Genomic DNA, 57,671 nt, shown 5'->3' with positions numbered 1-57,671 from the left:
TCGGTCGCGGACAGGCCGGCGGACAACGCGGTCTCCTGCGCATCGATCAGGTCGGTGACCGACACCGAGCCGCGCGCGTACGCCTCGCTGACGTTGCCGAGGTTTTCATCGGCGGCGGACTGGGCTTCGCGCGACAGGTCGATCGCCGGCCACGAGCTCGCGGTGCGGTGCAGATAGACGCGCGTGCGCGCCTCGACGCCGTCGGTGGCCGCGGCCTTGTCGGCCTCCCCGGCACGCAGTTCGTGCCGCGCCTGCGATTTCTCGGCGCCGCGCAGGCCGCTGGTGAACAGCGGCAAGGTCGCCTGCAGTGTCACGCTCCAGGATTCATCGTCGGGCGCGCCGGGCACCGACAGCGAACCGGCGCCGCTGCGGTCGGTGTATTTGGAACCGCTCGAGACCAGCGCCAGGTCGGGTAGATAGTAGCTGCGCGACGCCGAGCTCAACGCGCGCTGGCGCGCATCGATCACCGCGTCGGCGCGCGCGATCTCCGGCGCGTTCGCGAGCGCCGTGTGCACCGCGTACTCCATGAACACGGCCCACTTCGCCGGCGAATCCAGGAACGACTGCGTGCGCGGGCTCGATATCAGCGAAAGCGGGTCGTCGATGCCGGACTCCACCGTGGTGAACGGCTGGCTCGCCGGCCGGTGCAGGATGCGCAGCACCTCGGTCTCGGCCTGTCGCCGCTGCGATTCCGCCGCCAGCAGGTTCTGCTTGTCCTGGGCGAGCTGCGCCACCCAGCGTAGATAGTCGGAGCGGCCCGCGAGGCCGACTTCTTCGCGCACGCGCGAGGTCTCGAGGTTCCGGCGGGTGTTCTCGACGTTGCGGCGGCGAACGTTTTCCACCGCCTTGGCGCGCAGCAGGTTGAGATACGCCGACGCGGACTCGGTCAACGTGTCCAAAAGGTCCGCGCGTTGCCCGTGCGCCTGCGCCTGGCTCAAGGACTTGGCGATCGAGTACCCCGCCCAGGCGCGTTCGGAATAGATGACCTGGCTGAACGACAGGCCGGCGCTGGTCGTGTCCTCAGCCTGGATCAGCGGGCTGGCGCGATCCGCGTCGATGCGCGTGCGTGCAGCCGACGCGGACAGCGACGGCAGCAATCCGCTGCGCGCGATGCGGACATCGTCTTCGACGGATCCGAGACGTTCGCGACTCGCCGCCAATGCCGGGTTGGCATCGAGCGCGGCGCGCATGGCCTCGAGCAAGGTCAGCGGCTGCGTGCCGGTGGGCTCACCATACAGCTGCTCGGCGTCGGTCAGGAATTGCCAGCGCGGCGAAAAGCCGATGCCGTTCGCGACGCGCATGTTCAGCACCAGGCGCTGCGTGGTCGGGAAACCTACCTCGAACCGCGCGGGATCCTCTCCTCCCGCGATGCGCTGGATCATGATGACCACCCGCCGCGCCAGGCGTTCGGAGTCGCGCTCCGCACCACCGGTGGTCATCAGCATTCCTGCGTCGAGCTCGCTGCGCCCGACGACGGAGAACGTGGGCAGCTTGCGCGCCGCGAGACCGTCGGCGAGCTGGCGCACCTGCGTATCGTCGAAACGCAGCGGCGTGACGTACACGGCATCGACGCCCTGCGGAATGCTGGCCAGCGCCACGTCGACGTTGTCGCCGACGCGCACGATGCCGATCTTCAGATTGAGCGCAGCCGCGAGTTCCGTGGCCTTGTCCGACAGCTGCGGCAGCGCGGCCATCAGCGAATCGTCGACCAGCGCCACCAGGTATTTGAAACCGACGATGTCGTGGAATGTGCGCACTTCATTGGCGACGCTCTGGAAATCCGCGACGTAGGCGAAATTGTGCCGGCCGCTGCGGCCTTCGTTGAGCGGGTAGCCCTGCAGGATGGGATCGATCACCAGCGGCGCGATCACCGGTTTGGGCAGCGATACGCGACGCGCCGCCTGTTGCGAGGTGAGGATGCCGAGCGTGATGACCACGTCGACCTCGCGATCCGCCAGCGCGCGATCGAGCGCCGCGGCCGCGCCGTCGAGCGACCAGTCGCCGACGAAACGTTTCTCCGGCGGCAGCAGGATCTGGGTGTCGGGCGCGGCGATGTTGGCGATCTCGCGCTCGATGGCCTGGACGGAGAACACCTGCCGCCCGGCCGCGCCGTCGGTGACGATGCCGACCCGGAGCGTGCGCGCTTCGGCGGCAGCTGCGACCAGCACCAATACCAGCGCTGCCGCGACGCGGCGCGAGTTAAGGAATCCCAAAGGCCTCTCCCCGACTGGTTCTTGTTTGGCGGCATTTTAGTCACGAACACCCAGCGCGTGTTGAACGACTGTGCTGTCGTGCACAAATGTGAAAAGTGCGCAGGACACTCTGTGCGGTAGATCGCGCGCACCATGCCGGGTCGGCGCTACTCTTCGGCGCATGGCCAACGAACCATTACCGGGCGACGAGTCCGGTCAGCTCGAATCCCTGCTCGACCGCTGGCAGACCAGCCTCGACCTGCATGCCGGATATGCCGCGCTCGACGAGGAACGCTACTGGCACGTGCAGCCCTGGCCGAAACACGAACGGCCGCAACGCTGGATCATCCAGCTGGCGCGCAAGCGCATTCTTTCGCTCAAACGCATCGTCCAGCAGCGCCAGGTCGAAGGTGACCGCGCCTTCATCGAAGGCATCGAGATCATGAGTTTCCTGGCGACCCTCGTCGGCCTCACGTCGGTCGAGCGCTTCATCCCGCTGGCGACGCACGAGACCGAGCGTCGCGACGTGCTCGCCGCCAAACCCGAACCGTCCGCCGCGCGCGCGTCACAGGCCAAACCACCGCCGCTGTCGAAGACCATTCCGGGCGCGGAGCCCGCACGGCCGCGCACGCCGCCGGCACGCGAGCGCGAATCCACTTCGCGCACCGCCGAGAATCGCAAAGCCGTCGAGACGCCCTCGCGCACCGGCGAACACAAACGCACCGCCGAGACCACGCGGCAGATGCCGCAGCTGCCGAATTCGAAGATGTATCGCATGCTGGCCGCGCAACGCGCCGGCGTGCCGCTGAAGGACATGCCGCTGACGCAGCCCAAACGCGAGGCGCGCCGCGATCCGAATCGCCCCGCCACGATCAAGCCGAAAAAAACCGGCCCGGCGATCACGCCGGAGGAACACGTGGTGATCGCGGACGCGGTACGTTTGTTAGGCTGGGGCCGGCAGTGGCACGAACTCGCCGAGATGATCGCGCGCCTGGCCGAGCGGCCGGCGCCGGCGGAAATCCGCCGCGTGCTCAAGACTTACCGCGAACACATCGACGCCATCAGCACCCGGCGCGACGGATAGGACCCGGATTACAACACCGTAATCTCACTGCGATGGACCCCGATGCGCCTTGCGCGCGGACCCACTCCTCAGCAAAATCTGCGCCCCGGCGCCGACGGAACTAACCCGAGGCGTCCCGATCTCATCAGGCGCCATGATAAAGACGCAGAATCTAGTCAAGAATTACGACGGCCTGCTCGCCGTCGACGACCTGACCTTCTCGGTCGAGCCAGGCGAAGTGCTCGGCTTCCTCGGCCCCAACGGTGCCGGCAAATCCACCACGATGCGCATGATCGCAGGCTTCATCGCCCCGACCAGCGGCAGTGCCAGCATCTGCGGGCACGACGTCGCCACCGAACCACTGGCCGCGAAGGCCGCGCTGGGCTATCTACCCGAAGGCGCACCGCACTATGGAGAGATGAGCGTGGGCGGCTTCCTCGATTTCATCGCCGACCTGCGCCAGCTCCACGGCGCGCACCGCAAGGCGCGGCTGGATTACGTCATGCAGCGGCTGCAGCTCGAGACGGTGTACGAGCAGACCATCGAAACGCTTTCCAAGGGTTTCAAGCGCCGCGTCGGCCTCGCCCAGGCCATCGTGCACGACCCGAAGGTGCTGATCCTCGACGAACCCACCGACGGCCTCGACCCCATGCAGAAACACGAAGTGCGCACGCTGATCGGCGAAATCGCGAAGGAGAAGACCATCGTCATCTCCACGCACATCCTCGAAGAGGTCGACGCGGTGTGCACGCGCGCGGTGATCATCGCGCACGGCAAACTCGTGGCCGATGACACGCCCGCGGGCCTCAAGGCGCGCGCGCCTTCGGGCCGGCTCGAAGACGTGTTCCGCGCCGTGGCCGCCTGAAACTTTTCCGGAGAGTTCCTTGAAATCCGTGCAAATCATCCTGCGGCGCGAGCTCGCGAGTTACTTCGCGACGCCGCTCGCCCTGGTCGTCATCCTGTTCTTCCTGGTGCTCGCCAACCTGTTCGCGTTTTTCTTCGGCGCGATCTTCGAACGCGGCCAGGCCGATATGACGCCGTTCTTCACCTTCCTGCCCTGGCTCTACCTGCTGCTGTGTCCGGCCGTGTCGATGCGCCTGTGGGCCGAAGAGCGCCGCAACGGCAGCATCGAAATGCTGCTCACGCAGCCCATCACGCTGTGGCAGGCGGTGCTCGGGAAGTTCTTCGCCGCCTGGCTGTTCGTGGGTCTCGCGCTGCTGCTCACCTTCCCGCTGTGGATCACCATCAATTACCTCGGCAACCCGGACAACGGCGCCATCTTCGCCGCCTACGTCGGCAGCTTCTTCATCGCGGGTGGCTTCCTCGCCGTCGGGTCGTTCACCTCGGCCATCACGAAGAACCAGCTCATCGCCTTCCTGGTGGCCGCGGCGATCTGCTTCGTGTTGCTGCTCGCGGGCCACGGCATGGTGACGGCGTGGTTCGATTCGTGGGCGCCGCAGTGGCTGGTGGCCAGCATCGTGTCACTGTCGTTCCTCGCGCACTTCGAAAACATAATCAAAGGTCTGCTCGACCTGCGCGACATCCTCTACTTCGCGTTGGTCAGTGTCTTCTTCCTGCTCGCGAGCACGGTCGTGCTCGAGTCGCGCAAATCGAGCTAACGCACACATGTTCAAGAAATCCCAACTCAACGCCGGCGGCCTCGCGGTCATCGGTCTCCTGTTCGTGGCCGTCATGCTGCTCGCCAACCTGCTGTTGCGCGGCGCGCAGATCGACCTCACGAGCGACAAGCTCTACACGATTTCCGACGGCACCGAACACATCGTCGAGAACCTCAAGGAGCCCATCAACCTCTACCTGTTCTTCTCCGAACGCACGGCCACGCCGATTCCGCAGATCAAGAATCACGGCGTTCGCGTGCGCGAGTTGCTCCAGGAGCTCGCCTCGCGGTCCAAGGGCAAACTCACGCTCAAGGTGATCGATCCGCAGCCGTTCTCCGAGGAAGAGGACCGCGCCACGGAGCTCGGCATCACCTCGGTGCCCGTGAATGCCAGCGGCGAAAAACTTTACCTCGGTCTCGCAGCCACCAATTCGACCGACGGCAAGGAGTCGATTCCCTACCTGGACCCGAGCCTCGAAGAGCAGCTCGAGTACGACGTCGCCAAACTCATCCACAAGCTGTCGACGGCGAAAAAACCCGTCGTGGGCTGGTTGTCGTCGCTGCCGATGGGTGGGGATTTCGACATGCAATCCGGCCGGCCGCGTGCACCGTGGGTGGTCTACGGACAGATCGAGCAGCTCTACGACGTGCGCGCCCTCGAGCCGTCGCTGACGAAGATCGACGCGGACGTCGACGTGCTGGTCCTGGTGCACCCGAAAGAGCTGCCGCCGGCCGCCTTGTACGCCATCGACCAGTTCGCGATGCGCGGCGGACACATCCTGGCGTTCGTGGATCCGAATGCCCAGGCCGACCAGTCGGGTAACGACCCTAACAACCCGATGGCGCAGTTCCAGGCCGACAAATCCTCGCACCTGGAACCGCTGCTCGCCTCCTGGGGCGTCGACTTCAAGTCCGACCAAGTGGTCGGCGATCTCGAACGCGGCCTGACCGTCTCGATGCGCGAGGGCGAGCCGCCATCGCAGCACATCGCGGTGCTCGGTTTCGACGGCACGAACGTCTCCAAGGACGTGATCACCACGCACCTCGACAGCATCAACATGGCGACCGTCGGCAGTTTGAAGCCGGTCGCCGGCAGCAAGCTCAAATTCGAGTCGCTGATCAAGACCAGCAAACAGGCGGGGCTGCTGCCCGCGCAACGTTTCGCGATGATGAGCGACCCCGCGACCTTGCGCGACGGCTTCAAACCGCTGGGCGAGCTGACCGTCGCCGCGCGCATCTCGGGTAATGCCGTAAGCGCCTTCGCCAATGGCCCACCCGCGGGCGTCGTCGCCGCGCCGGATGCGCTGAAGGCTTCCGCCAAGCCGCTCAACGTGGTCGTCATCGCCGATACGGATCTGCTGCAGGATTTCATGTGGGTGAATGTGCGCAATTTCTTCGGCCAGACGATGGCGCAACCCTTCGCCAACAACGGCGAACTGGTCTGGAACGCGCTCGACAATCTCGCCGGCAGCGCCGACCTCATCAGCATTCGCGGCCGCGCCGCTTATTCGCGCCCGTTCGAACGCGTCGAGGCGTTGCGCCGCAGCGCCGACGCGCAGTTCCGCACCAAGGAACAGGAGCTCGAGCAGCAGCTGCAGCAGACCGAGGAGAACCTCACCAAGCTGCAGACGGCCAGCCCCGGTGGCGGCGAGGCGATCCTGTCCGCCGACCAGGCGCGCGAGATCGAGCGCTTCCAGGAAGACAAGTTGCGCATCCGCAAGGAACTGCGTGCGGTGAAAGCCGGCCTCGAGAACGACATCAAGGCGCTCGGCATGAAGATGAAACTCATCAACATCCTGGTGATGCCGGTGGTCTTCACGCTGCTGGCGTTGCTGGTCAATGCGTGGCACCGGCGGCGGCGCCATGCCATCGCCATGTTGCGCAAGGGAGGCGCGGCGTGAAGCAGAAGAATCTACTGGTCCTGGGCGCCGCCGCGGTCGTGTTGTTAGGCGCCGGCGTGTGGCTGTCGGCGCATCGGGCGCAACAGGGCAATCTCGGCGGCGGCGCCGTGTTTCCGGATCTCAAGGCAGCGCTGGGCGAAGTCGGGGAAGTACGCCTCTCCAAAGGCGACGGCAGCCGCACCACGCTGCGCAAGGGCGCCGGCGGCTGGACCGTGGTCGAACGCAACTACCCGGCCGACGGCAACCGCGTGCGCGAGCTCGTCATGAACCTCGTCGCGATGAAAGTGATCGAGCGCAAGACCAGCGACCCGGCAAACTACGCCAAGCTCGGCGTCGAGAAGCCGGATTCGCCCACCGCGTCCAGCACGCTGCTCGAAGTCGTCGCCGGCAAGAAGACCTGGTCGCTGATCGTCGGCAAAGGCGCCGAGGGCCGCGCCATCTATGTGCGCAAGCCCGACGATGCCGCCAGCGCCCTGGCCGAGCCGGCCGTTACCGCCGATCCGGACCAGAAACGCTGGCTCGACCGGGCCATCATCGATCTGCCGGGCGCCGACGTGCACGACATCTCGGTGAAACCCGCCGCCGGACCCGCCTATCTACTGACGCGCGCGCGCCGCGGCGATGCCGATCTCGCGTTGAGCCCGATTCCGAAAGGCCGCACCGCGGCGAGCGCAATGTCGATCGACGGCCAGGCGGAGGCCCTGGTCGCGCTGAACTTCGACGACGTGCGGGTATTGCCTGCGGCCCCGCCCGCCGCCACCGATCGCGCGACGTATCGCACCTTCGACGGCCAGGTGTTCGAATTCTCCGGCCATCGCGACCCGCAGAAGGCCTACGTTTCCGTGAGCGCCAGCCACGACGCGGCGCTCGCGGCCGAGTTCGCGGCGCCGGCGCCCGCAGCCGTACCGGCAGCGGACTCCGCCAAGCCCGCGGAGCCTGCCAAACCCGCGGCGCAGCCAGCCGTCGACGTCGAACGCCTGGCGGCCCGCGCCAAGGGCGTCGAGTACGAGATCCCTATCTACAAGTACGAGTCGATCTTCAAGCCGCAGGAAGAACTGCTCGAGAAGAACGCCGCGCCGGCGGCCGCGAAAAAGACGCTGCCGACGAAGAAGTAACCGCTATCGGGTCCGGGCGATAAGGACGAGCGACGTTCCAGCCAGCAGGAACGTCGGCGCCCAGGCGAGCACGAACGGGCTCGCATCGAACACCACCGCGCCGCTCTCGAGCATGCGCTGGACGAAGAAGAAGCTGACCCCGATCAGCACCCCGATGAGGGTGCGCGCGCCGGCGCCCGCGGCGCGCAGACTGCCGAACACGAACGGCACGGCCAGCAAGGCGGCGAACAGGATCGCCGCGGTACGCGCGATGCGCGACCAAAACGCGAATTCCTGCGGGCCGGCATCGAGATCGTTCGCCTTGAGGTAACCCATCAGACCCCACAACACGCGTGACTCCAGCTGGCGCGGTTCGCGCACCGTGAGGGCCAGGAAATCGCCGCCGATGGTCGAGTTGAACGCCCGGCTGGCCACCTTCTCGGCATCGACCGTGGGGCCGCCAAACGTCGTGGCGGCGTAATGCGTCAGCTTCCAGGTGCCGTCGGGCTGCACCGCCGCTGTCGAGGCGGTCGCGACCGATTTGAGACCGTGTTCCGGTGTCAGCTCGAAGATGCGCATGCCGCCGAACTCCCCGGCGCCGGACTGTTCCATGACGTTGATGAGGATGTCGCCGTCGCGCACCCAGGAGCCGCCGCGGCCGGCGTAACTGATGGTCGCGAATTTCGCGATCGCCTTCTGCCGCGTGGCCATCTGCTGCAGCGGCGGCGCGAGAAATTCGCCGCAGATCACCGCGACGACGATCAACAGCACGCCCGCCATGGCCACGGAGCCTGCGATGCGCCACACGGAGATGCCGGCCGCGCGCATGACCGTGAGCTCGCTGCCGCGCGCCAGGGTGCCGAGGCCCATCAACCCGCCGATCATGGTGCCGATCGGCAGGATTTCGTAGATCTGTTGCGGCAGGTTGAGCAGCACGAACCACAGCGCATCGAGCGCGCTGTAGCTGCCGACGCCGATGTCGTCCTGTTGCCCGGCGAACAGGAACATCGCCCCCAGGGTCACCAGCACGGCGACCACCACCAGCACGCCGCCTAACAACGCGCGGATCACGTAGCGGTCGAGCAGGTTCATGCCGGCACCGCCGCCGTGAGGGCCATGTTGCGCCGGTAACGCGCCTTCGCCAGCCAGCGCGGCACCAGCACGATGCCCGCGGCCAGCAGCGCGACGACCGCGTGCACCCACCACAGGCCGAGCCATGCAGGAGTGGTGCCGCGCACGATCCACACTTTTCCGGCGATGACGAGGTTGATGTAGACGAAGAAGATGAGCACGGCGTAACCGACGCGCGCGTATCGGCCCTGGCGGGGCCGCAAGCGGGCGAGCGGCACCGCGATGATGGCGAGCACCAACGCCATCACGGGAAACGCCAGGCGGAAGGCAAGCTCGGCGCTTTGTGCCTTGTCCTGCGACTGGAACAATTGCGCCGTCGGCAACCCCTGCATCGCCACCGCCCCGTCCGACAGTGCGGGCAGCCGCACGGGGATGGTGTTCTCGGCGAAGCGCACGATGCGGAAGCGGCGCTCGCCCGGAATGCCTTCGTAACGTTCGCCGTCGTACAACGTGATGATCTGCAGGTCGCCGTCCTCGGTGTACGTGTGACGCGCGCGCTGCGCGAGCGCGACCTCGATGTGATCGCCCCGGTCGCGTTCCACGAACACCCGCGTGAGCGTGCCGTCCTTTTCGGCGCCCTGCGCATACACCACGGTGTTGCCGCCGCCGAAGCTGCGGAACTTGCCCGACGTGATGGGCGAGAACTGCCCGGAGCGCACCGCCTCGCTGCGCAACTCGAGCACGCGGCCCGCCGCCGCAGGCGCCACCTGCAGCGACAAGGCGGCCAGCGCCGCGGCCAGCAGCACCGAGAAGCCGAGCACCGGCAACAGGATGGGCCGCAGACCCGCGCCGCAGGCCTGCGCCGCCGTCAATTCACTGTCGTGATAAAACCGGCCGAGCGCGAGGACGATGCCCAGCAACAGCCCGACCGGAACCAGCAGCGGCACGTTTTGCAGCGCGCCGAGCAGGATGAGTTCGAGCACCACGCCGCGCGGATACTGGCTCTCGGCCGCGCGCGCTAACACAGCCGCGACCTGATTTGTCAGCAATATCGCTAGTAATACGCCAGTTACGCCGAGCCAGCTGACGACAACTTCGCGCAGGATGTAGCGGTCGAGAATCCGCAGCAACAGACCACCTGAATTGACTTGAGTTACACTTCGCGACCTTAAAGCACCGCCGCCCTCCGCGACAAATAGCTGTGTAGTCGCGTACGAGGCCGGCCAGAGCAGGGGATCCAAAAGAAATGCAGTTCGAAACCTGGACAAAGGCGCTCGCGGAGCTGCCCATCGATTGCGTCGCCGTCGGAGTCCACGAGGACGGCGATCTGACCCCTGAAGCCAAAACGCTCGACCTGCGCTGCCGCGAAAAGCTCTCGCGGCTGGTGAAACGCGGCGATTTCACCGCCAAGCTCGGCGAGACCTGGCTGGTCACCGACCTCGAAGGCATCAGCGCCGAACGCGTGCTGCTGGTGGGCATCGGCGCCAAGGGAGATCTCGCCCGCAAGGCCTGGCGGCGTGCCACCCTGGCCGCCATCGGCGCTGCCACCCGTACCCGCATTTCCGCCCTCGCGCTGGCCCTGCCGCGCCCGGCCGCGAAGCTGCTGTCGGACGAACGCCTCGGCCGCGCGGTGGCCGAGATCGCCGGCAACAGCCTGTACCGCGTCAACGATCTGAAAAGCGCGAAGAAGCCACGCCCGCCCGCGTTGTCGCGCATCGTGGTCCCCGCGACCGCGAAGGCCGCGCCCGCCGTCAACAACGGCTTCGCGCAAGGCAGCGCGCTCGCCAACGGGGCCGCGCTGATGCGCAACCTCGCGAATCTGCCGGGCAACGTCTGCACGCCCACCTACCTCGGCAAGACCGCCGAGGGTCTTGCGAAGACGCACAAGTCGCTCAAGGTCAAAGTGCTCGGCCTGGCCGAGATCAAGCGCGAGAAGATGGGCTGTTTCCTGGCCGTCACCCAGGGCAGCGAAGAGCCGCCCCGCTTCCTCGTCATCGAACATCGGCACCCCAAGGCCAAAGGCGCGCCGGTCGTGCTGGTCGGCAAGGGCATCACCTTCGACACCGGCGGCATCTCGTTAAAAGATCCCCCGCTCATGGACGAAATGAAATTCGACATGAGTGGCGCAGCCTGTGTCATCGGCACGATGAACACCGTGGCGGAGCTCAACCTGCCGCTGCATGTCGTCGGCCTGGTGGCCGCCTGCGAGAACATGCCCGATGGCCGCGCCATCAAGCCCGGCGACATCGTCACCAGCGCGCAGGGGCTCACCATCGAGATCCTCAACACCGACGCCGAGGGCCGCCTGGTCCTCTGCGATGCGCTCCACTACGCGAAACGTTTCAAGCCCGCAGTCGTCATCGACATGGCGACGCTCACGGGCGCCATTGTCGTGGCACTCGGCACACACCACACCGGCGTGTTCGCGAACGACGACGCTCTGGCGCGCGAGCTGGTCGACTGCGGCGCCGTCGTGGACGATCGTGCCTGGCACATGCCGCTCACCGAGGAATACGGCGAGCAGCTCAAGAGCAACTTCGCCGACATGGCCAACGTCGCCGGCCGCGACGGCGGCTCGATCACCGCCGCGGCGTTCCTGTCGAAGTTCACCCAGGGGCTGACCTGGGCGCACCTCGACATCGCCGGCACCGCCTACCAGGGTGGCGCCGGCAAGGGCAGCACCGGGCGCCCGAGCGCGATGCTGCTCGAGTTCCTGCTGCGTCGCGCGAACCCGCGCTGAACACTGTTGCCATCGCCCCGCGTTGATTTCTATCTGACCGACGAAGCCGGCGATGCCGCGCGGATGCGCCTCGCCTGCCGGATAGCCGAGAAGGCCTACCTCGCGAAACAGAAGGTCGTCGTGTTCGCCGACGACGCGGCGGCGCTGTCGAAGCTCGACGAACTGTTGTGGACCTTCGGCGACGGCACGTTCGTGCCGCACGATGTGGTCGGCGACGCGGGCACCGCCTGCGCGGCGCCCGTCGCACTAACTACCGGCGCCCTGCCCGAGGGCCATGCCGACGTGTTGATCAACCTGTCCGCCGCCGTGCCGCCGTTCTTCGACCGGTTCGCGCGCGTCGCGGAATTCCTCGACTCCCGTCCCGAGGTGCGCAGCGCGGGCCGTGAGCGCTTCAAGCTGTACCGCGGCAAGGCCATCGAACCCCAGACGCACAACGTCTGACGCGCAGCTCTCCAGGCGCGCGCGGCCGCCGACTTTCTGAGCGAGGAAATCGGCCGGTCCGTATAATCCGCGCCCTCATGGACAAGGCCTATTCCCCGGGCGAAATCGAGACCCGGATCTACCAGCGTTGGGAATCATCGGGCGCCTTCGCCCCGTCGGGCGACGGCGAGGCGTACTGCATCATGCTGCCGCCGCCGAACGTCACCGGCACGCTGCACATGGGGCACGCGTTCCAGCACACCTTGATGGACACCCTCACCCGCTGGCACCGCATGCGCGGCTTTTCGACGTTGTGGCAGCCGGGCACCGACCACGCCGGCATTGCCACGCAGATGGTGGTGGAGCGCCAGCTCGGCGCGGAAGGCAAACATCGCCTCGATCTCGGGCGCGAGGCGTTCCTCGAACGTGTGTGGAAGTGGAAAGCCGAGTCCGGCAACACGATCACGCACCAGATGCGCCGCCTCGGCACCTCGGTCGACTGGTCGCGCGACAAGTTCACGATGGATCCGGAGCTGTCGCGCGGCGTCACGGAGGTGTTCGTGCGCCTGCACGAGGAAGGCCTCATCTATCGCGGCAAACGACTGGTCAACTGGGACCCGGTGCTGCTGACGGCCGTCTCCGACCTCGAAGTGTTGTCCGAGGAAGAGAACGGCAGCCTGTGGCACATCCGTTATCCATTCGCCGAAGGTGAAGGCCACGTCGTGGTCGCGACCACACGCCCCGAGACCTTGTTAGGCGACACGGCGGTGGCGGTCAGCCCCGAGGACGAGCGTTACCAGCCGCTGATCGGCAAGCGGCTCACGCTGCCGCTGACGGGCCGCACCATCCCCGTGATCGCCGACAGCTACGTCGACGCGGCATTCGGCACGGGCGCGGTCAAGATCACGCCGGCGCACGACTTCAACGACTATGAGATGGGCCAGCGGCACGCGCTCGAGCAGATCAACATCTTCACGCCCGACGCGAAACTCAACGAGAACGCGCCGGAGCGTTTCCGCGGGCTGGATCGCTTCGTGGCGCGCAAGCAGATCGTCGCCGAGCTCGAAGCGGCCGGCCTCATCGAGAAGATAGAGCCTCACAAGCTCAAGGTGCCGCGCGGCGACCGCACCGGCGCCGTGATCGAGCCCTATCTGACCGACCAGTGGTACGTGAAGATCGCGCCGCTGGCCGAGCCCGCGCTCGCGGCGGTCGAAGCGGGCCGTACGCGTTTCGTGCCCGAAAACTGGTCGAAGACCTATTACGAGTGGATGCGCAACATCAAGGACTGGTGCGTGAGCCGCCAGCTCTGGTGGGGCCATCGCATTCCGGCCTGGTACGACGAGGCCGGCAACATCTACGTGGGCCGCGACGAAGCCGAGGTGCGCAGGAAACACACGCTGCCGCCCGGCCTCGCGCTGCGCCAGGACGACGATGTGCTCGACACGTGGTTCTCCTCGGCGCTGTGGCCGTTCTCCACGCTCGGCTGGCCCGACACAACCGCAGCGCTGGGCAAGTTTTATCCGACCAGCGTGCTCGTCACGGGCTTCGACATCATCTTCTTCTGGGTCGCCCGCATGATGATGATGGGCCTCAAGTTCATGGGCGACGTGCCGTTCCGCGACGTCTACATCACCGGGCTCATCCGCGACGAGAACGGCGAGAAGATGTCGAAGGCCAAGGGCAACATCATCGATCCGCTCGACGTCATCGACGGCATCAGCCTGGCGGATCTGCTGGCCAAACGCACCAGCGGCCTCATGCAGCCGCATCTCAAGGACAAGATCGACAAGGCGACACGCAAGCAGTTTCCGGACGGCATTGCGCCGTTCGGCACCGACGCATTGCGCTTCACGTTCGCGTCGCTGGCGGGCGCTTCGCGCGACATCAATTTCGAATTCGGCCGCGTCGGCGGTTACCGCAACTTCTGCAACAAGTTGTGGAACGGCGCGCGCTTCGTGTTGATGACGGTCGAAGACCAGGGCGATCTCAGCGGTGAAGCGGAGCTCTCGATCGCCGATCGCTGGATCGTGTCGCGCTTCGCCGCGACGCTCGCGCAGGTGGACAGCGCGCTCAAAGAGTACCGCTTCGACTTTGCCGCGACGGCGCTGTACGAATTCACCTGGTACGAGTTCTGCGACTGGTATCTCGAGCTCACCAAACCCGTGCTGCAGGGCGAGAACACCACGGAGGCGCAGAAACGCGGCACGCGCCGCACGCTGGTCACGGTGCTCGAGGCGCTGCTGCGCGCGCTGCACCCGCTGATGCCGTTCATTACGGAAGAGATCTGGCAGCGCGTGATCCCGCTGGTTGCGCCGCTCGCCGCCGCGGCCGATGTGCGCGCCTCCACCAGCCGCACCGAGCTGCTGATGCAGGCGCGGTATCCGGCGGCCACCGACTTCGCCGCCGACGCGGAGGCCGAAGCCGAAGTGAGCTGGATGAAACAGTTCATCCTCGCGGTGCGGCAGATCCGCGGCGAGATGGACATCGCGCCGTCCCGCCGGATTCCGCTGCTGCTGCAGAATGCCGGCGAGCGCGAACGCACACTCGTCGACAGACATTTCGCCTATCTCGCCCGGCTCGCGGGGCTCGAGGCGATCACGCCGCTGGCGGCGGGCGATGCCGCGCCCGAAGCCGCCACCGCGATGCTCGGCGAGCTGACGTTGCTGGTGCCGATGGCGGGATTGATAGACCCGAAGGCCGAAGCCGATCGCTTGACGAAGCGCATCGCAAAGAATGAATCGGACCTGGGGAAACTCCGGGGCAAACTCGGCAACGCCAACTTCGTGAAGAACGCGCCGCCCGAGGTGGTCGCGGCGGACCAGGCGCGCCTGGCGGAACTGGAATCTCAGAACCTGAACCTCGCGGCACAGCTCGATCGCGTGCACCGGCTCGGCGGAACCTGAACCGCATCACGAGCCGGGCCGCACGACGCGGGCTATAGTCGAAACGTGAACGCCTCCACGACCTCACCGACCGACGCCCTCACCCGTGCCCTGGCCGACCTGGATCGCATCATCCTCGGCAAGTCCGAGGCCGTGCGACTGGCGCTGACCTGCCTGCTGGCGCGCGGCCACCTGCTCATCGAAGACGTGCCGGGTGTCGGCAAGACCACGCTCGCCCACGCGCTCGCGCATGTCCTCGGCCTCGCCTGGCAACGCGTGCAGTTCACCAGCGACCTGCTGCCGGCCGACATCATCGGCGTGTCCGTGTTCGACGCGCCGAGCGGCGGGTTCTCGTTCAAGAAGGGCCCGATGTTCACGCAGCTGCTGCTGGCGGACGAGGTCAACCGCGCCAGCCCCAAGACGCAAAGCGCGTTGCTCGAGGCGATGGAAGAACGCCAGGTCAGCGTCGACGTCACCACCTATCGCCTGCCCGACCCGTTCTTCGTGGTAGCCACACAGAACCCTTTCGAGCAGTTAGGCACCTTCCGCCTGCCCGAGTCGCAGCTCGACCGTTTCCTGATGCGTATCTCGCTCGGTTATCCGGACGCGGCGCATGAACGCGCGCTGCTGGCCGGAGGCGACCGGCGCGATCTGCTGGCGGGCATGCCGCCGGCACTCAACCCGGACGCCGTCCGGGAGCTGCAGGCGACGGCACAGCGCGTGCACATCGCGCCCGCGTTGCTCGAATACGTGCAGACGCTGGTGGCCAGCACGCGTCAGCGCTCCGATATCCAGATCGGCCTGTCGCCACGCGCCGGCCAGGGCCTGGTGCGCGCCGCCCGCGCCTGGGCCATGCTGGCGGGCCGTGACATGGTGATCCCCGAAGACGTGCAGGCCGTGTTCGCGCCGGTCGCGTCCCACCGCCTCGATGCCGGCGTGAACACCGGCGCCGACCACGCGGCGCTCATCGCCGCGCTGGCGCGCGGTGTCGCCGTGCCTATCTAGAGCCATGTTCGCCGCGGCGCGTGTCGGCACGGGCACCCTGAAGGCGAATCTGCGCAAGCGGGCCGCGGCGTGGGTGAGGCGCCGCCAGGGCGACGACCAGCTGCCCGTGACGATCCTGACCGGCCGTCTCTACATCCTGCCGACGCGCGCCGGGCTGGCCTTCGCGGCGCTGACGCTCGTCATGTTGCTGGGTGGGCTCAACTACTCGAACAGCATGGCGATGATGCTGACTTTCCTGTTGTCGGGCTTCGGCTTGATCGCGATGCATCTCACCCATCGCAACCTGGTCCGCACGCAGGTGCGCGCGATCTCCACCGCCAATGCTTTCGTCGGCGAGCACGGCATTCTGCAGCTGACGCTGCAGAATGCCGCCGACTCGCCGCGGCTCGGCATCGAAGCGGAAGCCGCCGACAGCGCGCGCGTCGCGGTCGATGTGCCGGCGGGAGGCACCGCCCGGGCGGACATCGCCCTGCCGTTGCCCAAGCGCGGCCGCGTCGACATCGACCGCGTCAAACTATCCACCTCGTTTCCGTTCGGCCTGTTCCGTGCCTGGACCTACGTGCACCTGCGCGTGAGCGTGCTGGCCTGGCCCGTGCCGCGCGGCCGGCGCGAGCCACCGCTGGAAGCCGCCAATCTGGGCAACGCCCCGGCGTTGCACCGGGCCGGCGACGAGGAATGGTCCGGCCTGCGCGAATTCCGCAGTGGCGACTCGCCGCGTCAGGTGGCCTGGGGCGCCTATGCGCGTGGGCGCGGACTGCTCGTGAAGACCTATCAATCTTCCGCGGCGCATCACCGCATCTTCGACCTGGCCGGTGTCGCGGGCGGCGACCTCGAAGCGCGTCTCGAACAGCTGTCGGCCTGGATCGTCGCGGCGCACGCGCGCGGCGAACGCTACGGTCTGCGGCTCGGATCGCAGGAATTGCCGCCCGATGGCGGCAACGAGCACCGCGCACGGTGTCTCGACGGACTCGCGCTCTACGCCAGCGGTGATGCGTCGTGAACACGGCGGCCCGCGCGCAGGTCGCGGCAACGCTGGTGTTCATGGCCAGCGTTCTTTTCATCGCCGGCCATGCGCCGCCCTGGTGTACCGCGATCGCGCTGCTGAGTGTGGCGTGGCGCCTGTCCATCGGATTCGGCTGGTTGCAGCCGCCGCGCGGGCGGCGCGGCGCACGTTTCCTGTTCGGCATGCTCACGGCGTTGCTGGTGGCCGCGGTGCTCGCTAACTTTCGCACCGTCAACGGCCTCGCTGCCGGCACCGCGCTGCTGGTGGTGATGGGCGCGCTGAAACTCATCGAATCGCGCACGCGCCGCGACGATGGCATCGTGGTCGGCGTGTCGCTGTTCCTGCTGCTGGCCGCGGCGCTCGCGAGCCAGTCGCTTTGGCGGCTGCCGCTCTATCTACTGATCGTCTGGGGAGCGTGCGCCGCCATCGCGTTGATCGCCTATCCCGGCGACGCGCTGCGCACACGCACGGCGCTGCGGCTTTCCGGCCGCGCGCTGGCGATGTCGGTGCCGCTGGCGGCCGCCTGCTTCCTGTTCTTTCCGCGCGTCGCCGGTCAATTCTGGGCACTCGAGCGCGGCGCCGGGGCGACCACCGGGCTGTCCGACGAGATGTCCCCGGGCAGCATCAGCAAACTCGCCAACGAATACGACCCGGCGTTTCGCGTGCGCTTCGCGGCCGGGCTGCCGGCGCGCGCGGCGCTGTACTGGCGGGGCCCCGTGCTCAACAGCTTCGACGGCTTCACCTGGCGGCGCGAGCGAGCGCGGTTCTACCGCGCCGAGCCGCTCGAAATGCTCGGCGATCCGGTGCGTTATCGCGTGACGCTCGAACCGACCTGGCAGCCGTGGCTGTACGCACTCGACACCGTCGATGCCAGCCCGCGGCGCGACGTGTTCATGTCCTACGACCGGCAGCTTTCGACGATGGATCGCATCACCGACGTCGTCAGCTACGACGCCGTTTCGCATCTTGCGACCCGCTCGTCGGGCGAGTTGTCGACGCTCGGGCGCAGGTACGAAACCCAGCTGCCTGACGGACGCAATCCACGCACGCTCGCACTGGCGCGTGAAATTCGCGCGCGCACGCCGGATGACGCTGCCTACGCGCGCGCCGTGCTCGAATGGTTTCGCACCAACGGACTCGAGTACACGCTCGAACCGGGCACGACCACGCTCGACTCCGTGGACACGACGTTGTTCGACTCCAAACGTGGCTTCTGCGGACACTTCGCATCCGCCTTCGCGATGCTGATGCGTTCGGCGGGAATCCCGGCCCGGGTGGTCACGGGATATCTGGGTGGTGAATGGAATCCGGCCGGCGGATACCTGATCGTGCGGCAGTCCGATGCCCATGCGTGGACCGAGATCTGGCTCGAAGGCCGCGGCTGGACGCGCATGGATCCCACGGCCGTGGTGGCGCCGGAACGGCTGCAGCGCGGCATCCTCGATCTGTTCAACGATTCATTGCCGGTGGCCAGTGTCTTTTTTCGCAATACCTGGCTGCGCCAGCTCAATCACCTGTGGGACGGGGCAAACCAGTGGTGGCAGGACCAGGTGGTCGAGTTCAACCTGCGGGCGCAATTCGACCTGTTGCGGAAGTTAGGCGTCGAATCGCCGGACTGGCGGCACCTGGGCTGGGCATTCGCACTCGCCTTGCTGGCGTGGATCGCGTGGGTGGGGCTGTCGCTGCGGCGCAGTGTCGCGCGCCTCAAACCCGACCGCCTCGCGCGCGCCTGGTTGCGCGCCACGCGCCGGCTCGCACGCGTGGCGCCGCCACGCGCCGCACACGAAGGACCGATGGATTACGCGCGGCGCGTGGGCGCACTTCGACCCGAGCTCGGGCCGCGCGTCGAGGCGCTCGCGGCGCGTTACGCGCGGCTGCGCTTCGGCCCGCGGGCCGCCAAAAACGAGATCGCGCAGTTCGAGCGCGAGGTCAGGCGGCTCGCGGTGTAAGCCGCACGCGCCACAACAGGACCGCGCCGATCACGAACAGCAGCACCAGCGAGATGATCGAAGCACGTTCGTTGTGCGTGACGCCCGCGACGATGGCGATGAGCAAGGGGCCGAGGACCGTCGCGAACTTGCCCATCATGTTGAAGAATCCGAAGAACTCCGCGTTCTTGCCCTCGGGAACGAGCCGGCCGAACACCGACCGCGACAGGCTCTGCACGCCGCCCTGCACCAGGCCGACGACCACGGCCAGTGCGAAGAACTCCGCTTCCGAATCGAGGAAGTAGGCGTACACGGTGATGCCCGCGTAGACGGCGAGCCCGATGAGGATGCCGCGTTTCGGGCCGATGCGGTCGCCGAGATAACCGAAGAACAGCGCCGCCGGGAAGCCGACGAACTGCGTGACCAGCAACGCGGTGAGCAGGCTGTTCGTGTCGAGGCCGAGCGAGACGCCGTAGTTCACCGCCATCTTGATGATGGTGTTCACGCCGTCGATGTAGAACCAGTACGCCAGCAGGAACATCGCGATCGTCTTGTACTGGCGCACGTGCGCGATCGTGTTCCTGAGCTCTTTGAAACCGACGCGGGCGGCGTCGAAAAACGGCAGATGCGGGCCGCGCTGCTGCTCGTGTACGCGGCGCATCAGTGGAATCGTGAACACCAGCCACCACACCGCGACGGTGACGAACGACGCGCGCACCGCCTGCCCGGCGTCCGCCAGCCCGAACAACGCCGGCTTGCTGACCATGACCACGTTGATGAGGAACAGCAGCCCGCCCCCGAGATAACCCAGCGCATAACCGAAAGAGGAAACGCGATCGAATTGATTGGGCTGCGCCACGTCGAGCAGCATCGAGTCGTTGAACACGATGCCGCCGTTGAAACCCATGGTGCCGAGCACGAACAACACCGCGGCCGCGAGCCATTCGCCCTGCCCGACGAGGTACAACGCGGCGGTCGAGCCCACGCCTAACAAGGTCCACGCGAACAGGAATTGCTTGCGGCGCCCGCCGCGATCGCCGATGGCGCCGAGAATCGGCGCGAGGATCGCGATGACGAGCCCCGCCGCGGCGTTGGCATAACCCAGGCGCGCCGTGGTTTCGACCGGCGTCACGTCGGTGCTCCAGAATTTCTGGAAGAACACCGGGAAAAACCCCGCCATCACCGTGGTAGCGAACGCCGAGTTGGCCCAGTCGTACAGGGCCCAGGAAAAGATCTGCTTGTTCTTGATGAGATCGCGCACGGGAGACAAGGCTACGCGGGCGACGTGCCCTGCGCCATCACTGCGATTCCCGCGTGGCGCGGAACGAGATTTTCGGCCAGCGTTCGATCGTGAGCTCGAGATTCACGCGCGAGGGCGCCAGATATACGAGCGCGCCCGAGTGATCGATGGCGAGATGGTCGTACGCCTTGGTGCGGAATTCCTCGAGATGTTTCTCGTCGTCGCAGTAGATCCAGCGCGCGGTGTGGACGCCGATGGTCTCGAACACGGACGTGACCGCGTATTCGTCCTGCAGGCGGAACGCCACCACCTCGAACTGCAGCTGGCCGACGGCGCCCAGGATCATGTCGTTGTTGCGCAGTGGCTTGAACAACTGCGTGGCGCCTTCCTCGCACAGCTGCCCCAGCCCCTTGGCGAGCTGTTTCATCTTGAGCGGATCTTTCAGCACGGCGCGCCGGAACATCTCCGGCGCGAAATTCGGGATTCCCGTGAAGGTGAGTTTCTCGCCCTCGGTGAAGGTGTCGCCGATGTTGATGGTGCCGTGGTTGTGCAGGCCGATGATGTCGCCCGCAAATGCCTCGTCGGCCGCCGAGCGGTCGGCCGCCATGAACGTCAAGGCGTCGGCGATGCGCATTTCCTTCTCGAGTCGCACGTGGAACATGCGCATGCCACGCGTGTACTTGCCCGAACACAGGCGCATGAATGCGATGCGGTCGCGGTGCTGCGGGTCCATGTTCGCCTGGATCTTGAACACGAAGCCTGTGAGCTTCTCCTCACCGGCGTCGACTTCGCGCTGCACGGCTGCCCGCGGCAGCGGTGCCGGAGCGTGACGGCCGAAATGCGCCAGCAGTTCTTCAACGCCGAAATTCGAAATGGCCGAGCCGAAGAACACCGGCGACTGCCGCCCTTCGCGATACGCCTCCACGTCGAACTCGGCGGTGCCGCCACGCACCAGCTCGATTTCATCGTCGAAGCGCGCGGCACGGTCGCCGAGGAACTCGCGTCCCGCCGCGCTGTGTAATCCGTCGATGGTGCGATTGGTGCCGCGCTCGCCGCGCGCCGCCGCTTCGTACACGTAGATGCGGTCTTCGATGAGGTGATACACACCCGCCAGATCCCGGCCCATGCCGATCGGCCAGGTGACCGGTGCGGTGCGGATCTTGAGCACGCTTTCGATTTCATCCAGCAGCTCGATGGGCGGACGGCCCTCGCGATCGAGCTTGTTGATGAACGTCATGATGGGCGTGTCGCGCATGCGGCACACCTCCATCAGCTTGATGGTCCGCTCTTCGACACCCTTGGCGCAGTCGATGACCATGAGCGCACTATCTACCGCGGTCAGCGTGCGATACGTGTCTTCGGAGAAGTCCTCGTGACCCGGCGTGTCGAGCAGGTTGATGATCTCGTCCCGGAACGGGAACTGCATCACCGACGAGGTGATGGAAATTCCGCGCTGTTTCTCCAGCGCCATCCAGTCGGAGGTGGCATGCCGCGCCGCCTTGCGGCCCTTGACGGTGCCGGCCAGCTGGATCGCGCCGCCGAACAGCAGCAGCTTTTCGGTGAGCGTGGTCTTGCCCGCGTCAGGGTGGGAAATGATGGCAAACGTGCGCCGCCGCGCCGTTTCAAGCCCGGTAGAGGTCATGAAATTCTCGAGGTGTCAGGTGCGCCGAAGCTCGCGCTTCAGCACGATGGCGTCTTCACGCCCATCGGGGGCCTGATAATACCCGCGGCGAATGCCGATTTGTTCGAACCCGAGACGTTGATAGAGCCGGATGGCGGCGAGATTGCTCGGCCGCACCTCGAGAAATGCTTCGGTGACCCCGCCGGCGGCGGCCCGTTCGAGCAGGTTTTCGAGCAGGCGTCCGCCAAATCCGACGGTGCGGAATTCTTCCCGCACGCAGACATTGAGGATGTGCGCCTCGCCTGCTCCCAGGCTCATGACCCCGTAGCCGATGATCTGCCCGGCCAGGTCGAGCGCGCGGCAGGTGTACCCGACGCGCAGGCAGTCGCGGAAAATGTTCTCGCTCCAGGGAAACGCGTAGCTCTTCAGCTCGATCGCGGCGATCTCGGGAAGATCGATTTCCAGCATCGGCCGGATGACGACTTCCGGCACTTCCCGCAGGTCCTCGGGAGCCGCGGCCACGTCAGCCCCCTCCACCCACGATGCGTTGGTAAGTCGACCGCGCGAACTTGAGGTCTTCCCAGGCCTTGCGCTTGTCGCCGGGCGTGCGCAGTAGATAGGCAGGGTGATAGGTGATCACGAGCGGCGTGTTCGCCTCGCCGAAGGTGTGCAGCTTGCCGCGCAGGCGCGACAGCGGCGCGTCGGTCGCCAGCAGGTTCTGCGCGGCGATGCGGCCTACCGCAAGGATGACCTTCGGCTTGAGCAACGCGATCTGCGCCGACAGGTACGGCAGGCAGCGCGAAACCTCCTCGGGTTTCGGATCGCGATTGCCCGGCGGACGGCACTTGAGCACGTTGGCGATGAACACGGTGTCGCGCGGCAGGCCGATGGCCAGCAGCATGGCGTTGAGCAACTGGCCGGCGCGGCCGACGAATGGTTCGCCCTGGCGGTCTTCTTCGGCGCCCGGCGCTTCGCCGATGACCAGCCATTCGGCCGCGCGGTTGCCCACGCCGAATACGGTTTGCGTGCGCGTCTTGCACAGGTCGCAAAGTGTGCATCCGGCCACGCGCTCGCGCAGCGGTTCCCAGTCAATGCCGGCCGGCAGCGGCGTGGGGGCGATGAGCGGCGCGCGCGACGCGGGCTCGGGCGCTGGCGCGCGCGCGGATGACGTGCGCGGCGCAGCGGTAATGGGCTCGGGGGTGTCCGCGGCCGCCTCGGGCGCATCGCGAGGCACCCAGCGATCGATTCCGAGCGCGTCGAGATACGCGTTGCGCAGCGTCGCTTGCATCTCTAGCTAGTCGATACGGGCGGTGGCACGCGCGGACGGCGCATCTTGCGGACCAGCCACTGGACGGGCCCGTACGTCGCGTAGGAAACGAACATCGCGAACAACATCGTCGGCGCGTCGAGGCGGATCAGGATGAGCATCGGCAGGATCACGAACGCGATGTACGAATACTTGACGCGCTGGTTGACCTCGATCTGCTTGAGCGAGAGGTAACTGAACGCCGAGACCATCAGCGCCGCGGCATAACCCGTGACCGCGAACGCCAGCAGCAAACCAGGCAACCCGGGCTCGCGCCACTTGCTGAAGAACCACACAAAGGCGGCGACGACCGCCGCGGCCGACGGACTCGGCAGGCCCTGGAAGTAGCGCTTGTCGCCACCCGCGACGGCAGTGTTGAAGCGCGCCAGGCGCATCGCCGCGCAGCATGCATAGAAGAACGCGACCACCCAGCCGAACTGCCGCCATTCGTGGCCGTACTCGCCGATGCGCACCACGCCCCATTGATAGACGAGCACCGCGGGCGCCACACCGAAGGCCACCATGTCCGCGAGACTGTCGTACTCCTTGCCGAAGGAGCTTTCCGTGCGCGTCCAGCGCGCCACGCGGCCGTCGAGACCGTCGAACACCATCGCGATGAATACCGCTCCGCCCGCCAGGGCGAAATTGCGGTCGATGGCCGCGACGATGGAGTAGAAGCCGGAAAAGAGACAGCCGGTGGTGAGCAGATTGGGCAGCAGATAAATGCCGCGGCTCGGCGGATTCGGCGGCGAATTCCCGGTCGTTTTAAGGTCTTGCGTCACGGCCGGCATCATAGGCGAATCCCTCACCTGATACACTCTCGCGCCCCTATGCGCTGGTCCCAATACCCGGTCAACACGACCAAGGAAACTCCCGCCGACGCCGACGTCGTGAGCCAACAGCTCATGCTGCGCGCGGGCCTCATTCGCAAACTCGCCGCCGGGTTGTACACCTGGATGCCGCTCGGCCTGCGCACCCTGCGCAAGGTCGAAAACATCGTGCGCGAGGAGATGAATCGTGCCGGCGCGCTGGAAGTATTGATGCCGGGCGTCATACCCGCCGAGCTGTGGGTGGAATCCGGCAGGTGGGGGCAATTCGGGCCGGAGCTGCTGCGCCTCAAGGACCGCCACGAGCGGGACTTCTGCCTCGGGCCCACGCACGAGGAAGTGATCACCGACATCGCGCGTAACGACCTCAAGAGCTACCGCCAGCTGCCGGCGAACTTCTACCAGATCCAGATGAAATTCCGCGACGAGCGCCGGCCGCGTTTCGGCGTGATGCGCGCGCGCGAATTCCTCATGAAGGATGCGTATTCGTTTCATCTGACGCAGGAATCGCTGCAACAGGGATACGACGCCATGCATCGCGCGTATACCGCGATCTTCACGCGGCTCGGCTTGCGGTTCCGCTCGGTGGTCGCGGATCCGGGCGCTATTGGCGGCACCGGTTCCGAGGAATTCCACGTGCTCGCCGAATCCGGTGAAGACGCGATCCTGTTCTCCGACGGCGACTCCTACGCCGCGAACGTCGAGATGGCCGTGGCCATGCCGCCGTCGGCGTCGCGCCCGGCTGCGAACGCAGCGCTCGCCGAAGTCGCGACACCGAACGCGCGGACCATCGAAGAAGTCACGCAGCAGCTCAAGCTGTCCGCCGACCAGTTGGTCAAGACCTTGTTAGTCGACGGTGACGAAGGCGGCGTGGTCGCGCTGCTGGTGCGTGGCGATCACGAGCTCAACGCCGTCAAGGCGCAGAAGCTGCCCGGCGTGGCGAAGCCGCTGCGCATGTCCTCGAACGACACCATCGCGAAAGCCACCGGCGCCGAGCCCGGATTCCTGGGACCGATCGGCTTCAAGGGCAAAATCTACGCGGATCACTCGGTGCTCGCGATGGCGGACTTCGTCTGCGGCGCGAACAAGAAGGACACGCACCTCACCGGCGTCAACTGGGGCCGCGATCTGCCCGAGCCCACCGCCGCCGACATCCGCAATGCGGTTGCTGGCGACCCCTCGCCCACCGGCAAGGGCAAACTAGCCGTCGCCCGGGGCATCGAAGTCGGCCACGTCTTCCAGCTGGGGCAGAAATACAGCCTGTCGATGGGCGCGACCGTGCTCGACGAATCCGGCAAACAGGCCACGCTGTACATGGGTTGCTACGGGATCGGTGTGACACGCGTCGTTGCGGCGGCCATCGAGCAGAACCATGATGCGCGCGGCATCATCTGGCCGGACGCCATCGCGCCCTTCCAGGTGGTCGTGGTACCGATCAATGCACCCAAGTCGCAACGTGTCCGAGAAACCGCAGACCGCCTGTACGCCGAGCTCGTTGCCGCGGGAGTCGACGTGTTGCTCGACGATCGCGACGAGCGCCCGGGCGTCAAGTTCGCGGATACCGAGCTCATCGGCATTCCGCATCGCGTGGTCGTGGGCGACCGCGGCCTCGAGGCCGGCAAACTCGAATACCGCCACCGGCGCGCCGCAGCGGCCGAGGAATTCCCGGCCGGCGATGCGCCCGCGTTCATCCGCGGCAAGCTGGCTAACTAGCCACGGGGCGTGGGGCATGCGTTATCTCCTGCCCCTCCTTCTCTGTCTGCCCCTCCAGGCGCTGGCCGCGCCGGCGGCGGATGCGCAGCGCGAACCGGAAGTGAAGAACGCCGTCCAGCACGCCATCGACCAGGCGGAATGTTTCGAGGACCGGTACGACTCCGCGGTCTGGTACAAGATGATGGAGCCGCGCCTGCGCAAGAAGGTGCCGGACCGTGAAGAACGCATGGCGATTCTCAAGAATGTGTTCTGCGAGGCGAATCGCGGCGGCGAAGTGCGTATTCCACCCGGCCTCGTCATGGCCATCATCGACATCGAGAGCAGCTTCAACCGCTACGCGGTTTCATACGCGGGCGCCGTCGGCCTCATGCAGGTGATGCCGTTCTGGCCCGAAACGCTGGGGATGCGCCGCCACCAGCTGACGAAATCGCCGGAGAACATCCGCATGGGATGCGCGATCTTCCGCGCCTATCTCAAACGCGAGAACAACAACATCGCGCGCGCGCTGGCGCGTTACAACGGCAGCACGGGCAAACGCTGGTACTCGGACAAGGTCATCGACCAGTGGACGCGCTGGAATGGCGCCGACGATCTCGGCCGCGACAACCGTCACGCCGAAGTGAAGACGGTCGTCCGCTGAACCGAGGCGGGGTCGACTTCCGTCGTGTCGACGGCGGTCACTTTCGAGGCCGGCGATCCTTCCCACAACCACGCCGTGAATTGCTCGACCGCGGCCGGCTCGCCGCAGGCCAGCACTTCCACGCGGCCGTCGGTGAGGTTCCGCGCGAAACCGGTCAACCCCAGTGCCTCGGCCTTGCGGACACACGTGGCGCGATAAAAGACGCCCTGGACGCGGCCCGAAACGAATGAACGGCGGCAAACCATGGGGCATGATAGCCGCCGCCCGAGGAAAACATGACCGAAGTACTCATCGTCTATTACAGCCGCCACGGCGCCACCGCCGCGCTGGCGCGCCATGCCGCCCGCGGCGTCGAGAGCGTGGCCGGATGCACCGCCACGCTGCGGACCGTGCCGCCGGTGAGCGCCGAGAACGAACGCCCCGTGAAAGCCGTACCGGACAGCGGCGCGCCCTACGCGACACTCGACGACCTGCGCCGCGCGGACGGATTGTTGTTAGGCAGCCCGACCCGCTTCGGCAACATGGCGGCGCCGCTCAAGTATTTTCTCGATGGCACCTCCGCCATCTGGCTCGACGGCACCTTGTCGGGCAAACCCGCGGCGGTGTTTTCTTCCTCGACCACACTGCACGGCGGCCAGGAATCCACGCTGCTGACGATGGCGCTGCCGCTGATCCACCACGGCATGTTGCTCACGGGTATTCCGTTCACCGAGCGCGGCATCAACCAGACACGCACCGGCGGCACGCCGTACGGCGCCACACACGTTGCGGGCGTCGCGCCGCAGCCCGGTGCCTTGTCGGAAGACGAAATCACGCTCGCCCAGGCGCTCGGCAAACGCGTCGCGGACATTGCGGCCGCACTGGTCGCCGGGCGCGCGGCGCGCCGCTAGCTTCAGGGCTTTTTTCCGTCCACGACGTCGCGGATGAACGGCACGGTGATCCGGCGCTGCGCGGCGAACGCCGCGTCGTCCAGCGTGTCCAGGATCTCGCACAAGGTGCGCATGTCGCGCGGGAAGCGGCGCTGCAAATACTTCGCGGTCTCGGGCGGCAATTCGAAACCACGCAGGCGCGCGCGCAGATAGAGCGCTTCGAGCTGTTCTTCGTCGTTCAGCTCGCGCACCGCGAATACCGCCGACGACGCCAGCCGCGATTTGAGATCCGGCAGGCCGAACTCGACGTGCACCGGGTTCTCGCGCGCCGCGAACAGCAACGTTCCGCCGCGCTCGAGCGCACGCTGCCACAGCGCGAATAGACGCTGCTCCCAGTCGGGGAGCCCCGCCACGGCCTGCACGTCGTCGAAACAGGCGACATCCAGCGTATCGGCGCCGTCGAGCGAAGCCGGCCCGAACGGCAGCAGGCTCTCGAGCGGTAGATAGGCCGCACGCTTCTCCGGGGCGGTTTCGGCGCACACCGCCTGCAGCAGGTGGGATTTGCCCGCGGTGTGCGGGCCCGCGATCCAGGTCGCGCCGGCGGGCGCGGTGGCGGCGACGTTGCGCAAATGCGCCACCAGTTCGACATTGCGCGCGGTCAGGAAGCTCGCGAAGGTGGCGCGCTCCTTCAACTGCACGCCGAGGATTAACTGACGCATGGCGGGTTGGCGCGTGCCGTTCAGGTCGCGAGCGCGCGGCGCGTGAACACCGTCAGGTAGTCGGCCCCGGAAACCACGGTGGTGATCAGCGTGACGCAGGCCAGCGCCACGACCATGTCGCGGGTCGGCAGGCCGGTCGCCGCGCCGAGGATCGCGGCCAGCGCCACCGCGAGCTGCATGCCGGTGTTGATCTTGCTGAGGATGGTCGGACGGCCGTGCAACGGGCCGATGAAGACACGATAGATGACCGCGCCGCCACCGATCAGCACGTCGCGCCCGACCACGACCGCGGTCAGCCACCAGGGCACCAGGTTCATCCAGGTGGCAGTGAGGAACAGCGCCACCAGCAGTAGTTTGTCGGCCAGCGGATCGAGGAGTTTGCCGAGGTGCGAAGTCCAGTTGAAGCGCTTCGCGAGCCAGCCGTCGAGCCCGTCGGAGACCGCGCAAACCGCCACCAGCGCCAGCGCGATCCAGTAGTTTGCCGACTGCAACGCGTCGATCGTCGGCCAGATCAGCGCGATACGCACCAGGCAGATGAAATTGGGCAGATGCCGCAACATGACGTCAAGGATTCAAGGACGATATCGATAGGCGACCGCGCCGCCCGCGCGCGGCTCGGCGCGTTCGAAGTGGGCATTGCCGCCGAGTCCGGACTGCAGGACATCCGCGCCGCCGCGTGTCACCACCGTGAACGTCACGCGTGTGCCCGTGGCCTCGGCGAGCTGCACGCTGCGCACGCCATTGGCGCCGCCAAGCAAATCTGCCACACGCGCGTAATCCTTGAGCGAGGGCACGCCGTCGACTTCCACGAGGATCGCCAGCTCCGGCAACGCGGCATACGCCGCCGAATTGCGCGCCAGGATATCGGCCGAGCCGTGAATGCCCTCTTCGAGCGAGCCATTCCAGGTCTCGTTGATGCCGGAGCCGTTGAGCGTCCAGCGCCACGGGCCGCCGCCGGGCACGGCATCGCCATAACCCACCAGCACCGCATCGGCGCTGCGGATGCGCTGACCGGCCGCGAGGGCGGCGTCGGCGGGAATATCGCCCGTCGCCGGCAGTCCCAGCGTTTCGGGCCGCGCGACGCTGATCGGCTGACCGCGGCGATTGGCCGCGGCATCGAGCGCGCCTTCGATCTGGCGGCGGTTTTCGAAAGCGCCGGTCGCCGGCCCGCCGGTGAGCACGACCAGCAACACCGGCCGTTCGCTGAGCCAGATGGAACGGCCCGCGGCGACGATGTCGCGCTCGAGCGCGGCGCCATCGAACATCACGACCTGCGTGGTGCCGCTGGTGCCAGGGCGAGTGCCGAGCACATAGGTTTGCGCCTGCGCGAGGATTGCGGCCAACGCGGGATCGTTGGCCGCGTCGCGCGCGCCGGTGGCGCGCACCAGCACCTGGCGCAACGCGGCCTGCGACTGCACCGCCGCGTCGGTCTGCGACGACACGGAAGCCTCGTAGACACGCACCGGGCGGGTGGCTTGGGCACCGCCCGCAAAGCCGAGTAGCGCGGCCGCGATCAAACTCACGATGAATGTTCGCATTGGCTACAATATCGCACGTTTTTTCCCGACCTGCCGCGCCGGCACCCGCACTCTCAATGACCCAATCCGGACTGACTTATCGCGATGCCGGCGTCGATATCGACGCGGGCGACGAACTCGTCGAACGCATCAAACCCGTGGTCAAACGGACGATGCGCAAGGAGGTGCTCGCCGGGATTGGCGGCTTCGGCGCACTGGTCGAAGTACCGCTCGATCGCTACCGCAAACCCGTGCTGGTGTCCGGCACCGACGGCGTGGGCACCAAGCTGCGGCTGGCCATCGATACGGGCCGCCACGACAAGATAGGCATCGACCTGGTTGCCATGTGCGCCAACGACGTCGCCGTTTCTGGCGCGGAGCCACTCTTCTTCCTCGACTACTACGCCACCGGCAAATTGCGCGTCGACGTGGCGGAGGCCGTCATCCGTGGCATCGCCGAAGGTTGCGAGCTCGCAGGTGCCGCGCTGGTCGGCGGCGAAACCGCCGAGATGCCGGGCATGTACCACGGCGACGACTACGACCTTGCCGGCTTCTGTGTGGGAATCGTCGAACGCGACGCAGTCATCGACGGCACGAAGACCGCCGCGGGCGACGTCGTAATCGGGCTCGCCTCCTCCGGGCCGCATTCCAATGGTTATTCGCTGATCCGCAAACTGGTGGCGGTGGCGTCGGCCAACGAGAAGACCCAGCTCGATGGCAAGGCGCTGTTCGACCGGCTGCTCACACCCACGCGCATCTACGTGAAGTCGATGCTGACGCTGGCCAAGCAGGTGAACGTCAAAGGCTTCGCGCACATCACCGGCGGTGGCCTCACCGACAACATTCCGCGCGTGTTACCCGACGGCTTCGAAGTCGTGCTGCAGCGGCGCAGCTGGGGGCGCGATCCGGTGTTCGACTGGCTGGCTGCCACAGGCTCGATCGCGGCCGCCGAGATGTATCGCACTTTCAACTGCGGCATCGGCATGATCGTCGTGGTTGCGCCGGCCGATGCCGACGCGGCGCTGGCCGCGCTCGCGGCATCGGGTGAAACCGCCACCGTCATCGGCAGCGTCGGGCGCGGCCCGCGCGGCGTCTTCATCGAGGAATAGACGCCGTGTTGCCGGTCGCCGTGGTCATCTCGGGGCGCGGCAGCAACATGGAAGCCATCGTGCGCGCCTCCCAGGCCCCCGGCAGCCGTTTCAACGTAGTTAGAGTCATCGCCGACCGCGAGAGCGCGGGCGGCCTCGCGCGCGCCGCGGCACTGGGCATCCGTACGGCGGTCGTGCCGGTGAAACAATTTCCCGATCGCGACAGCTTCGATGCTGCGCTGGCCGCGGAGCTCTCGGGCAGCGGGGCCGAACTCGTGGCGCTGGCCGGTTTCATGCGCATTTTATCGGCCGGCTTCGTGCAGCGTTTCGAAGGCCGGCTGCTCAACATTCATCCGTCGCTGTTGCCCCGCTACAAGGGACTCGACACCCACGCGCGCGCGCTGGCGGCAAAGGATTCGCATCATGGCGCGAGCGTGCATTACGTCACCGCCGAGCTCGACGGCGGGCCGGTCATCATGCAGGGGCGGCTGCGAATCCACGGCGCAGACACCCCGGATACGGTTTCAGCGCGCGTTCATGCGCTGGAACACATCATCTACCCCCATGTGTGCTCGCTCATTGCCGCCGGACGTGTGGAATGGCGCGCCGGCGCGGTCTGGTTCGACGGCGCGCGCCTCGCCGCCCCGCTCATCGAGGAAAACGATGCGGCGGCCTGAGGCATTGTTGTGGTTCGCGCTGCTCGGAGTCTGCGGTATGGCCAGCGCCGATCCGGTCGACCTGAAGCCCTTCAAGGCTACCTACATCGCCGAATGGAAAGGCATGACCGCCGCCATCTCGACCGTCGAGCTGCTGCGCTCGGGCGACGACAGCTACACCTACTCGTCCGTGAATTCGGCGCGCGGGCTGTTCCGCATGGCCTTCCCCGACGCCTTGACCCAGACGAGCACCTTCAAGCTCGTCGATGGCCGCGTGGTACCGGTCAATTTTCGCGGCATGGACGAAAAAGACCGGCCGATCGATCTGAACTTCGACTGGCAGGAAAAGCGCGTCACCGGCACCGCGAAGGAACGCGTCGTCGATCTGGAGCTGCCGGACGGCGCCCAGGACGCGATGTCATTGCAGATAGCCTCATTGCGGGGCCTCGCCAGCGGCAAGCTTTCGGGCAGCGTCTGGATGATCGACGCCAACAAGCTCAAGGAATACGAGCTGAGCCTCGAGGGTAATGCCCGCATCGACACCGAACTCGGCGAGCTCGATACCGTGATCTATGTCAGCAAGCGCCAGAATACCGATCGCCTGACGCGCACCTGGGTCGCGCCGGCGCTGGGCTATCTACCGGTCAAGGCCGAGAGTGTTCGCGGCAAGAAGACCGAAGTGACCCTGCGGATACAATCCGTCGACCGCTAGAAAAACGGGACATGCCTATTTTTCAGGTCTTCGGCAGCGTCACGCCCTTCTGCCCCTGGTACTTGCCGCCACGATCCTTGTACGACGTCGAGCACACCTCGTCCGATTCGAAGAACAACATCTGCGCCACACCTTCGTTGGCGTAGATCTTCGCCGGCAACGGCGTGGTGTTCGAAAACTCCAGCGTCACGTGGCCTTCCCACTCGGGTTCCAAAGGCGTTACGTTGACGATGATTCCGCAATTGCTTACGAAAACGCCCGACGCGAGGCCGAAATTGCCCGCCTCGGGCACGGTAAGGCAATAGACATCGTGATCACCGCGAAGCTCGCGCACGGCGACAACCTTGTGGTTTCGATAAGCCGGCGTCCCGCGAAATTCTGCGATCACCATTGGAAAGCGCCGGAACACCGAGCGGTCGCACTTGAGCATATCCGCGGCGCCGCGAATGGATCCGGTCTCGTGCAAAGCGATTCGCACGACATCAGCCGTAATCTCGCCACGGAGGTTGATGGACCTCGCAACGTCTGCCTGTTTGCGTCGGCGCGAACCGTCATCACGCGACCAGGCTTCGACCATGATCTCACCGTGACGAATCCGCGCGGCCGGATCAGAATAACGGGCCAACGTCGCACGTCGATGCGCCTCTCGCGTTTCCGCGGTGGGATTTCGGCGCTGGTAGATCAGCTTGGCGCGAATCGCTGCATACCGTTCATCTGCCCAAAAATTCCGCGCGCGCTCGGATTGCGCGCGGGCAAAGTGTTCACGCCAGGATGGGTCGAGTGCAAGGCGTTCCAACGCATCGGCAATTGCAGCGCCGTGGGCGTCGGAATCGAAACCCTCCCCGTAGTTATCGCTGTTGTGTAGTCGGATGTGATCTTCCGCCAGCATACGCACGAGATTTGTCGGCCGATTGTTGCGGCGATTGATGTCAAGATGATGCCGGTGTGTGCCCGGCTCGTCGGCATAGATGCCGTGACGAAGATTCCACTCATCCGAAAGGCGATGGGTCGGATACAAGTGTCCGGTCAGAGGCTGGTAAACCATCTCGTAGCCGCGCGCGTACTCGCGATACAGCGGCATGAGTGCATCACCTGCACGTAGCTCATTCGCCTGGGCCATCCGGCCATCGCGACGCATGAACTGATGATCCGGCGTCGCATTGATTTTCTCACCCGAGTCCAGCTCTACCTCGAGCAAGGAATCCCGGCCGATGAAGCGCGGAGCATCGAGCAAAGTCACGATGAGCCGTCCATTGGGACCGATGCTATAACCCCAGAACACTTCACCGGCTTCATGTCGGCCAGCCATCTCCGCGAGTGTCGGTGTGGTCCCATCTACGAGTGCGACGCGCGTATCGCCGCTGAAGCAGCGCGCATACGTCGACTTGCCCAGGCATACGACGAGCGTGGAGCGCGGAATCCGAAAATATTCGATGGTACGAGCGAGCGCGAAAGAATTCGGCGGAATGATGCAGACGTCTGCGTTCACATCGACGAAGCTTTTTTCGTCGAACGCCTTCGGATCGACGATCGTCGAGTTGATGTTCGTGAAAATCTTGAATTCGCGCGAACAACGGACGTCGTATCCGTAACTCGAAGTGCCATAAGAGACGATCTTGTGCCCGTCAACGTTCCGGACTTGCCCGGGCTCGAACGGCTCGATCATCTTCTGCTGTTCCGACATCCGCCGGATCCAGTTGTCGGACTTGATGCTCATCTTCATGACCTCGGCGTGTGTGCCCGCGCGAATGCGAAGTCGTTCATTCTACTAGCGCGCATGCGCGCTCGATCGGCGCGCATGATTTTTTTGTTATCAGCTTTCTTCCACGACGATTTTGGGAAACAGGGTCGATCGATCCTTCGCGCGCCGCGACAGCGCCGCAGCCGTGCGCCGCGCCATCGCGAAGTATGGCGCCGCATGTGCCGCATCCGGCTGCGCCGCGACCGTCGGCACGCCGCCGTCGGCCTCCTCGCGCACGCGCACGTCGAGCGGCAATTCGCCGAGCAGCTCGACGCCGTACTGTGCCGCCATACGCGCGCCACCACCGGAGCCGAACAGATGTTCGACGTGTCCGCAGTTGCTGCACACGTGCACGCTCATGTTCTCGACGATGCCGAGCACCGGCACATTGACCTTCTCGAACATCTTGAGGCCCTTGCGGGCATCGGCGAGCGCAATGTCCTGCGGCGTGGTGACGATGACCGCACCCGCCACCGGCACGCGTTGCGCCAGCGTCAGCTGGATGTCGCCGGTGCCGGGTGGCATGTCGATGACGAGGTAGTCGAGATCCCCCCAATCCGTGTCGCCGAGCAACTGCGTCAGCGCCTGCGTCACCATCGGACCGCGCCAGACCATCGGCTGTTCGGGATCGATGAGAAACCCGATCGACATCGCCGACAGGCCATGGGCCTGAAGCGGCTTGATGCGTTTGCCGTCGGGCGACGCGGGGCGCTGGCCGGTGAGACCGAGCATGATGGGCTGGCTCGGGCCATAGATGTCGGCGTCGAGGATCCCGACCCTGGCGCCCTGACGCGCCCAGGCGAGCGCAAGATTTGCTGCGACCGTCGACTTCCCGACTCCCCCTTTGCCCGAGGCGACGGCCACGATGTTGCGAACGCCCGCGAGCGGAGAAAGCTGCCGCTGTACGGCATGTGCAGTGATTCTGGACGTGAGCTCGACCACGATGTCGCTGGGCCCGCCGCCCGCGCCGACATGGCTCGCGAGACCGCGCGTGAATTCGTCCTGGTAGCCGCCGACTGGGAAACCCAGTGCCACGCGAACGTGAGCCCGATCACCTTTCAGCTCAGCCGACTCGACCGCCTGGGCGCTTCCTAAGCTCTGACCGAGATATGGGTCCTGATATTTTTCAACCAGTGCGCGAAATTCGGCGGATGCCATGGGGGCCATAGTGATGAATTTGTCCGCCGGGACAGAAGGGGCGGGGATTCTAGCGAAAATTCCATGGAAGCGGTCTAGATCGGCCGGCCTCGACGGGACATATGGCATAATTTTTGTAACAGGGTTCGGGAACAAAGGACGACAGACTTGATTCATTCCGCAAGCGCACCTCGAGGGGCCGCCCCGCGCGCTTCCTGCGGAACATCCGTTTCATGAGTTTTTTCACCAACATCCGGGCCGATCGGTTCATCACGGAGCTCAAGGAAGCGACCGATGTAGCCGCTCCGCAAACACAGAAGGCCATCGCGAAACTTCGTGAGCTGGGGGCTGGTGCTATCGAACCGGTAACCGCGGCCCTCGCCGATGCCGACAAGATCGCCACCGTCGCGTACATCGAAGTGCTTACCGGGCTCGTCAATCAAAAGACTTTCCCGAAGTTCATCGAATCGATGGTCACCGGCAGCCCGCGCGTGGTCGCGGGCGTCGCCTGGGCGCTGTCGAGCAGCCGCGCTTATCCACCGACCATGCTGCTCGACGCACTGGGCACCGAAGGCATCGCGAAGTCCGCCCTGCTCGACGTCATCACCGCGCACCGTGCGAGGTTGTCGGTGCGCGAAATCCTGGCGGCGGCGTACAAGCAGGAAGCCAACGAAAAGGCCGCGTTGTTCCGCATCCTCGGCGAGCTTGCGACCGACAACGATCTGCCGGAACTGGTCGGCCGCCTCAACGGCAAGGATCCGGTGGCGCGCCTGCACATCATCAACATCCTGTCGCGCTTCCCGAAACCCGAAGTTCAACGAGCACTGCAGCAACAGCTCGGCGACACCAACAAGCTGGTGCGCGCCGCGACGTTATCCGCCCTCGCCCGCATGGACGGCCCGATCGACATCGAGAAGGTCTGCGCGCTGCTGCGCGATCCCGAGATCGACGTGCAGAACAAGGCCATCGACGTGGTCATCCGCGCGAACGATCCGGAAACGATCAAGTTCCTGATCCCGGTGCTGAAAGACGAGAACGAATACGCGCGCCGCGCCGCGGTCGAAGTGCTGAACGAAATCGGCAATGCGAAGTCGGTGAAAGAACTGCTGGAAGCCGTATCGGACGACGACTGGTGGGTCCGCAGCCGCGCCGCTGACGCGCTCGGCAAGATCGGCGGACCGAGAGTGGTCGAGGCCGTGTTGCAGCTGGTGGGCGATCAGGACGAAGACATCCGCCGCGCGGCGGTCGAGATTCTCAACCAGACTAAGGATGACCGCGCGGTCGGTCATCTCATCGAGGCCACCAAGGACAAGGATTGGTGGGTCAGCGAACGCGCCGTCGACGCGCTGGCGGAAATCGGCAGCAAGCGCGCCGTGCCGCGTCTGGTGGAGATGCTCGATTCCACGCCGCCGAAATCATTGCCCGTGGTCGTGCGTGCCCTGGGCCGCCTTGGCGACTACAAAGTCATCGATGCCGTGTTGCCGCTGCTGTCGCGCGAAGAGAAAGATATCCGGCTGGAGGCGATCAATTCGCTCGCCAAACTCGCCGACGAACGGCGGCTCGAGCACATCCGCGTGCAGATCCAGGCCCAGACGACTTCGGCGGAACAGACCGTAGCCCAGGCGGCATTGCGCGCGTTGTCGGATCTCGATTCGCGTTTCTCCGTGAGCGGCACGCGCCTCTCCTCGACGCAGAATCGCGTCCCCGACATGGCACCCCGGGATCGCCCCGCCGCTGCCACGCAGGCTCCCAGCGCTGCGCAGATGGCAGCGCCGCCCGTCCCGCCACCGCGGCCGCGCGTCGAGGTGCCACCGCCACGTCCTGCTGCCGCGCCACCACCGACCGCGCAGGCAGCCGCTCGCACCCAGCTCATGTCCGAGCAGGAAGTGCAGCGCGTCGTCAAAGAGGCGGAAAAGATGGCCGGGCCGCAGAAGCTCGACATCCAGACGCTCAAGCCCGGCGACATCATCGAGGGCCGCTACAAATACGTGGAGCGCATCGGCAAGGGCGCGTTCGGCACCGTGCTGCTGATGGAAGACACCGTCGTCGACGAGCGCCTCATTCTCAAATTCCTGAATCCCAACGTCTCCGAAGACGAAGAGATCATGAAGCGTTTCGTGCATGAGCTGCGTTACTCACGCAAGATCACGCACCACAACGTCATCCGCATCTACGACTTCCTGTTCATCCAGGGCAACTACGCCATCTCGATGGAGTATTTCCCCTCTCACACGCTCGGCAGCGAAGTGGTCGGCGAGAAACCGATGCCCTTGCAGCGCGCACTCGGCTTCGGCATCGATATCTGCACCGGCATGGAAGTCGCCCACGCGGTCGGCATCGTGCATCGCGACTTGAAGCCCGCGAACGTGCTGATCAACGCCGAGGGGCTGCTCAAGATCGTCGACTTCGGCGTGGCCGCTGCGCAGCGCGAAGGCGACACGCAGCTCACCAAGACCGGCTACGTCATCGGTTCGCCGAAGTACATGGCGCCGGAACAGATCCTCGGCAAGAAAGTGGATCAGCGCGCCGACGTGTACGCCCTCGGCGTCATCCTCTACGAAATCATGTGTGGCGTGCCGCCGTACGCGCGCGGCGATCACATGTCGGTCATGTACCAGCACGTGCAGGGCAAGGCGCGCCCGCCGCGCGAGATCAACCCGGGACTGCCACCTGGCTTGCCCGAAGTGATCATGCAGGCCATGTCAGTCGACAAGGACAAGCGTTACCAGACGATGCCCGAGCTGCGCGCGGCGCTCGAAAAATACCGTTGATTCGCTCGGCCGGGCGGCGGGCCCGACCCTGAGCAACAGGCCTCACTATTGCCCTTCCGCCGACTTTCCCCGGACGCGGCTCGCGAAGAATCGCGCACTGCGTCACACTGGGCGCCCCGCTCACCGTCGCATGCTTGGGTGAGCCCCGAAAACCTTGAGGAATTAGCCGCTTGGCTCGTATCGACGCCTTCTTGAAGCTTGGCATGCAGCAGGGCTGCTCCGACGTGCATCTGGCCGTCGGCGTGCCGCCCATGCTGCGCATGAATGGCGACCTCATGCCCATCAAGTTCCGCGATGTCGGCGATGCGGAGCTCGAGAGTTACCTGACCGAGATCTTCACGAAGAACCAGCACGAGTACTTCGGCAAGGGCAACGACCTCGACTTCTCGTATGTGTCCGCCGACGGCGGGCGCTTCCGCGTCAACGTGTTCCGCAAGGAAACCGGATTGGGCGCAACGTTCCGCGCCATTCCGCAGGATATTCCCAGCATCGACAAACTGGCGCTGCCCCCCATCGTCAAGAAGCTGTGCGACTTTCACCAGGGCATGGTGCTGGTCACCGGCGCCACCGGCACCGGCAAGTCGACCACGCTCGCGGCGATGATCGATCACCTGAACACTTCGCGCCGGCTCAACATCATCTCGCTCGAAGATCCGATCGAATTCGTCCATCGCAGCAAACTCAGCCAGGTGATCCAGCGGGAGCTCGGCACGCACATTCCATCGTTCGCCGAGGGCGTGCGCGCCGCGATGCGCGAAGACCCGGACGTCATCCTGGTCGGCGAATTGCGCGACGCGGAGACCATTTCGATGGCGATGACCGCCGCCGAAACCGGCCACCTGGTGCTCGGCACGTTGCACACCACGTCAGCATCCAAGACCATCGATCGCATCATCGACGCGTTGCCCATCGAGGAGCGCGAGCAGACCAAGAGCTTCCTGTCGCAGAGCTTGCTGGCCGTGGTCACGCAGATACTGGTCAAGACCGCCGACGCGCGCGGCCGCAAGGCCATCTGCGAAACGCTGGTGATGAACCGCGCGGTCGCCAAGCTGATCCAGACGGACCAGACGCACCAGATTCCGAACCAGATCATGACCGGCAAGGATCTGGGCATGCAGCTCATGGACCAGGCGCTGCTCGACTCGCTGTCACGCAAGGAAATCGATCCCGACGACGCGGTGACCTATGCCAGCGACCGCCGTCCGTTCCAGCGCTACGTGACGGACACTTCGCTGATGCCCAAACTCGACGTCACGTCGCCGACCTCGCAAGCGGCCGGCGGGTAGTTAGAGCCGACATGCCCGTCATCGACGAATATCTCAAGGAAGTCCTGGGCAAAAAAGGCTCGGACCTGCACTTTCTCGCCGGCGATCCGCCGCGCATCCGCCTGTACGGCGACCTGCAACCGCTGCGCCCCGAACGGCTGGAAAAGGATTTCGTGCAGCAGACGTTGTACGAAATCATGCCGAAGACCGCGGTGAAGCGGTTCGAGGAACACGACGGCGCGGACTTCGCCTACAACATGGGCGAATACGGCCGCTTCCGCGTCAACGTGATGCGGCAATTGAATGGCATGGGCGCGGTGATGCGCGCCATTCCGTCCAAGGCGCTGACGATGGAGCAGCTCAACCTGCCGCCCGCCATCTACACTTTGTGCCGCGCGAACAATGGCCTGATCCTGGTGACCGGCAAGACCGGTTCGGGCAAATCGACGACGCTCGCCGCGATGATCGACGACATCAACAGCCGGGTGAAGGGCCACATTCTCACCATCGAAGACCCGATCGAGTTCGTGCACCGGCGCAAGCAATGCCTGATCAGCCAGCGCGAAGTCGGCGTGCATACCAAGGGCTTCGCCACCGCGCTGCAATCCGGCCTGCGCGAAGACCCGGACGTCGTGCTGGTCGGCGAGTTGCGCGACTACGAAACCATCAGCATTGCGGTCACCGCCGCGGAGATGGGCATCCTCGTGATGGGCACGCTGCATACCAACGGCGCGGCGCCCACCGTCGACCGCATGATCAACGTGTTCCCTTCCGACAAACAAAGTCACGTGCGCACGATGTTGTCGACCTCGTTGCGCGGTGTCGTCTCCCAACAGCTGCTGCAGAAGGCGGATAAGAGCGGCCGCGTGGCAGCGCTCGAGATCCTGGTGAACACGCCGGCGGTGTCGAACCTCATCCGCCAGGGCAAACTCGATCAGCTCGAAACCACCATGCAGTCGGGCAGCCAGCACGGCATGCGCACCATGGACAGCGCCATCGAAGCGTTGCTGAACCAGCGGCTGATCACGGGCAAGGAAGCCTATAAAAAGGGCATAAGCAAGTCGAAGTTCGAGCCCGTCAAGGATCAAGGCTAGCGAGTTCCTCCGTGTAGGGAGGCTGTGCCGCCTCGTCTATACTTGCGGGCCTTTCAACGGACCCACTGTTCCAATGCCCCGCAAAATCCTCGTGACCAGCGCGTTGCCGTATGCCAACGGCGCGCTGCATCTCGGCCACATCATCGAGGCCGTTCAGACCGACATCTGGGTGCGTTTCCAGCGCATGCAGGGTCACGACTGCCTCTACGTGTGCGCGGAGGACACCCACGGTACGCCGGTGATGATCAAGGCGCAGGCCGAAGGTGTGACGCCCGAAGCGCTCATCACGCGTGTCGCCGCGGAACATCACGCGGACTACCAGGGCTTCCTGATCGGGCACGATCATTTTCATTCGACGCATTCGCCCGAAAACAAACTGATCACGGCGGACCTGTACGGCAAGCTAAAGAAGGCCGGGCACATCACGACGCGCAGTGTGCGCCAGGCCTACGACGAGAAGGCGGGCATGTTCCTGCCCGATCGGTACGTGAAAGGCGAATGCCCGGTCTGCCACACGGCCGATCAATACGGCGACTCCTGCGAGAACTGCGGCTCTACCTACACGCCCGACAAGCTGATCAATCCGGTCTCGACGATCAGCCAGACGCCACCCGTCTGGCGTGAATCCGAACACTACTTCTTCAAGCTCGGCGATTTCGACCAGGTCCTGCGCGGGTGGCTGGAAGGCGGCGGCGCGAGCCAGCCCGAGGTGCGCGCCAAACTCGCCGAGTGGTTCAAGACGGGCCTGCAGGATTGGGACATCTCGCGCGACGCACCCTACTTCGGCTTCGAGATCCCCGGCGCGCCCGGCAAATATTTCTACGTCTGGTTCGACGCGCCCATCGGCTACCTCGGCAGCTTCAAGGCGCTGTGCGACAAACGCGGCCTCGACTATGACGAATATCTGAAGGCGGACAGCACGACCGAGCTGTATCACTTCATCGGCAAGGACATCAGTTACTTCCACAACCTCTTCTGGCCCGCCGTGTTGCACGGGTCCGGTTGTCGCAAACCCACCGGCGTGTTCGTGCACGGGTTCCTCACGATCAACGGCGCGAAGATGTCGAAGACGCGCGGCACGTTCATCACCGCGAGTTCCTATCTCGCGTTGCTGCCGCCCGAGCCGCTGCGCTTCTACTTCGCGACCAAACTGAGTGCCGCGGTCGACGACATCGATTTCAGCCTCGAGGATTTCGTCGCGCGCGTGAATTCCGACATCGTCGGCAAGCTGGTGAACATCGCCAGCCGCTGCGCGGGGTTCATCCAGCGGGGTGGCGGCCGGCTCGCCGTCAAACTACCGGAACCGCAGCTGTACGAGGAATTCGCCGCGTTGCGCGGCACCATCGCGGAGCTGTTCGCCGCGCGCGACTATTCCGCGGCGCTGCGCGGCATCATGGGCCTCGCCGATCGCGCCAACCAGTACGTGGACGCCCACAAGCCCTGGGCGCTGGCCAAGGACCCCGCAAAGGCCGCCGAAGTCATGGCCGTGTGCACGCAAGGCATCAACCTGTTTCGTGTACTCATGAGTTACCTCGCGCCGGTCATGCCGCAGATGGCGGAGAAGGCCGGCAAGTTCCTCAATATCTCGTTCGCCGAGTGGGAGTCGGTCGCCACTCCGTTGCTGGATCATCCGATCGAAACGTACCAACCGCTGGCCACGCGCCTCGACCCGAAGGTCGTCGCGCAATTGATCGCGGCGCCTGCCGGGCCCGCGCCCGAGAAGAAAACCGACGCACAACCTGCGAAGAAGAAGAGTAACGAAGTGAATACACCTGCCGCCGCCGCCCCCGGAAAAGTCGCGATTGGAGATTTCGCGAAGCTCGATTTGCGCGTCGCCAACGTGCTCGACGCGAAGTTCGTCGAGGGTTCGGACAAACTGCTGCAGCTGACGCTCGATCTCGGCAGCGAGCAGCGCAACGTGTTCTCGGGGATCCGCTCGGCCTATGACCCCGCCAAACTCATCGGCCGCCAGGTCGTGATGATCGCGAATCTCGAGCCACGCAAGATGCGTTTCGGCGTCTCCGAAGGCATGGTGTTGTGCGCCAGCGGCGACGACGGCCCCGACGTGTTCCTGCTTTCGCCCGACAGCGGCGCGAAGCCTGGAATGAAAGTCACCTGAGGCGGCGATGTCCGACGCGCTGGCTGTCGCGATCGATCGCCTGCTGCCGCAGACTCAATGCACGCGCTGCGGGTACTCGGGCTGCATGCCGTACGCCGAGGCCGTCGCGAGCGGCGACGCCGACATCAACCAGTGCCCGCCGGGTGGCACGGAAACGATCGTCGCGCTGGCGCAGTTGCTCGCGCGCGAACCGCGGCAGCTCAACAAGGACAACGGCCTCGAAGCCGCGCCCACCGTCGCATTCATCGACGAAGCTCGCTGCATCGGCTGCACCAAATGTCTGCCACCCTGCCCGGTCGACGCGATCGCCGGCGCGCCGCGCCGCATGCACACCGTCATCGCGGAGCTGTGCACGGGCTGCGAGCTCTGTGTCGCGCCGTGCCCGGTGGATTGCATCGTGATGATTCCGCTGCTCGGAAGTCCGCTGCGCACGCTCACGCTGCCGCCGGCGGAAGATTCCCGTGCGCGTTATCACGCCCACAACGAACGCATCGCGCGGCGCGCGGCGGAACGCGCCGCCACGCTCGCCGCCAAGAAGCGCGGTGCGCGGCCGGCGCCGTGAAACCCCCGGCAATGAAAACCCGCCCATGAATGCAGCCAAGCGCCGCGTGATCTTCGAACGGTTCCGCGTGGCCAATCCGCATCCGACCACGGAGCTCGAATACGAGACGCCGTTCGAACTGCTCGTCGCGGTCATCCTTTCCGCACAGGCCACGGACAAGAGCGTAAATGCGGTTACCCGTAAGCTCTTCCCGGTCGCGCGCACGCCGCGCGCGATCGCCGACCTCGGCGCGGAAAAACTTTCGCAGTACATCCGGACGATCGGTCTGTGGAAGGCCAAGGCGAAAAACGTGATTGCCACGGCGTCGGCAATCGCCGACGAACACGGCGGCGAAGTACCCCGCACGCGCGAGTCCCTCGAAGCTTTACCGGGAGTGGGTCGCAAAACTGCGAACGTGGTCCTCAACACAATCTTCGGAGAGCCGACAATAGCGGTCGACACACACATCTTTCGCGTCGCCAATCGCACGCGGCTTGCGCCGGGGAAAACACCTAGGGACGTGGAAGATGCGCTGCTCAAATTTACGCCCGGGGAATTCGCTCATGACGCTCATCACTGGCTCATCCTGCATGGCCGCTACGTTTGCAAGGCGCTGAAACCCGCATGCGACAGGTGCCTAGTCAACGATATGTGCGAATACCCCTTGCGACGCAAGATAATCGCGGCCGCGGGCCGGACTCCATGATCTTCGCCGGTCAATCGCGCGACCAGCTGCGCGAGTCCTATCGCGCGGCATGGCGCAGGTACAAGGGCCAGCACACGCTCTCGCCGCTGGACAAACAGATCGTCGCGATCATTTCGGAACACCCGGAATACCACGTCATCGTGGAATCCGCGGCGGCCGACCTTGCTAACTACTCACCGCGCTCCGGCCAGCTCAACCCCTGGCTGCACATGGGCCTGCACCTCGCGATCCGCGAACAGGTGGCGACCAACCGCCCGGCCGGAATCTCCGAAATACACGCGAAACTCGCCGCCAAGTACGGCGGAGCGCACGAGGCCGAACATCTCATGCTGGAGAAGCTCGCCGAAGCGCTGTGGGAAGCGCAACGAGCGGGCAAACCGCCCGACGAAAACGCCTATCTCGAGAGGCTGCGGACCCTCGCCTGACGCGTCCGGCACCGCGCCACACACGGGCGCTCCACGAAGTGTGAACCAGTACCCACTGCCGAAAGGCCCCGCGCTGCCGCGGGAAAGCGCCGGTCTACACTGGCCGCGCGCTTGTTTTTGAGGTTTCCGATGGGTATTTCCGAAACCATTATCGCCGCCATCATCGGCGCGCTCGCCACCATGCTCACGGCCATTTTCCAGCTGGTCCGCAATCGCGCGCCGAGCGAAACGCGGCCGAAGAAAAAGCGCCTGCGTTCCTTGCTCGCAACCGTCGCGTTGATGATCGGCTGCATCGTCGGCGGTTATGCCTGGTCGGCGTTGCGCGCGGTCAGCGCCAAGGAAGAGATGCGCGCCACGATGGAAGCCACGCTCGCCAAACAATTCGCCGAATTCTCCGCGCTGCAGCGGCAGCAGGCCGAGGCCGCGAACCCGGACGCGACTGGCGCCAGCGGCAGCACGATCCCGGCGCGTAATGGAGAGACCGGGTCGGCCGAGTCGCTCGCGCAATTGCCGCCCTGCCGGATCGCCTCACAGCCCGACGAAGTCGGTCCGGTTTCCTGCAGCGAACGTACTGCCCAGGCCATCGCCCTGTGCGCCGCCATTCCGTCGGCGGCGCGCATCGCCGATATCCGGGTCCAGGCGCGCGTGCCCAGGAGCGAGTCTGCCTGGCTGGAGCGCGATGCCGGAGCGCCCACGCTCGGCAGCTTGCACATCGGTGCCGCAGCCAATGAATCGCCGGTCAGCGCCGATCAGCGCTCGGTGTGCCTCGATGTTTCGAACTGGAGCGTCGACGACACACTGGCCGTGCGCGTGATCGTCGACTACGCGTTCGGTGCCGCGCCGACCAGCGAACTGACCGCCGCCGCGCCCACCGCCCACACGCTCTGACCGTTCAGGCGCGTTTCGGAATGTAGAGGTCCGTGAGCGTTCCTTCGAACGCCTCGGCTGACAGCGCCACCGTCTCCGACAGCGTCGGATGCGGATGGATCGTGAGGCCAATGTCGGCCGCATCCGCGCCCATCTCGATGGCCAGCGCCACTTCGGCGACCAGCTCACCCGCGTTCGGCCCGACCATGCCGCCTCCGAGCACACGATGCGTCGCCGGGTCGAACAGCAGCTTGCTGAAACCCTCGTCGCGGCCCAGCGCCAGCGATCGGCCGCTCGCCGCCCACGGGAACTGGCCCTTCTTGTAGGCCGTGCCGTTCTTCTTGGCATCGGTTTCCGTGAGGCCCACCCAGGCCACTTCCGGATCTGTGTACGCAACCGACGGAATCACGCGCGCGTCGAAATAACTCTTCTGGCCCGCGGCGACTTCGGCCGCCACCTTGGCCTCATGCATGGCCTTGTGAGCCAGCATCGGACCCGGCACGAGATCGCCGATCGCGAACACATGCGGCAGGTTGGTGCGCATCTGCTTGTCGACCGGGATGACACCGCGGTCGCTCACGTCGATGTCGGCCGACTCGAGATTGAGCCGCTTGCCGTTGGCGCTGCGGCCGACGGCCACCAGCACGCGATCGAAGACATCGGTGCGTTTGCCGCTGGCGTCTTCGAATTCCACGGCGAGGCCTTCGGGTTTCGCCGTGCAGCCGGTCACTTTGGTGTTGAGCAGGATCTGCTCGTAGCGCGCCTTGAGACGTTTCTCGAGCGGCTTGACGAGATCCGGATCGGCGCCCGGCATCAGCTGCCCGGTGAGCTCGACCACCGAAAGTTTCGCGCCGAGCGCGGCGTACACGGTGGCCATTTCCAGGCCGATGATGCCGCCGCCGATCACCAGCAGCCGCTGCGGCACGCCGCCGAGCTCGAGCGCGCCGGTGGAATCGATGACGCGCGGATCGTCGGGGATGAACGGTAGTTTGATGGGTTCCGAACCGGCCGCGATGATGCATTGCTCGAAGCGGATCTTCTGGCTCTTGCCATCCGGGCCGATGACTTCGACGACATGCGGGCTCGCGAACTTGCCCGTGCCCTGCACCACTTCGACCTTGCGCTGCTTCGCCAGCATCGAAAGGCCGCCGACCAGCTTCTTGACGACGCTGTTCTTCCATTCGAGCAGCTTCGGCAGATCGATCTGCGGCGCGCCGTACACGACGCCGTGGCGGCTCATCTCACCAACCTCGTCGATGACCTTGGCCGCGTGCAGCAGTGCCTTGGATGGAATGCAGCCGACGTTGAGACACACGCCCCCCAGCATGGGCCAGCGCTCCACGAGCGTGACCTTGAGCCCGAGGTCGGCCGCGCGGAATGCCGCGGTATACCCGCCGGGCCCCGCGCCCAGCACCAGCAACTGTGTTTCGCGATCGTGCGGGACGTCGGATTTGAGCGGCTTCGACGGCTTGGGAGCCGGAGGCGGCGACGCGGTGCGTGCAGGCGCGGCGGCGGGTGCGGGTGCAGGCGTCTTCGTGGCCGGCGCGGCGGCAGCTTTCGCCGGCGCTGGCGCCGCGGGTTTGGCCGCCTCGGTCCCTTCCACACGCGCGATCAATCCGCCCTTGGCGATCTTGCCACCCTTCTGCACCAGCACTTCCGTGACGGTGCCCGCGGCGGTGGACGGCACATCCATCGTCGCCTTGTCGGTTTCGAGCGTGACCAGCGGCGTCTCGACTTCGATCACGTCGCCGACTTTGACGAGCACGTCGACCACGGCGACCTCGTCGAAATTGCCGAGGTCGGGAACGGTCAGGTCGATCCGGCTCACGACATCGCCCCGACGAGATCGGCGGGTTTCGCGAGCGTATCCGCGAGGAACTTCGCGATGCGCGCGCCGAGCGCGCCGTCGATGACGCGATGGTCGTACGAGAACGACAGCGGCAGCAGCAATCGCGGCGCGAACTGCTTGCCGTCCCAGACGGGTTTCATCGCGGACTTCGACACACCGAGGATGGCCACCTCGGGTGAATTGATGATCGGCGTGAACATCGTGCCGCCGATGCCGCCCAGGCTCGAGATCGTGAATCCCGCGCCCTGCATGTCGGCGCCGGGTAGTTTGCCGTCGCGCGCCTTCGCGCTGAGGTCGCCGAGCGCCTTGGCGACCGCGAACACGTCCAGCTTGTCGGCGCCCTTGATCACGGGCACGAGCAGGCCGTTCGGCGTGTCGGCCGCGAAGCCGACGTTGAAGAATTTCTTGAGCACCAGGTTCTGGCCCGCGTCATCGAGCTGGCTGTTCAGCGTCGGGAACTCGCGCATCGCGCGCACCGCCGCCTGGACGATGAACGCCAGCGGCGTCACCTTGACGCCCGCGGCGGCGGCTTTTTCCTTGAGCGTGCCACGAAGTTTCTCGAGCTCGGTGATGTCCGACTCGTCGAACTGCGTGACGTGCGGGATGTTGATCCACGCCGCCTGCAGACGAGGCCCGGAGATCTTCTGCACGCGGTTCAGCGGCTTGATCTCGACCTCACCGAAGGCGGACGCGTCGTAGTTGTGTGCCTTCGGCAGCGCGGGAGCCGCGGCGACCGGGCCACCGCCCGACATCACCAGCTTCACGAAGGCCTTCACGTCGTCGAGCAGGATGCGGCCCTTCTCGCCGCTGCCGCGCACGCTGCCGAGATTCACGCCGAGCTCACGGGCAAATTTGCGCACCGAAGGCGAGCCATGCGCCGCGCCGAAGCTGGCTTCGTCGACGGGTGGCAATCCGCCGCGCGCCGGTGCCAGCACCTGCTGGACGCCTTGCGGCGCGGCTGGCCTGGCGATAGATGCCGGCTTTTCAGGCGCCGCGGCGGCCGCAGGCTTTGCCGCGGCTGCGGGAGCCGCGACGGAAACGCCTTTCACCGTGACGACCAGCGCGCCGGGCGACAGCTTGCCACCCTTGGCGACATGCACTTTCTCGACCACGCCTTTGGCCGTGGACGGGACGTCCATCGTGGCCTTGTCCGTCTCGAGCGTGGCGAGTGGCGTGTCGAAATCGACCGTATCGCCGGGCTTCACGAGCACGTCGATGACGGCCACGGAATCGAAGCTGCCCATGTCGGGCACGCGCACGTCGATCGAACCGATGACCGCGGGAGCCGGCGCGGGCGCGGCGCTGGCCGGCGGCGCCGCGGCTTTCGTCGCGGCAGGAGGCGGAGCCGCGGCGGGCGTGGCGGCGCTCGAAGCTGCGTCGGATTTCACGCTGACGATCAGCGCGCCGGCTGCGACGGAACCGCCCTTCGCGACGTGCACCTTCTCGACGACGCCCTTCACCGTGGACGGCACGTCCATCGTGGCCTTGTCGGTCTCGAGCGTGACCAGCGGCGTATCGATGTCGATGACGTCGCCCGGCTTGACCAGCACGTCGATGACGGTCACCGACTCGAAATTCCCCATGTCGGGGACTTTTACTTCAACCGTGCTCATGCTTTCTGCGGATCCAGCTTGTTAGGGTCGAGGCCGAGCTTGTTGAGCGCGGTCCGGAGCGTGCCTTTGTCGAGCGCGCCTTCTTCGGCGAGCGCATGCAACGAGGCATAGACGATGTTCTTCGCATCGACTTCAAAATGTTTGCGCAACGCGCTGCGGCCGTCCGAGCGGCCGAAGCCGTCGGTGCCGAGCGTCACGAAACGGCCCGGCACCCACTCGCGGATCATGTCGGGCCAGGCACGCATGTAGTCGGTGGCGGCGATGAACGGCCCGGTGGCCTTCGACAACGCCTGCTTGACGTATGGCGTGCGCGGCGTCTCGGCGGGATGCAGCCGGTTCCAGCGTTCGATCTCGAGCGCCTCGCGGCGCAGCTCCGAGAAACTCGGCGCGCTGTAGATGTCGGAGGGGATGTTGAAGTCCTTGGCGAGGATGTCCGCCGCCGCGATGACTTCACGCAGGATCGTGCCCGAGCCCATCAACGAGACACGCACCTTGCCGGCACCGCCGGTCTGCAACAGGTACATGCCCTTGAGGATGCCTTCCTCGACGCCCTTCGGCAGCGCGGGCTGCACGTAGTTCTCGTTCATCACCGCGATGTAATAGAAGACGCTCTCGTCGTTCGCGAACATGCGCCGCATGCCGTCCTGGATGATCACGGCGAGCTCGTACGCGTAGGTCGGGTCGTAGGCGACGCAGTTCGGCACGGTAGCCGCGTGCAGCAGGCTGTGTCCGTCCTGGTGCTGCAGGCCCTCGCCCGCGAGCGTCGTGCGGCCTGCGGTCGCACCCAACAAGAAGCCGCGCGTGCGCAGATCGCCCGCGGCCCAGTAGAAGTCGCCGACGCGCTGGAAGCCGAACATCGAGTAGTAGATGTAGAACGGCACCATGTGCGTGCCGTGATTCGCATACGCCGTGCCGGCGGCGATCCATGAGCAGGTCGAACCCGCCTCGTTGATGCCCTCTTCGAGCATCTGGCCCTTCTTGTCCTCGCGATAGGACATGAGCTGGTCGGAATCGACCGGCGTGTAGAGCTGGCCGGCGGAGCTGTAGATGCCGATCTGGCGGAACAGGCCTTCCATGCCGAAGGTACGCGCTTCATCGGGAACGATCGGCACGACGTTTTTGCCGATGTTCTTGTCCTTGAGCAGCATCGTGAGGATGCGCACGAACGCCATCGTGGTGGAGATCTCGCGGTCGCCCGTGCCCTCGAGCATCGCGCTGAACGCGGACAGCTCCGGGATGACCAGCGGCTTGGCCACGATCTTGCGCGCGGGTAGATAGCCACCGAGCGACTTGCGCTGCTCGTGCAGGTATTTCATCTCCGGCGCGTCGTCCGCCGGCTTCACGAGCGCGAGTTTGCCCACCTGTTCGTCGGTGAGCGGGATGTTGAAACGGTCGCGCACGTCGCGCAGCGCGGCCTCGTCCAGCTTCTTCTGCTGGTGGGCCACCATCTGGCCTTCGGCCGCCTTGCCTAGACCGAAACCCTTGACGGTCTTCGCCAGGATCACGGTGGGCTGGCCCTTGTGATTCATCGCCGCCGTGTAGGCCGCGAACACCTTGCGCGCGTCGTGGCCACCGCGATTCAGGCGCCAGATGTCGTCGTCCGACATGTTGGCGACCATCTCCTTGAGCTCGGGATACTTGCCGAAGAAGTTCTCGCGTGTGTACGCGCCGCCCTTCGCCTTGAAATTCTGGTACTCGCCGTCGACACACTCTTCCATCACGCGTTTGAGCAGACCGTCGTTGTCGCGCGCCAGCAGCGGATCCCAGCGCGAGCCCCAGACGACCTTGATGACGTTCCAGCCGGCACCCATGAACGCGGCCTCGAGCTCCTGGATGATCTTGCCGTTGCCGCGCACCGGACCGTCGAGCCGCTGCAGGTTGCAGTTGACGACGAACACGAGGTTGTCGAGTTTCTCGCGCACCGGCAGCGTCAGCGCGCCCATGCTCTCGGGCTCGTCCATCTCGCCGTCGCCGAGGAAGGCCCAGACCTTGCGGTCCGAGACGGGCACCATCTCGCGGTTTTCCATGTAACGCAGGAAACGCGCCTGGTAGATAGCCATCATGGGCCCGAGGCCCATCGACACGGTCGGGAATTGCCAGAAGTTGGGCATCAGCCAGGGATGCGGATACGACGACAGCCCGTCGCCGGAAGCTTCCTGGCGGAAATGCCGCAGCTGGTCTTCGCTCAGCCGGCCTTCGAGGAACGCACGCGCGTAGATGCCGGGCGAGGCGTGACCCTGCACGAACACCATGTCACCGGGATGCTGCTCCGAGGCGGCGCGCCAGAAATGGTTGAAGCCCACTTCGTACAATGTGGCTGACGACGCGTAGGTCGACAGGTGGCCGCCGTATTCGCTCGACACCTTGTTCGCGTTGAGCACCATCGCGAGTGCGTTCCAGCGGATGCACGCTTCGATGCGTTTCTCGAATTCACGATTGCCCGGATAGGAAGGTTCGTGCGCGGTCGAAATCGTGTTGAGATACGCGGTGTTCGGACGGAACGGAAGATAGGCGCCGGAGCGGCGCGTGAAATCGATCAGCTGCTCGAGCAGGTAATGCGCGCGCTCCGCGCCTTGAGTTTTCAATACTGAATCGATCGACTCGAGCCACTCGCGTGTCTCGATCGGATCCTGATCTTCGAGCTTCATAATTTCCGTCATACGAGTCCAATTCCGGCCAACTGCGGCGCAAAGAAAAGCTCAAGCGCTGTGCTAGCATGCGCCGCGTTGTAAGTGAGGTAAGGGGGCGGGGAAAACAAGGCGCGATATGATCGTTTCTTGAGTGCCTCCGGTCAAGCAAACCTCAATCCACACAGCAGCTTACGGCGCGTTTTTGCGCACTCCATCCATGACATTTTTGCAGGCCACCGCTATCGCAGCGGGACATTGAATGCAAATCGAGATTCGCCGCCCCGATGACTGGCACCTGCACTTGCGCGACGGCGCCGCGCTGGCGGCTGTTTTGCCGTTTACCGCGGCGCGATTCGCGCGCGCCATCGTGATGCCCAATCTGAAGCCGCCAGTCACCACGACGGCCGCGGCTCTCGAATATCGAGCACGCATCCTGGCCGCATTGCCCCCGGGCGATGACCGCGGCGCGCGTTTCACGCCGCTGATGACGCTGTACCTGACCGATCGCAGCGATCCGGCCGAAATGGTGCGCGCCAAGGACAGCGGCGCGGTGTTCGCCTGCAAGCTGTACCCCGCCGGTGCAACCACCAACGCGGATTCCGGCGTCACCGACATCCGCCGCATCGACGCGGTGCTCGAGCGCATGAGCGAGCTCGGGCTGCCGCTGCTCGTGCACGGCGAAGTGACCGCGCGTCACGTGGACGTGTTCGACCGCGAGACGCGCTTCATCGACGAAGTGCTGGCGCCGACGATCGAGCGTTTTCCGCAGCTGCGCGTCGTGTTCGAGCACATCACGACCAAGATCGCGGCGGATTTCGTGCGCGGCGCGCGCGACGGCGTCGGCGCGACCATCACTCCCCAGCACCTGCTGCACAATCGCAACGCGCTTTTCGAGGGCGGTATCCGCCCGCACTATTACTGCCTGCCGATCCTCAAGACCGAAGCGGATCGCGAAGCCCTGCTCGCGGCCGCCGTGAGTGGCAATCCGCGGTTCTTTCTCGGCACCGACAGCGCGCCGCACGCGCAGCACACCAAGGAAAACGCCTGCGGTTGCGCCGGCATGTTCTCCGCGCACGCGGGCATCGAGCTGTACGCCGAGGCGTTCGAGTCGGCGGGCAAGCTCGACAAGCTCGAAGGGTTTGCGTCCGACTTCGGCGCGGATTTCTACGGCCTGCCGCGTAATACGGAGAAAATCACGCTCGTGAAGCGCGAATGGCGCCCGCCGGCTAACTACCCGCTGGGCGACGGAAACCTCGTGCCGATGCGCGCGAACGAACCGGTCGCCTGGCAGCTGGCCGCCTGATGGAAGAAGTCGTCTCACCGGCCAGCCCCGAGATCGCGGTCGAAACGCCGAGTGCGCCACTGATGAGCCGGCGCTTTCGCGGTTTCCTGCCCGTGGTCGTCGACGTCGAGACCGGCGGGTTCAACTGCGCGACCGACGCGCTGCTCGAGATCGCGGCGGTGCTCATCGAGTTCGGGCCCGACGGGCGGCTGCGGCGCGGCGAAACGCACCAGTACCACGTGCGTCCGTTCGAAGGCGCCAATCTGGAGCCCGCCTCGCTGGCCGTGAACGGCATCGATCCGTTTCATCCGCTGCGTCCGGCGCTGCCGGAGAAAGACGCACTCGGGCGCGTCTTCACGGAAATCCGCGCGGCGATGAAAGCGCAGGATTGCCGCCGGGCGGTGCTGGTCGGTCACAACGCTGCGTTCGATCTTGGCTTCATGAACGCCGCCGTCGCGCGCGCCGAGATCAAGCGCAATCCGTTCCACCCGTTCTCGTGCTTCGACACCGCCACGCTGGCCGGTGCCGCATTTGGCCAGACCGTGCTGGCCAAAGCCGCGCAGGTCTGTGGAGTCATCTGGGATTCGAACGAAGCGCACTCGGCCAAATACGATGCCGAGCGCACCGCCGACATCTTCTGCGAAGTGTGCAACGCGCTCGACGGGGTGTGGCGCAAGGCGGACGTCCGCGCGCAGGCCCTGTGGGGCGGCCCGGTTGAAGAGGGTGCCGGGTGAGGAAAGTGGGGAGAGCGGCTCTCCTCACTTTCCTCACCCGGCACCCTCTTCAACCGCTACTTCGCTCCGGCTTCCGCGAGAGTCTTCTTGAGCTCCCCGCTGCGGTGCATGTCGAGCACGATATCGCAGCCGCCGAGCAGCTCGCCGTTCACATACAGCTGCGGGTAGGTGGGCCAGTTCGAGAACTTCTTGAGCGCTTCACGCAGCTCGGGATCTTCGAAAATGTTCACGTGGTGGAAATCACTGACACCCGAGGCGCGCAATGCGGCCACGGCCTGGGCGGAAAACCCGCACTGTGGAAAATCCGGCGTGCCCTTCATGAACAGCACCGCGGGATTGGACCCGATATGGGTCTTGATTCGACTGACGACGTCTTCGGCCACGAACTTTCTCCTTTCCTCGAGCACCCTGATGAGTGCCCACTGCGCTTGCGCGCCCATCGCGCCCCAGGCGGCGATTTCATCGACGGTCCGCAAACAACCGACGCATCGCGTACCTGCAAGCACACAGACTTTGATGCATGGGGATGGCGGGCGTTCAATCATGGGGTCGGCCGCGCTGAGCGCGTTGAATTATGGGGGCTCGTCCCCTATTCTTCAAACCGCTCACCGGGGAGATTAAGACAATGAAAATATTCACGAATCACCGTTACGCACTTGTCACTGGCATCGTGCTGGCGGTTCTTCTTGCTGTAGGACTGAGCTCGACCGTCGAGTCGGGCATCGTATTCAATCAATTGGCGCTAGCACGCTGGGTGCACATCGTTGCCGGTGTGTTCTGGATTGGCCTGCTCTATTACTTCAACGCCGTTCAGACCCCGGGTCTGGCCGACGCGGCGGCGGATAAGGGGGGGCCCGGCGGTGCTGGCGTCAATAAGTACATTGCGCCGCGCGCGTTGTTCTGGTTCCGCTGGGCTGCACTCGCGACTTGGCTTGCGGGAGCGTGGTTGCTAGGCGCCAACTTCGTCCCGGCATTCACACTGGGCGCAACGATCGACGGCGGCAGCTTCTATCATCTGAAAATCGGTATTGGAGCTTGGCTCGGCACCATCATGTTGTTCAATGTCTGGGGTCTGATCTGGCCGAATCAGAAGAAGATTCTCGGTATTAAACCCGCGAGCGACGAAGAAAAAGCCAAGGCCCGTAAGGTGGCGCTCTACGCGTCGCGCACGAACTTCATCCTGTCGTTCCCAATGTTGTTGTGCATGGCAGGTTCATCTCACGGCCTGCCCTTCTGATCGAACGGGTCTCTAGCGACATCGTTGCGCGGCAGGTCGCTGCCGCGCTTGCAGAAGACTTGGGCGGCGGTGATGTCACCGCCGCCCTGGTTCCCGAGTCCCAACAGGTCCGCGCCACCATCGTGGCGCGTGAGTCCGCGATCCTCTGCGGCACCGACTGGGTCGATGCGACCTTCAAACAACTCGATCCGGCTATCCGCCTCGAATGGCAGGCCGCCGATGGCGCACGCATCCTCGCGGACGCGCCTCTGCTCAAGATTTCCGGGGCCGCGCGCCCCATTCTCACCGCAGAACGTACGGCGCTGAATTTCCTGCAGACTTTGTCAGCGACGGCCACGGCGGCGAGCCGCTTCGTCGAAGCCATCGCCGGCACCAAATGCCGCATCCTCGATACACGCAAGACGCTGCCGGGCCTGCGGCTCGCGCAGAAATATGCCGCGCGCTGCGGCGGCGCCCAGAACCACCGTCTTGGCCTCTACGACATGGTGCTGCTCAAGGAGAATCACATCATCGCCGCGGGTTCGATCGGCACCGCCGTCGCGACTGCCCGCCGGATTTCTCCGGGCGTACCAGTCGAAGTCGAAGTCGAAACGCTGGATGAGTTCGACCACGCGCTTGCGGCCGGCGCGGACATCATCATGCTCGACGAACTCACGAACGACGACATGCGTATCGCGGTGGAGCGCAATCGCGCCAGCGGCGCGCGCGCCAAGCTCGAGGCGTCCGGCAGCGTGACGCTGGCGACCGTGCGCGAGATCGCGCTGACCGGCGTCGACTACATTTCCATCGGCGCCATCACCAAACACGTGCAGGCGGTAGATCTGTCGATGCGCTTCGAGTTCGCGTCATGAATAAACGCACGCTGGCCCTGCTGGCGGCCACGGCAACCCTCGCCGCCTGTTCGCGGCACGACGAAGACGCCCTGCCCGGCACCCTCGAACGCGACCGCGTCGAATTGGTCGCCGACGCCAACGAATCCATCGTGTCCCTGCCGCTGGCCGAAGGTGCCGCCGTCAAGGTCGGCGATGTGGTCGTCGTGCAAGACCGCGCGCTGTCGAAGGCCGTGCTCGATGCCGCACGCGCGCAACTCGCCGAAGCCGAGGCGCGCGTCGACGAACTGAAGAACGGCCCGCGCGTCACCAGCATTCGCGCGGCCGCCGCGCGCCGCGACGCCGCCCGCGCGCAACGCGACGACGCCGTGCGCGAACGCGATCGTTTGCTGGGTCTCGTGGCGCGCAGCCTGGTCAGCAAATCGGACGCCGACCGGCAGGTCGCCGCCGCCAGCACCGCCGAAGCCAATCTCCACGAGGCCGAAGCCGACCTGCGCGAGCTGCAGGAAGGCACGCGCAGCGAACAGCTTGCACAGGCACGGCAGGCGGCCGACAGCGCGCGCGCCAATCTGGCCGGCCTCGAGACCACCTCGTCGCGCCTCGAAGTGCGCTCGCCGATCGACGGCACCATCGATTCGCTGCCATTTCACCTCGGTGAAAAACCCGCGCGTGGCGCCACGGTCGCGGTATTGCTGACCAACGCCGCGCCATTTGCGCGCATCCACGTGCCGACCCCGATCCGCGCGCAGGTGAAGATCGGCACGCCCGCCACGCTGCGCGTCGACGGCGTGGATCGCACCTTCAAGGGCCAGGTGCGCTTCATCGCCAGCGAAGCCGAATTCACGCCTTACTACTCGCTCACCGCGGCCGACCGTTCGCGCCTGAGTTTCCTCTGCGAAGTCGTGTTCGACGACGCCGAGGCGGCGCAGCTGCCCTCGGGCGTGCCCGTGGACGTATCGCTCGAGCTGGCAGCGCCGTGAACAGCGCCGCTGTTGCCGGCGGTGGCGGCACGGCCATTTCCGCGCGGCAGCTCACGCGCAAGTTCGGCGACAAGGTCGCGGTGGATCACATCGACCTCGACATCCCCTCCGGCCGCATCTACGGATTCCTCGGCCCCAACGGTTCCGGAAAATCCACCACGCTGCGCATGTTGTGCGGCATGTTATTGCCCAGCGATGGCCACGCGGAGGTGTTTGGCCTCTCGGTCGTCAGGGATGCCGAAGCCATCCGCCGCCGGCTCGGCTACATGCCGCAGAAATTTTCCCTGTGGGAAGACCTGACCTGCGACGAAAATCTGCGTTTCATCGCAGACCTGTACGGGCTCGAAGGCGACGTCGAGGCGCGCATCGCAGAGCAACGCGTCACCTACAACCTCGAGAAACTGCGCAGGCAGCGCGCCGGCACGATGAGCGGCGGCCAGAAGCAGCGCCTGGCGCTGGCGGCGGCGACCCTGCATTCACCCGAGCTGTTGCTGCTCGACGAGCCGACCAGCGCGGTCGATCCGCAGAGCCGCCGCGATTTCTGGGAACGGTTGTTCCAGCTCGCCGAGGCCGGCGCCACGATCCTCGTTTCGACGCACTACATGGACGAAGCCGAGCGCTGCCACGGCCTCGCGATCATCGCCGAGGGCAAGGTGGTGGCCGAAGGAACGCCGCGCGAGTTGATGGCCGGGGTCGAAGCCGACATCTTCGAGATCGAGGGCGCCGACGGCAGCGCCGCGCCGCAACTGATCCGGGCATTGCCCTGGGTGCATGGCGTCACGCAACTCGGCATCCGCCTGCGCGTGCTCGCGGACCGGGGTGAGCGGGATGCGGGAGACAAGCTGCGTGCCCTGCTGCAGCAACACGGCATCGACGCGCGCATCGAGCGCACGCAGGCGAGCCTCGAAGACGTGTTCGTGGTCGCCACGCGGGCCGGAAAATATGGCGGCTAACAGGTTTCTCGCCTCGTTGCGCCGCCTGCGCGCCGTCGCCACCAAGGAGGTGCGGCAGTTGTCCCGCGACCGCGTGACCTTCGGCATGATCGTCGGCGTGCCGCTCATGCAGATCACGTTGTTCGGCTACGCGATCAACTACGACGTGCGCAATCTCGCCACTGTGATCCAGGACGATGCGAACACGTCGATGTCGCGCGAATTCATCGCGCAGCTGCGCGCCACGCAGGTCGTACACGTCAGCTACACCACCGCCTCATCTGCCGAGCTGGACCGGCTCATGCGCGAAGGACGCGCCAGCATGGCGGTCGTGATCCCGCGCGATTTCGAACGGCGCCTGCAATCGGATACGCGCCCCGTGGTGCAGATCCTGGTCGATGGATCGCAGCCCAGCCTCGCCGGCGTCGCGGGCGGCATCGCCACGCTGCCCATCCTCTCCCGGCACGGTGAAGGCCCCTATTCCGGTGGCAAACGCATGGCGCCGCGCCGCATCGAGATCCGCACGTTGTACAACCCCGAAAAACGCACCGCCGTGCAGATCGTGCCCGCGCTGATCGGCGTCATCCTGTCGATGACGATGGTGCTGTTCACTTCCGGAGCCATCGTGCGCGAGCGCGAACGCGGCAATCTCGAGCTGCTGATCGCCACGCCGCTCGGGCGCCTCGAGCTCATGGTGGGCAAACTACTGCCGTACGTGGGCATCGGGCTCATCCAAACCTCACTCATCATGATCGTGGGTTCCGCGCTGTTCAACGTCCCGGTGGTCGGCAATCTTGCCAATCTGTACGCCGCAACGCTGGTGTTCATCGCCGCCACGCTCGGGCTCGGCCTGTTCGTTTCCACGCTGGCGCAAACCCAGTTCCAGGCATTTCAGCTGGCCTTCATCACGCTGCTGCCCTCCATCCTGCTGTCGGGCTTCATGTTCCCGTTCGAGGGAATGCCGGTGGCCGCGCAATGGATTGCACAGGTACTGCCGCTGACGCATTTCAACGTGATCATCCGCGGCATCATGCTGCGCGGCGCCGATCTGCCCGAGGTGTGGCCGCAGCTCGCCAAGCTCGCGGTGTTTCTG

The 57,671-nt window shown here is 65.6% G+C and carries 49 protein-coding genes and 2 pseudogenes (2 of these 51 only partly in view); 32 read left to right on the top strand and 19 right to left on the bottom strand.

Translation table 11 applies throughout. The features are described from left to right. Nucleotides 1-2,213, bottom strand: the 5' portion of a protein-coding gene (locus WDO72_18360) for a TolC family protein (GenBank protein MEJ0087640.1). 133 nt of this gene lie to the left of the window's left edge; the window shows 2,213 of its 2,346 coding nt (coding positions 1-2,213); its start codon is at nucleotides 2,211-2,213; its stop codon lies beyond the left edge, outside the window. A gap of 160 nt (nucleotides 2,214-2,373) precedes the next feature. Here WDO72_18360 and WDO72_18355 point away from each other — a divergent pair, with 160 nt between their 5' ends. From WDO72_18355 to WDO72_18335, 5 genes and pseudogenes are all read left to right on the top strand, one after another. Further along, nucleotides 2,374-3,276: a hypothetical protein gene (locus WDO72_18355; protein ID MEJ0087639.1), complete on the top strand. Its 903-nt coding sequence runs from the start codon at nucleotides 2,374-2,376 to the stop codon at nucleotides 3,274-3,276. 133 nt (nucleotides 3,277-3,409) lie between these two features. After that, nucleotides 3,410-4,075: pseudogene (locus tag WDO72_18350) on the top strand (ABC transporter ATP-binding protein). 64 nt (nucleotides 4,076-4,139) lie between these two features. Continuing rightward, the gene (locus tag WDO72_18345) at nucleotides 4,140-4,874 is read left to right on the top strand and encodes a heme exporter protein CcmB (GenBank protein ID MEJ0087638.1); all 735 of its coding nucleotides are present in this window, start codon (nucleotides 4,140-4,142) and stop codon (nucleotides 4,872-4,874) included. 7 nt (nucleotides 4,875-4,881) lie between these two features. After that, nucleotides 4,882-6,774, top strand: coding sequence for a Gldg family protein (locus tag WDO72_18340; protein ID MEJ0087637.1), 1,893 nt, complete (start codon nucleotides 4,882-4,884; stop codon nucleotides 6,772-6,774). Next, on the top strand, nucleotides 6,771-7,889 hold the full coding sequence (locus WDO72_18335; GenBank protein MEJ0087636.1) for a DUF4340 domain-containing protein: 1,119 nt from the start codon (nucleotides 6,771-6,773) through the stop codon (nucleotides 7,887-7,889). Before WDO72_18340 ends, WDO72_18335 begins: the two co-directional genes overlap by 4 nt. A 3-nt stretch (nucleotides 7,890-7,892) precedes the next feature. Here WDO72_18335 and lptG read toward each other — a convergent pair whose 3' ends face one another. Beyond that, nucleotides 7,893-8,960, bottom strand: a complete 1,068-nt coding sequence (gene lptG / locus WDO72_18330; protein ID MEJ0087635.1) for an LPS export ABC transporter permease LptG — start codon at nucleotides 8,958-8,960, stop codon at nucleotides 7,893-7,895. Further along, nucleotides 8,957-10,069 carry an LPS export ABC transporter permease LptF gene (gene lptF, locus WDO72_18325; GenBank protein ID MEJ0087634.1) on the bottom strand — a complete coding sequence of 371 codons (1,113 nt, stop codon included), beginning with the start codon at nucleotides 10,067-10,069 and terminating at the stop codon, nucleotides 8,957-8,959. The genes lptG and lptF overlap by 4 nt, the downstream gene beginning before the upstream one ends. Nucleotides 10,070-10,185: 116 nt before the next feature. Here lptF and WDO72_18320 point away from each other — a divergent pair, with 116 nt between their 5' ends. The 6 genes from WDO72_18320 to WDO72_18295 all read left to right on the top strand — a co-directional run bounded on the left by WDO72_18320 (nucleotide 10,186) and on the right by WDO72_18295 (nucleotide 18,938). Beyond that, complete coding sequence (locus tag WDO72_18320) at nucleotides 10,186-11,679, top strand: leucyl aminopeptidase (protein ID MEJ0087633.1); 1,494 nt, start codon at nucleotides 10,186-10,188, stop codon at nucleotides 11,677-11,679. Between the two features lie 6 nt (nucleotides 11,680-11,685). Continuing rightward, nucleotides 11,686-12,120: a DNA polymerase III subunit chi gene (locus WDO72_18315; protein ID MEJ0087632.1), complete on the top strand. Its 435-nt coding sequence runs from the start codon at nucleotides 11,686-11,688 to the stop codon at nucleotides 12,118-12,120. A gap of 77 nt (nucleotides 12,121-12,197) precedes the next feature. Continuing rightward, the gene (locus tag WDO72_18310; protein ID MEJ0087631.1) at nucleotides 12,198-15,002 is read left to right on the top strand and encodes a valine--tRNA ligase; all 2,805 of its coding nucleotides are present in this window, start codon (nucleotides 12,198-12,200) and stop codon (nucleotides 15,000-15,002) included. A 45-nt stretch (nucleotides 15,003-15,047) separates the two neighbouring features. Beyond that, nucleotides 15,048-15,986, top strand: a complete 939-nt coding sequence (locus WDO72_18305; GenBank protein MEJ0087630.1) for a MoxR family ATPase — start codon at nucleotides 15,048-15,050, stop codon at nucleotides 15,984-15,986. 4 nt (nucleotides 15,987-15,990) lie between these two features. After that, complete coding sequence (locus tag WDO72_18300) at nucleotides 15,991-16,986, top strand: DUF58 domain-containing protein (protein MEJ0087629.1); 996 nt, start codon at nucleotides 15,991-15,993, stop codon at nucleotides 16,984-16,986. Next, the gene (locus tag WDO72_18295) at nucleotides 16,983-18,938 is read left to right on the top strand and encodes a DUF3488 and transglutaminase-like domain-containing protein (GenBank protein ID MEJ0087628.1); all 1,956 of its coding nucleotides are present in this window, start codon (nucleotides 16,983-16,985) and stop codon (nucleotides 18,936-18,938) included. The genes WDO72_18300 and WDO72_18295 overlap by 4 nt, the downstream gene beginning before the upstream one ends. Here the strand turns inward: WDO72_18295 and WDO72_18290 are convergent. From WDO72_18290 to pssA, 5 genes are read right to left on the bottom strand one after another with little or no spacing between them, the layout of a single operon-like run. Further along, nucleotides 18,919-20,178, bottom strand: a complete 1,260-nt coding sequence (locus WDO72_18290) for an MFS transporter (protein MEJ0087627.1) — start codon at nucleotides 20,176-20,178, stop codon at nucleotides 18,919-18,921. The two genes, WDO72_18295 and WDO72_18290, sit on opposite strands and share 20 nt — an antisense overlap. Nucleotides 20,179-20,215: 37 nt before the next feature. After that, nucleotides 20,216-21,799 (bottom strand): peptide chain release factor 3, encoded by a 1,584-nt coding sequence (locus WDO72_18285; GenBank protein MEJ0087626.1) that lies wholly within the window; start codon nucleotides 21,797-21,799, stop codon nucleotides 20,216-20,218. Between the two features lie 15 nt (nucleotides 21,800-21,814). Continuing rightward, nucleotides 21,815-22,300 carry a ribosomal protein S18-alanine N-acetyltransferase gene (gene rimI / locus WDO72_18280; protein MEJ0087625.1) on the bottom strand — a complete coding sequence of 162 codons (486 nt, stop codon included), beginning with the start codon at nucleotides 22,298-22,300 and terminating at the stop codon, nucleotides 21,815-21,817. A 1-nt stretch (nucleotide 22,301) separates the two neighbouring features. Continuing rightward, nucleotides 22,302-23,066 (bottom strand): uracil-DNA glycosylase, encoded by a 765-nt coding sequence (locus WDO72_18275; protein ID MEJ0087624.1) that lies wholly within the window; start codon nucleotides 23,064-23,066, stop codon nucleotides 22,302-22,304. 2 nt (nucleotides 23,067-23,068) lie between these two features. Continuing rightward, nucleotides 23,069-23,866, bottom strand: coding sequence for a CDP-diacylglycerol--serine O-phosphatidyltransferase (gene pssA / locus WDO72_18270; GenBank protein ID MEJ0087623.1), 798 nt, complete (start codon nucleotides 23,864-23,866; stop codon nucleotides 23,069-23,071). Between the two features lie 48 nt (nucleotides 23,867-23,914). On the opposite strand from pssA, the gene WDO72_18265 reads away from it, so the two are divergent. Both WDO72_18265 and WDO72_18260 read left to right on the top strand, forming a co-directional pair. Then, complete coding sequence (locus WDO72_18265) at nucleotides 23,915-25,624, top strand: proline--tRNA ligase (protein ID MEJ0087622.1); 1,710 nt, start codon at nucleotides 23,915-23,917, stop codon at nucleotides 25,622-25,624. Between the two features lie 16 nt (nucleotides 25,625-25,640). Further along, nucleotides 25,641-26,264, top strand: a complete 624-nt coding sequence (locus WDO72_18260) for a lytic transglycosylase domain-containing protein (protein ID MEJ0087621.1) — start codon at nucleotides 25,641-25,643, stop codon at nucleotides 26,262-26,264. Here the strand turns inward: WDO72_18260 and WDO72_18255 are convergent. Continuing rightward, complete coding sequence (locus WDO72_18255; protein ID MEJ0087620.1) at nucleotides 26,234-26,509, bottom strand: acylphosphatase; 276 nt, start codon at nucleotides 26,507-26,509, stop codon at nucleotides 26,234-26,236. The two genes, WDO72_18260 and WDO72_18255, sit on opposite strands and share 31 nt — an antisense overlap. Before the next feature lie 30 nt (nucleotides 26,510-26,539). Here WDO72_18255 and wrbA point away from each other — a divergent pair, with 30 nt between their 5' ends. Beyond that, nucleotides 26,540-27,154: an NAD(P)H:quinone oxidoreductase gene (wrbA, locus tag WDO72_18250; protein ID MEJ0087619.1), complete on the top strand. Its 615-nt coding sequence runs from the start codon at nucleotides 26,540-26,542 to the stop codon at nucleotides 27,152-27,154. A gap of 2 nt (nucleotides 27,155-27,156) precedes the next feature. Here the strand turns inward: wrbA and hda are convergent, their stop codons facing one another. From hda to WDO72_18235, 3 genes are read right to left on the bottom strand one after another with little or no spacing between them, the layout of a single operon-like run. Then, nucleotides 27,157-27,852: a DnaA regulatory inactivator Hda gene (gene hda, locus WDO72_18245; GenBank protein ID MEJ0087618.1), complete on the bottom strand. Its 696-nt coding sequence runs from the start codon at nucleotides 27,850-27,852 to the stop codon at nucleotides 27,157-27,159. Between the two features lie 20 nt (nucleotides 27,853-27,872). Beyond that, nucleotides 27,873-28,412: a CDP-alcohol phosphatidyltransferase family protein gene (locus WDO72_18240; GenBank protein MEJ0087617.1), complete on the bottom strand. Its 540-nt coding sequence runs from the start codon at nucleotides 28,410-28,412 to the stop codon at nucleotides 27,873-27,875. A gap of 12 nt (nucleotides 28,413-28,424) precedes the next feature. Then, the gene (locus tag WDO72_18235) at nucleotides 28,425-29,390 is read right to left on the bottom strand and encodes a DUF2066 domain-containing protein (GenBank protein MEJ0087616.1); all 966 of its coding nucleotides are present in this window, start codon (nucleotides 29,388-29,390) and stop codon (nucleotides 28,425-28,427) included. A gap of 56 nt (nucleotides 29,391-29,446) precedes the next feature. Here WDO72_18235 and purM point away from each other — a divergent pair, with 56 nt between their 5' ends. The 3 genes from purM to WDO72_18220 are packed head-to-tail and all read left to right on the top strand — an operon-like array spanning nucleotide 29,447 to nucleotide 31,825. Beyond that, nucleotides 29,447-30,478, top strand: coding sequence for a phosphoribosylformylglycinamidine cyclo-ligase (purM, locus tag WDO72_18230; GenBank protein ID MEJ0087615.1), 1,032 nt, complete (start codon nucleotides 29,447-29,449; stop codon nucleotides 30,476-30,478). Between the two features lie 5 nt (nucleotides 30,479-30,483). Further along, nucleotides 30,484-31,134: a phosphoribosylglycinamide formyltransferase gene (purN, locus tag WDO72_18225; GenBank protein ID MEJ0087614.1), complete on the top strand. Its 651-nt coding sequence runs from the start codon at nucleotides 30,484-30,486 to the stop codon at nucleotides 31,132-31,134. After that, nucleotides 31,121-31,825 carry a DUF3108 domain-containing protein gene (locus tag WDO72_18220; GenBank protein MEJ0087613.1) on the top strand — a complete coding sequence of 235 codons (705 nt, stop codon included), beginning with the start codon at nucleotides 31,121-31,123 and terminating at the stop codon, nucleotides 31,823-31,825. The genes purN and WDO72_18220 overlap by 14 nt, the downstream gene beginning before the upstream one ends. Nucleotides 31,826-31,847: 22 nt before the next feature. Here the strand turns inward: WDO72_18220 and WDO72_18215 are convergent, their stop codons facing one another. Then, on the bottom strand, nucleotides 31,848-33,542 hold the full coding sequence (locus tag WDO72_18215) for a dCTP deaminase (protein ID MEJ0087612.1): 1,695 nt from the start codon (nucleotides 33,540-33,542) through the stop codon (nucleotides 31,848-31,850). Nucleotides 33,543-33,638: 96 nt separating this feature from the next. Next, nucleotides 33,639-34,733, bottom strand: coding sequence for an iron-sulfur cluster carrier protein ApbC (gene apbC / locus WDO72_18210; protein ID MEJ0087611.1), 1,095 nt, complete (start codon nucleotides 34,731-34,733; stop codon nucleotides 33,639-33,641). 203 nt (nucleotides 34,734-34,936) lie between these two features. Between apbC and WDO72_18205 the strand changes: the two genes are divergently transcribed. The 8 genes from WDO72_18205 to WDO72_18170 all read left to right on the top strand — a co-directional run bounded on the left by WDO72_18205 (nucleotide 34,937) and on the right by WDO72_18170 (nucleotide 44,512). After that, nucleotides 34,937-37,474: a HEAT repeat domain-containing protein gene (locus WDO72_18205; protein ID MEJ0087610.1), complete on the top strand. Its 2,538-nt coding sequence runs from the start codon at nucleotides 34,937-34,939 to the stop codon at nucleotides 37,472-37,474. A 170-nt stretch (nucleotides 37,475-37,644) separates the two neighbouring features. Next, entirely contained in the window at nucleotides 37,645-38,760 is a 1,116-nt protein-coding gene (locus WDO72_18200) for a PilT/PilU family type 4a pilus ATPase (protein ID MEJ0087609.1), read from the top strand. 11 nt (nucleotides 38,761-38,771) lie between these two features. Further along, complete coding sequence (locus tag WDO72_18195; GenBank protein MEJ0087608.1) at nucleotides 38,772-39,833, top strand: type IV pilus twitching motility protein PilT; 1,062 nt, start codon at nucleotides 38,772-38,774, stop codon at nucleotides 39,831-39,833. Between the two features lie 73 nt (nucleotides 39,834-39,906). After that, a complete protein-coding gene (gene metG / locus WDO72_18190; protein ID MEJ0087607.1) occupies nucleotides 39,907-41,952 on the top strand; it encodes a methionine--tRNA ligase in 2,046 nt (681 codons plus the stop codon). 7 nt (nucleotides 41,953-41,959) lie between these two features. Continuing rightward, nucleotides 41,960-42,514 (top strand): RnfABCDGE type electron transport complex subunit B, encoded by a 555-nt coding sequence (locus tag WDO72_18185; protein ID MEJ0087606.1) that lies wholly within the window; start codon nucleotides 41,960-41,962, stop codon nucleotides 42,512-42,514. A 25-nt stretch (nucleotides 42,515-42,539) separates the two neighbouring features. Further along, complete coding sequence (nth, locus tag WDO72_18180; protein MEJ0087605.1) at nucleotides 42,540-43,199, top strand: endonuclease III; 660 nt, start codon at nucleotides 42,540-42,542, stop codon at nucleotides 43,197-43,199. After that, entirely contained in the window at nucleotides 43,196-43,624 is a 429-nt protein-coding gene (locus tag WDO72_18175) for a DUF1841 family protein (GenBank protein MEJ0087604.1), read from the top strand. Before nth ends, WDO72_18175 begins: the two co-directional genes overlap by 4 nt. Before the next feature lie 129 nt (nucleotides 43,625-43,753). After that, nucleotides 43,754-44,512 (top strand): hypothetical protein, encoded by a 759-nt coding sequence (locus tag WDO72_18170; protein ID MEJ0087603.1) that lies wholly within the window; start codon nucleotides 43,754-43,756, stop codon nucleotides 44,510-44,512. A 4-nt stretch (nucleotides 44,513-44,516) separates the two neighbouring features. Here WDO72_18170 and lpdA read toward each other — a convergent pair whose 3' ends face one another. The 3 genes from lpdA to aceE are packed head-to-tail and all read right to left on the bottom strand — an operon-like array spanning nucleotide 44,517 to nucleotide 50,613. Further along, nucleotides 44,517-46,319: a dihydrolipoyl dehydrogenase gene (gene lpdA, locus WDO72_18165; protein MEJ0087602.1), complete on the bottom strand. Its 1,803-nt coding sequence runs from the start codon at nucleotides 46,317-46,319 to the stop codon at nucleotides 44,517-44,519. Next, nucleotides 46,316-47,953, bottom strand: a complete 1,638-nt coding sequence (locus WDO72_18160) for a dihydrolipoyllysine-residue acetyltransferase (GenBank protein ID MEJ0087601.1) — start codon at nucleotides 47,951-47,953, stop codon at nucleotides 46,316-46,318. The genes lpdA and WDO72_18160 overlap by 4 nt, the downstream gene beginning before the upstream one ends. Then, nucleotides 47,950-50,613, bottom strand: coding sequence for a pyruvate dehydrogenase (acetyl-transferring), homodimeric type (gene aceE / locus WDO72_18155; GenBank protein MEJ0087600.1), 2,664 nt, complete (start codon nucleotides 50,611-50,613; stop codon nucleotides 47,950-47,952). The genes WDO72_18160 and aceE overlap by 4 nt, the downstream gene beginning before the upstream one ends. Nucleotides 50,614-50,842: 229 nt before the next feature. Here aceE and pyrC point away from each other — a divergent pair, with 229 nt between their 5' ends. Then, nucleotides 50,843-51,886 (top strand): dihydroorotase, encoded by a 1,044-nt coding sequence (gene pyrC / locus WDO72_18150; GenBank protein ID MEJ0087599.1) that lies wholly within the window; start codon nucleotides 50,843-50,845, stop codon nucleotides 51,884-51,886. 62 nt (nucleotides 51,887-51,948) lie between these two features. Beyond that, nucleotides 51,949-52,599, top strand: a complete 651-nt coding sequence (gene rnt, locus WDO72_18145; protein ID MEJ0087598.1) for a ribonuclease T — start codon at nucleotides 51,949-51,951, stop codon at nucleotides 52,597-52,599. A gap of 56 nt (nucleotides 52,600-52,655) precedes the next feature. Here rnt and grxD read toward each other — a convergent pair whose 3' ends face one another. Both grxD and WDO72_18135 read right to left on the bottom strand, forming a co-directional pair. Further along, the gene (gene grxD / locus WDO72_18140; protein MEJ0087597.1) at nucleotides 52,656-52,982 is read right to left on the bottom strand and encodes a Grx4 family monothiol glutaredoxin; all 327 of its coding nucleotides are present in this window, start codon (nucleotides 52,980-52,982) and stop codon (nucleotides 52,656-52,658) included. Between the two features lie 18 nt (nucleotides 52,983-53,000). Then, a pseudogene (locus WDO72_18135) lies at nucleotides 53,001-53,144 on the bottom strand (DUF1289 domain-containing protein). Between the two features lie 80 nt (nucleotides 53,145-53,224). On the opposite strand from WDO72_18135, the gene WDO72_18130 reads away from it, so the two are divergent. The 5 genes in view from WDO72_18130 to WDO72_18110 are tightly spaced (at most 35 nt apart) and all read left to right on the top strand, a layout consistent with a single transcriptional unit that may run on beyond the window. After that, nucleotides 53,225-53,836: a urate hydroxylase PuuD gene (locus WDO72_18130; GenBank protein MEJ0087596.1), complete on the top strand. Its 612-nt coding sequence runs from the start codon at nucleotides 53,225-53,227 to the stop codon at nucleotides 53,834-53,836. Beyond that, nucleotides 53,833-54,687, top strand: coding sequence for a carboxylating nicotinate-nucleotide diphosphorylase (nadC, locus tag WDO72_18125; protein ID MEJ0087595.1), 855 nt, complete (start codon nucleotides 53,833-53,835; stop codon nucleotides 54,685-54,687). Before WDO72_18130 ends, nadC begins: the two co-directional genes overlap by 4 nt. Further along, nucleotides 54,684-55,646 carry an HlyD family efflux transporter periplasmic adaptor subunit gene (locus WDO72_18120; GenBank protein MEJ0087594.1) on the top strand — a complete coding sequence of 321 codons (963 nt, stop codon included), beginning with the start codon at nucleotides 54,684-54,686 and terminating at the stop codon, nucleotides 55,644-55,646. The genes nadC and WDO72_18120 overlap by 4 nt, the downstream gene beginning before the upstream one ends. Before the next feature lie 35 nt (nucleotides 55,647-55,681). Beyond that, on the top strand, nucleotides 55,682-56,599 hold the full coding sequence (locus WDO72_18115; protein ID MEJ0087593.1) for an ABC transporter ATP-binding protein: 918 nt from the start codon (nucleotides 55,682-55,684) through the stop codon (nucleotides 56,597-56,599). Beyond that, nucleotides 56,589-57,671: the 5' portion of an ABC transporter permease gene (locus tag WDO72_18110; GenBank protein ID MEJ0087592.1), read on the top strand. Its footprint extends 51 nt past the window's final position; the window shows 1,083 of its 1,134 coding nt (coding positions 1-1,083); its start codon is at nucleotides 56,589-56,591; its stop codon lies beyond the right edge, outside the window. The genes WDO72_18115 and WDO72_18110 overlap by 11 nt, the downstream gene beginning before the upstream one ends.

It is taken from the genome of Pseudomonadota bacterium, from assembly GCA_037200975.1.
Taxonomy (GTDB): domain Bacteria; phylum Pseudomonadota; class Gammaproteobacteria; order Steroidobacterales; family Steroidobacteraceae; genus CADEED01.
This window is presented reverse-complemented; position numbering and strand designations above follow the sequence as displayed.

Excerpts from the sequence above, each read along its gene's own strand:
- WDO72_18355 (MEJ0087639.1), top strand. The coding sequence starts at position 2,374 with ATGGCCAACGAACCATTACCGGGCGACGAGTCCGGTCAGCTCGAATCC.
- WDO72_18340 (MEJ0087637.1), top strand. The coding sequence starts at position 4,882 with ATGTTCAAGAAATCCCAACTCAACGCCGGCGGCCTCGCGGTCATCGGT.
- lptG (MEJ0087635.1), bottom strand. The coding sequence starts at position 8,960 with ATGAACCTGCTCGACCGCTACGTGATCCGCGCGTTGTTAGGCGGCGTG.
- WDO72_18320 (MEJ0087633.1), top strand. The coding sequence starts at position 10,186 with ATGCAGTTCGAAACCTGGACAAAGGCGCTCGCGGAGCTGCCCATCGAT.
- WDO72_18310 (MEJ0087631.1), top strand. The coding sequence starts at position 12,198 with ATGGACAAGGCCTATTCCCCGGGCGAAATCGAGACCCGGATCTACCAG.
- WDO72_18300 (MEJ0087629.1), top strand. The coding sequence starts at position 15,991 with ATGTTCGCCGCGGCGCGTGTCGGCACGGGCACCCTGAAGGCGAATCTG.
- WDO72_18285 (MEJ0087626.1), bottom strand. The coding sequence starts at position 21,799 with ATGACCTCTACCGGGCTTGAAACGGCGCGGCGGCGCACGTTTGCCATC.
- WDO72_18275 (MEJ0087624.1), bottom strand. The coding sequence starts at position 23,066 with ATGCAAGCGACGCTGCGCAACGCGTATCTCGACGCGCTCGGAATCGAT.
- WDO72_18265 (MEJ0087622.1), top strand. The coding sequence starts at position 23,915 with ATGCGCTGGTCCCAATACCCGGTCAACACGACCAAGGAAACTCCCGCC.
- WDO72_18260 (MEJ0087621.1), top strand. The coding sequence starts at position 25,641 with ATGCGTTATCTCCTGCCCCTCCTTCTCTGTCTGCCCCTCCAGGCGCTG.
- WDO72_18255 (MEJ0087620.1), bottom strand. The coding sequence starts at position 26,509 with ATGGTTTGCCGCCGTTCATTCGTTTCGGGCCGCGTCCAGGGCGTCTTT.
- wrbA (MEJ0087619.1), top strand. The coding sequence starts at position 26,540 with ATGACCGAAGTACTCATCGTCTATTACAGCCGCCACGGCGCCACCGCC.
- hda (MEJ0087618.1), bottom strand. The coding sequence starts at position 27,852 with ATGCGTCAGTTAATCCTCGGCGTGCAGTTGAAGGAGCGCGCCACCTTC.
- WDO72_18240 (MEJ0087617.1), bottom strand. The coding sequence starts at position 28,412 with ATGTTGCGGCATCTGCCCAATTTCATCTGCCTGGTGCGTATCGCGCTG.
- WDO72_18235 (MEJ0087616.1), bottom strand. The coding sequence starts at position 29,390 with ATGCGAACATTCATCGTGAGTTTGATCGCGGCCGCGCTACTCGGCTTT.
- purM (MEJ0087615.1), top strand. The coding sequence starts at position 29,447 with ATGACCCAATCCGGACTGACTTATCGCGATGCCGGCGTCGATATCGAC.
- WDO72_18220 (MEJ0087613.1), top strand. The coding sequence starts at position 31,121 with ATGCGGCGGCCTGAGGCATTGTTGTGGTTCGCGCTGCTCGGAGTCTGC.
- WDO72_18215 (MEJ0087612.1), bottom strand. The coding sequence starts at position 33,542 with ATGAGCATCAAGTCCGACAACTGGATCCGGCGGATGTCGGAACAGCAG.
- apbC (MEJ0087611.1), bottom strand. The coding sequence starts at position 34,733 with ATGGCCCCCATGGCATCCGCCGAATTTCGCGCACTGGTTGAAAAATAT.
- WDO72_18205 (MEJ0087610.1), top strand. The coding sequence starts at position 34,937 with ATGAGTTTTTTCACCAACATCCGGGCCGATCGGTTCATCACGGAGCTC.
- WDO72_18195 (MEJ0087608.1), top strand. The coding sequence starts at position 38,772 with ATGCCCGTCATCGACGAATATCTCAAGGAAGTCCTGGGCAAAAAAGGC.
- metG (MEJ0087607.1), top strand. The coding sequence starts at position 39,907 with ATGCCCCGCAAAATCCTCGTGACCAGCGCGTTGCCGTATGCCAACGGC.
- WDO72_18185 (MEJ0087606.1), top strand. The coding sequence starts at position 41,960 with ATGTCCGACGCGCTGGCTGTCGCGATCGATCGCCTGCTGCCGCAGACT.
- nth (MEJ0087605.1), top strand. The coding sequence starts at position 42,540 with ATGAATGCAGCCAAGCGCCGCGTGATCTTCGAACGGTTCCGCGTGGCC.
- WDO72_18175 (MEJ0087604.1), top strand. The coding sequence starts at position 43,196 with ATGATCTTCGCCGGTCAATCGCGCGACCAGCTGCGCGAGTCCTATCGC.
- WDO72_18170 (MEJ0087603.1), top strand. The coding sequence starts at position 43,754 with ATGGGTATTTCCGAAACCATTATCGCCGCCATCATCGGCGCGCTCGCC.
- WDO72_18160 (MEJ0087601.1), bottom strand. The coding sequence starts at position 47,953 with ATGAGCACGGTTGAAGTAAAAGTCCCCGACATGGGGAATTTCGAGTCG.
- aceE (MEJ0087600.1), bottom strand. The coding sequence starts at position 50,613 with ATGACGGAAATTATGAAGCTCGAAGATCAGGATCCGATCGAGACACGC.
- pyrC (MEJ0087599.1), top strand. The coding sequence starts at position 50,843 with ATGCAAATCGAGATTCGCCGCCCCGATGACTGGCACCTGCACTTGCGC.
- rnt (MEJ0087598.1), top strand. The coding sequence starts at position 51,949 with ATGAGCCGGCGCTTTCGCGGTTTCCTGCCCGTGGTCGTCGACGTCGAG.
- WDO72_18130 (MEJ0087596.1), top strand. The coding sequence starts at position 53,225 with ATGAAAATATTCACGAATCACCGTTACGCACTTGTCACTGGCATCGTG.
- WDO72_18120 (MEJ0087594.1), top strand. The coding sequence starts at position 54,684 with ATGAATAAACGCACGCTGGCCCTGCTGGCGGCCACGGCAACCCTCGCC.